Origin of the sequence: Yinghuangia sp. YIM S09857, from assembly GCF_051388915.1 — a bacterium.
Taxonomy (GTDB): Bacteria; Actinomycetota; Actinomycetes; order Streptomycetales; family Streptomycetaceae; genus Yinghuangia.
Genome location: NZ_JBPKBH010000011.1, coordinates 233,549 through 291,219, shown reverse-complemented (window position 1 = coordinate 291,219; position 57,671 = coordinate 233,549). Strand labels below are relative to the sequence as shown.

Genomic DNA, 57,671 nt, shown 5'->3' with positions numbered 1-57,671 from the left:
AGGAGGTGGCGGGCGACCGTGATCATGGCCTGCTCCGCGGAGTCCGGAGCGGTGCCGAGCGCGCGTGCGAAGGGGTAGCCGCCGAGCAGCGTGTAGGCGCCCTTCGCATCGGCGTCCGGCGCCACATGGGACATGAGCCGCAGGGCCAGCTCGACCTGGGCCACCTGGAGAGGTTTGACCTGTGCGGCCGCCGGGAGCAGGCCACGCCAGACCCGTGCGAGCTCCTTGGTCACCGGACGGTGCCAGGTATTGGTGTCACGCATCTTTCCTCCTGCGGCGTCCCCCTGCGGGGCGAGGGTCGCGTCGCATGCGGGCCCGCGCCGCGGCGATGATCTCGGCGTCCGTACGAAGCGGAACAGCCCTCGCCACCTCCGGCCGGTGGCGCAGATAGGCCTGAACGTAGCCGGGCCGGTCGTCCACACGGTGCCTCGGGACGACCCAGAACGCCTCGTCGTACGGCGGCCGTTGTGGCACCGGGCGAGCATTGCGACCCAGAAGCACAGGGTTGGCCCAGTCCTTGACATCGAGCGCCCACCGGTGGCCGTCCGGGAAGGTGACCAGGAGGTCGTAGGCGTCGAAGCCGGGCCACATGCGCACATCGAGGCCGAGGCGGGCGAGGGCGTGCTCGACGTCGATCTCGGCCCGTCCAGGTCCGGTCACGAACTGTCGAAGCGGGCGCTCCAGTTGGACGAGCGCTCCGACCTCGCGCGGGTCGAGTCGTCGCGTCGGGGGTGGCCCCTGACGCCGGCACCGGTCACGTTCGCACCACCAGTTGCCGTCGCGGACCGGGACGAGAAGGGTCAGGCAGCGGCGGCACGCGGCATAGGCCCCGTCGCGCTGGTAGCTGTGTGGAACGGGGAGGTAGATGATGCGGACGAGTTCGTGTACGGGTTCCAGTTCTGCGTCGGTCAGGACTTGGAACTCCTCGGCCTCGGTCAGCACCGGGCGTGTGACCAGCAGGCGGCGGAAGGCGGCGTACGAGGCCTCTTCACCGAATTCGCGGCATAGACGGAACGCCGCCGCGATGACGATGCGGTCGCGGTACTCGGTCGCGCTGTCCCGGGCCCGGTCGGCAAGTTCGTGGCAGATCTCGGTGGGCCGTCCGGAGTACTCGTCCAGCAACCGGTCGGCCGGCCCCACCACGTCGGGCGGCAGGTCCAGCGGCCAGTGCATGATCGGCCGGACACGGCACCATTCCAAGAGTTCGGGCAGACTCGCGGGCGGCAAGGCGCCTTTGAGCAGGCTGGACAAGACGGTTCGGTCCAGCGCGCGCTGGACCTCGGGCGGATAGGGCAGGGTGAACGCGTCGAGTCCGTCCTCGGCGTCGAGGCGAACGACCGCGTTGGCGAGCGTGCGGAGCAGAGGCAGGCCGTCATGTGCGGCCCATTCGGCGGCCGGAGTCGGCAGCAGCGGGTCGAGGCCGGACATCATTTCCGCACGGCCTCCGCGCTGGCGAGGGACTCGCGGCCCGGTGCGCACCACCGCTGCGCTTCGCACCCGCCGCACCAGCGGCCAGGCTTCGCCTCGTAGGTCTCGTCGACGGCCCATGGCACCGCCATTGCCGCCACGACTTGGCGCGCGTCGGCCACGGTGCGCGGATCGGCCGGGTCGACCTCCTGAAGCGTCGACGTGTGCTCGTAAAGGACTTCGAGTTCGATGCGTGAGCGACGAAGGTCGCCACCGAGCACTCCGCATTCCAGGAGCAGGACGGCCAGGGCGAGTTGGGGGTAGGTCTCCAGAAAGTCCCTGCCCTCCCAGGGACGCGACGACGCCGTCTTCGTCTCGCGCCAGACCCACCCTCCTTGGTCGGTGTAAAGCAGGTCGGGATCGGCGATCACGACCACGTCGACGACCGGGTCGTGCACGGTGACTCGGGGTTGGACGCGGACACGTTCGCTCTTGCCCAACCGGTGGAGCGGGCAGTGAGCCCGGTGGTGTTCGAGCATGCGCAGCGCGGCAGGGGTCTCCTCGGAGGTGAGCCCCGGCAGTAGGTCAGGGAGGTCGAGCACGGTGCATGCCTCACGAGGGGTTGCGGCGTGGCACTGGTTGAGCCATGCGTCCACGGCGCGCCCGCGTCGAATCGCCGGGTGCTCCGGCTTCGTGTCCTTGAGGTGCAGGACACGAGTCAGATGGTGTCGGGCCGGGCATTCGCCGTGGGCACGCAGGTCCGATACCGACACACTGCGCCGGATGCGCTCGGCCGTCCTCTCAGGGGCGGCAACCCCCAGGATTCCCGGACGCGAAGGCAGTTCGTGGCACGTGGCGAGTCCCTCGCAGGAGACACACGTCGAGCCCGGCGTCCGTGTTCGGGCGTCGACCACGTCGGTGAGTACGGATTTGGCATCGCGGTCGAAGGCGCGTCGCGCCTGGTCCGCGTCGCTGTCGGCGAGCACCTCCACCGAGCCGTCACCGCAGCCGAAGCCCAGCACTCGTACCCACGCCGGCATCACCGGCTCCGGACGCACCGCCCGGTAGGGCTCGCCGAACCTGGCAGCAGCCGGGACCCCCATCGCCGCCACCGACGCTGCCGCGGCGATCTCGGCCGCGGACCGGTTGGTCCTGACGGTGTTGAAGGACAGCAGCCACAACTCGCGTTCAGCCCCGTCGGGAGTGGCGTAGCGTCGGCCCCACGCGGTGCGTTCGTACCGCCACACACCGCGGTGGTCCGGCTCGCGCATGGTGTTGAGCACCACCCACTCCTCGGCGACCGGATGCATCGGGGGAGTGCGTGCCGCGATTCTCTCGGCATCGAGCTCCGCACGGACGCGCAGGTAGTTGTGTACGGCCTGCACGGTCCATTCGCGGTGCGCAGCGTGGCACTTGTGCCAGTGACGGGGCTGCGCCAGTGCGACCTCGGGGTCGGTCCCGTCGAACTCGACGGCATCAAGAACCGACTGGAAGGGGCCGAGGGTGAAGTCGAGGACCGGCCGGCGTCGGACGCGGGCCGGCACCTGTCGTACGAGGGGGCGGGCAGAGAGCGCTGTCCCTGCGGAGCATTCGCGCCCGTCTTCGCGCAACATGGCGGGCTTGACGCGGATTACGTAGGCATCGCCGGAGGTTTGCTTGGACTCATTCATGTGCCCCCCTGGTTACGCGCCGTGGATGTATCCTTACTCCAGGGAAGCGTACGTCTGTGAACAAAGTCAATAGGAAGACCGCATGGTTGTTATGGCACACTGTGGGGCGTCGGTCGGCAGACACCCACAGGACATGGGGGTTCGAACACGGTGGAAGCAGGCGTCCTCCTCGGTGGGAGGTTCCGTGTCACCGGCTTTCTCGATGCAGGTGGAATGGCCCAGGTGTGGACCGCCGAGGACGAGGTCAACCGCAGTGCGGTGGTCGTCAAGGTGCCCAAGGCGGACCCGGCTGGGGCCGAGCCCGCACGCACGCCAGAGGGACGTAGTGCGCGGCGCGAACTCGCACGTCGGTTCGAACGTGAACTGCGTATTCTCGAAAGGCTTCGACACCCGCGGATCCCCCGGCTCCTACACCACGGGTACCGCTCCGGCGAGCGGTACATCGTCATGGAGCACGTCGGAGGCAAGTCGCTTCGCGACTTTCTGGATACGCACCGGCCGCTGCCCGTCGGTGCCGCCGTGGCGATTGCCGTGTCCGTCGGCGAGACGCTCGCCTACGCCCATAGGCAAGGGGTCATCCACCGGGACCTCAAGCCGCCCAATATCGTGCTGCGCGAGGACGGGGTCGCCTTTCTCATCGACTTCGGCATCGCGTTTCCCATGGACCCGAACGCAACCCGGTACACCGCCCAGGGCATGACTCCCGGCAGCGTCGGCTACACGGCGCCCGAGCTCATGGGCAACTCGACGATCACCCCCACCACAGCAGCCGACTTGTACTCGTACGGCTGCATCGCCCACGAACTCCTCGCCGGAACCGAGGTCTTCACCGAAAAGCCAGGCTGCAGCCGCTATTGGCAGCACCTGAACTCTCCGCCGCCGCGTGTGCGGGACATCCGACCGAGCATCCCGGAAGACATCGACCGGCTCCTGTGGCGGCTTCTGGCAAAGGAGCCGGGGCCTCGACCTGCGCTGAGCGAAGTCGTTGCTGCCCTTGGGCCGTTGCTGCCCAGAGCAGGGGATCCGGCGCCGTCACCTGAGCTCTGCCCGGACCCCACAGCGCCTCATCGACTGTGCGACGGGTTGGCGATGCCTGAGGCGCTCCCGGCAGTCCCGCGACCGCGAGATTCGCGACGACGGTCACACCGGCGTACTTATTGGCCCCAGTCCGACGGGTTTGGCCGCCTTGTCGATGCGGCCGATCGCGAGATCCTTGATGAGAGCCCCGGAGGCGCGGTCGAGCAACTCGTTGTAGAGCTCCCTTATGCCCGAGGTGCCTGGGGCATATCCGACCTGATGGTCGCGCGAGCCCAGATGGTATGCGCCGATGGACTGCGGATCGAGGGTTCCACCGGCGAGGCCGCCGTGCTTTATCGAGGCCTCGTCGAGGCGTTGTCCACGCGGCAAAGCCCTGAGGACCGCGGATTGGTCCTGGAGGCACAAGTCGGACTCGCGGAGTGCCTGATTGCCACCGACACACTGACGGAAGCGGTCGAGGCCTGGGAATACGTGGTTCGGAAGGTGGTCGGAACCAGACCGCTACCCGAGCGGGTCGTTCGTCGCTGTCGTCAGGTCGCGCTGGAACTCCGGGAGCTCGGATGCGGTGACGACATCGCCGGCGTGGCCGCAATGCTTCCCGACACCTGATCGCGGTGACCGCACACGGCAGTTGAACGTAGTGGCCGGGACGGGACAACCGAGGCGTCGGCCGAACGTGTCGGCGGCGAGGTCACGTGACGGGAAGGCGCCCGGTCGCCAGTAGCTCGCCCAGGGTTCGGCCAAGGCCCGACCCGATGTCGCCGAGGCTGCGTACTGCGCTCTCGAAGCGCAGGACGTCGCGGTGAATCTCACCGTAGCGCTGCTGTGCCTCGATGGGCAGACGCGGGACCTGCAGGCGCCGGACGTCGATACGTGAGGCCGTTGACGCGTGCGTTCCGGCCTGCCGGGCGTTGGCGGGTGCTCGCAGGCACGCCGCCAAGAACCACGGGTCGAGCACCCTGCGGTCCGCTCGTACGGCAACCAACTGGGGTCCCAGCAGCCGTGGTTCGTCGCCCTCGACCCAAGCGTCGAAGGCTCGCGTGGCGGCGGCGACCACGACGTCCCCGTCACGGGTCGGGGACGCTTCGACGGACGCGGCGGCAACTTCGTCGGCCGCCACCCAGTTTCGTGGTCCCTCGCCCACGAGAAGGTCGGCGATGGTGAGGACGGCGACCGCCCCCGGGGGACGGTCACCGGCCCTGAGATGCTCGTCCGGAACCGCTTGTCCGGCGTGGAGGCTGACGGCTCCGGATCGTTCGAGATCGCCGACGGAGATGACCGAGGCATCCTCCAGCGCCTCGACCGGCCGCATCTGACCCAGTTGCCGTGCGGTCCGGGCGAGTTCGTCGAGGCGGTCGTCGAAGTCCGACCACATGTGACCCAGTCGGAGGCCGGTCATCGCTGCCGAAGACGGCACGTACCGCGCAGGGGTGAGGTCGACACTCTCGTCCAGCAGATCGACCACCGGAACCCGGGCAACACCGGGCACGGCCGCGTCCGCCTGGTCGTTCAGTGCAGCCAACACCCGCTCACGCAACGGTCCCCATTCGACGTCGGCGCGACCCGCCCCCTCCTGCCGGCGGTACTCCGCCGTGTCGACGAACGTTAGCTCTGCCCCGGCGTGTTGCCCGTCGGGGCGACCCAACAGCCACAGATGCAGACCCACCCCGTACGGGAACGCCGCTCCCGGAGGCAGCGCTACCACCGCGCGCAGGCACCCCGTACGCAGAAGTGCGGCACGGACGCGACGGCCTGCCCGCCTCGCCGCGACGGCGGGCGGCAGAAGGACGACCGCCACGCCGTCGGAGTCCAGTGCCGAAACGCAGTGCTGTACCCAGGCCAACTCCGGTTCCGTACGCGGCGGTTGACCGAACACCCAGCGTGGGTCCGTGGCCAGCTCCGCATGGCCCCAGTCGCGTTCGTTGGTCGGCGGATTGCACAGCACGGCGTCGGCGGCGATACCGGAGAACGCATCGGTACGCAGTGAATCCGTCGCCACTAGTTCGACGCGGCCCTGATCGTCCCGAGGAACGCCGGCCATCCGCAGTCGGGCGTCGGACACCGCGGCCAGAACAGGGTCGATGTCCTCCCCGAGGAGCCGCAGTCCATCCGACTTCCCCCACCGCTGTACCGCGGCGAGCAGTAGCGAACCTACGCCGCAGGCCGGATCCAGCACCGTGCGTACCGGTCGACCAGCTTGGTGCGCCCGGTCCGCCATCTCCGCCATCAGCGCCGCGAGCGGCTCCGGTGTCGTCACAATCTGGCGCACGTGCGTTCCGAGCCAGCGTTGCAAAAGGAAGCCGAACGTCTCGACACTGCCGTGCCGCTCCGAGGCCGCGATTGCCGCCGCGACCAGCCCGCGTTTATCCCCGGACGCCTCGTCCGCTTGCAGCTCATCCGCGCTGCCGGGCTGCGCTGCCAGCCGATGTCCCACGGCGGCAACGAGTCGGCCCATGGCGTCGCGGTCACGCAAGGCTTCGAAACGCGGCCACAGGCGGTCGAGATCCGGTGTACGGCTCTTGAACTTGCCGTTCCGTTCGAGCCACGACTCCACCTCGGCCAAGGAGAAGAGTGGACTCGCGTCGCTGCCTCCTACCGGCTCCGGGAAATCGTCGTGCCGTCGCCGCCAATTGCTCACAGCGGCACGCCCCACGCCAGCGATCCGGGCCACCTCCGCCAGGCTGACCGACACTGAAACCGCGCCCGCTGTGGCCATGCTCTCTCCGAATGTGCAGGTCAGACGGTTAACGGCGCCGGACGGAGCCTCAAGCACACAGTACCTCCGCGGCAGCCCCCAACCAATGCGTGCATTGACTCAGTTTACCGTCATGCCGGAGCTCGATCCAAAAGTTGCATTCGCGGTCAGGCGGGTCATGACGTCTGATCCCCATTAATAACAACGCACAGCGCCCCAAAACCGACCAGACCGACCGGTACGGGCTCGATGGAGCGAACCGCTCGCTCATCGCCCTCCGCGGCGACTGCTCGGCTTCGCCACTCCGATGCCTCGCACTGATCGCTGGATCCGACCCGGGATCGCGCAGGGTCGTGTCGAGCACGGGCCCTTCATCAACCGCGCACCCTGCCGATGCGATCGAGGTGGAGGCGGTTGCCGTCGGCCCTGTTGGAGATGGTCGGACACATAATTGCCCCACGAACTTCGGTTTGTGCGCAGCATCGACTGGCACCCGTGCTTGGCCTCGGCCGAGGCGGGGGTTGGTCGTTTCCTGGACTCTGTGTGTCTGTCGACGGTCCTCCTTCTGTCTCGGGCTGGCCGTCGGTCGCGCTTCGACCGGGTGTCCGGTACCGGTCGGCGCTACAAGTCATCGACCGATAGCGATCCTCTCCTTCCGTTCGGTGTTCGCGGTCACCGTGCGACCGGCCTGGTCGTGCATCAGGCCGATGCCGTCGGCCCGGACGCGGGCGAGTGCGCCCGCCGGGTCCGGTGCCGTTTCCTCGCAGGTGCGCATCAGATGGAGCGCCGGCAGATGGGCGAGGATCTGGTCTTCCCGGGCGTACGCGTTCGGCGTCCGGTTTGGATCTCGCGGTGTGGCGCTGGAGTGGCCGTGTCGGCAGCGGTACGCGGCGCGGCCGTTCGACCAGCACGATTCCATGAGCCGGTTGCAGTGCCCGCAGCGTAGGAGTCCGGCGAGCTGGTACGTCCGCCCTGCGGCTGTCTTCTCTGCTCGGATGGCCTGTGCGGCGACGAAGTCGGCTTCGCTGACCAGTGCTGGGTGGACTTGTTTCGCGGAGATGACCCACTCGTCGGGGGTGTTGCGTCGCATGACGTCGCGGTGGCCGAGGGTGATGTGGTCCGGGGCGAGGAGGTCGTGGTTGGTGCGTTACCGGTTCCAGACCTGGCGGCCGGTGTAGCGGGGATTGCTCAGCACGGAGTGCAGCGAGGTGAGCGTCCATGCCTCGGCGGTCCGATGCGGGTTGCGTTCGCGGTCGGCGGCGGCCGGGCAGGGGGATCTTCATGTCGTTGAGTGCGCGGGTGATGTGGGCCATGCTGTGGTCGGCGAGGCGCTGTTGGAACATCCAGGTGACGACGGGGCCGTGCGTCGGGTCGATGTCCAGGCGTTGGGCGCGGGCGCCGCGGCGGGCCCAGACCCGGTTGGGGTGGGGCCCGGCGTCGACGAGCTGGTATCCGTAGGGCGGTCGGCCGCCGAGGTAGCGGCCCTGGTCGCGAGCCTGGATGGTCATCGAGGTCCGCGCCCCGCATCCGCGCGCGGACGACCTCACGTTTGGCGATGATGCCGAGCAGCACCATGAGTTCGCCGTGTGCCGCGATCTCCGGGTCGACCTCGCCGCCGAGTTCAGGCAGCCATACGGAGATCCCGTAGTGCGCGAACAGCGGGGCCATACTGGCGAACTGCTGGCCGTAGAACGCCCGCTCGCTGGATCCGATGACGATGACGTCGAACCCGCGGTTGGGATGGGCGAGCGCCGTGGCCAACGCGGCGGCATCCGGGCGGCGCGTCCAAGGCAGTACGCGGCTGTGCCCGACGTCGAAGAACTCCACGACGATCCGGCCGTGACCCGATGTCAACGCCTGCGCGTTGAGCAGCTGCCAGCCCCGCGACGTCTCCGGGTCCTGGTGGTCCTCAGTGGACACCCGCCCGTAGAACGCAAACCGCAGACTCGAGCGAGGTACGGCGGACTGGCCGGTGTCCAGGCGCTCAGCAACCCAGGAGGCCAATGCGGCCCCGCTAACGGGAGCTTCTTCCGTGACAGGCATGGCAGTTCGGATCCCTTGGCTCAAGCCGGAGCAACGTGCTTGTCCGTCGACCATGTGCCAATCGCCGTCGGACTGCTACAGCGCGTGGAGGCAACCGCCGCCAGCGGCTGGTCCTCATCGCGCCCTGGGCGTGCCGACGCACGCCGTGCCGGAGCCGCGGGCGCCACGCCCACAGGACTCTCGCAAACTCGAGGCGCTTCGCAGCTGGGTGGGAACAGGGGCGTGGCCCGTACACCCTGGTGGGGTGTACGGGCCACGCCCGTTGTGTTGCTTGTCAGTTCATCGCCGTTCGGGCTGGGGGGGTGGTCACCAGNCCCCCCCCCCCCCCCCCCCCCCCCCCCCCCCCCCCCCCCCCCCCCCCCCCCCCCCACGCCCGTTGTGTTGCTTGTCAGTTCATCGCCGTTCGGGCTGGGGGGGTGGTCACCAGTATCCGGGGGCGGCGCTCCAGGTGCTGACCTTCGGGTTGAATCCGCCGCTGGTTTGGGCGGTGTAGACGAAGCGGGAGAATCCTCCGTCGTTGTAACGGTAGAGGGTGATCAGGTCGTCGCGTCCGTCGGCGTTGGTGTCGCCGGTGTGGGGGACGGACCGTTCGGCCCAGTACTGGTTGGGGCCGGTGCGGATGCTGGCGGTGGGGGCGGTGAGGTTGCCGTTCGTGTCGGCTGCGAAGGTCCACAGGCCCATGTCGCCGTTGCCGTAGTCGTACATGACGACGAGATCGCTGTTTCCGTCGCCGTTGGTGTCGCCTGCGGTGGTCTGCATGACGTTGTGCCACCAGGCGTTCGCGCCGCTGGTCCATCCGCCGAGGGTGAGGCGGGGGTAGGTGCCGTCGGTGCCGGCGAGTGAGGTGAAGGTCTTCAGCGTGTGGTCGTCGTAGACGTGGGCGCCGATGATGTCGGCGCGTCCGTCCTTGTTGGCGTCGCCGAGGGCGAAGTGGGAGTGGTCGGTGTACCACCAGCCGGTGTTGGTCTCCTCGTAGCCCTTGATCGGCGGGTTGAAGGCGCCGGTGGCGGTGGCGGTGAAGGTGTGGATGGCGTAGCGGCCGTCGGCGGTGCCTTGGACGGCGACGAGTTCGTCGGCGCCGGTTCCGTCGGCGTTGCCGGCCATGAGGGTGGTGCGGGCCCAGTCCCAGCCGGTGGCCTGTTCCCAGCCGCCGACGGGGTTGTTGAATCCGCCGTTGGTGCGGGCGGTGAAGGTGTGGAGCTTCACGCGTCCGGTGCCGTACCTGTAGAGGGCGGCGATGTCGTCGCGTCCGTCGTTGTTGAAGTCGCCGGCGACCCATTTGGCGCTGGTGATCCACCAGTTGTCGGGGCCGACCTTCCAGGACTCGAACGGTGCGACTGCGCCTCCGGTACTGCTGGTGAGGCTGGTCCACAGGGCGGCGGAGCCGCCCTTGTAGTCGTGGACGGTGGCGAGGTCGGCGCGTTGGTCGCCGTTGAAGTCGCCGGTGACGGTGATGTGCGCGGCCGAGGTCTCGCCGCCGCTGTAGGTGTGACCTTCAGCGGTGTTCGTGGATGCCGTCCACCGGATGTAGCCGCCTTGGAAGTCCGAGCGGGCTCCGCCGGCGACCTGGAACTCGTCCGATGTGGGGTATCCGAAGCTGCCCGCTTCCCAGCCCAACTGGGCCCAGCGGTCGCGAATCGCGCCGCCGACCGCGTGCGCGCCGGTGTTGGGGGACCAGTAGATCGAGGTGTTGCTCGAGAACACGTTGTACCGGCCCACACCGTCGGGTGTGCCCGTTTCGTCGGTGGTCGGGTATCCGTAGGCGCTGGGGCCGCCGCCTTCGAGGTACTTGGCGAAGATGTTCCCGAAGACGCGGTGCGCTCCTGTGGCCTGGGTCCAGTAGACGCCGGAGTAGGCGAAGTAGCTGACCTGGCCTACGCCGTCACCGAGGCCGTAGGTGTCGGAGTGCGGGTAGCCGAGCGGCCCGGTCTCCCAGCCGTTCGCCGCCCAGTAGGCGCGCACCGGCCCTGTGATGATCTTGGCTCCGATGGCCTGGGTCCAGTAGATCGAGCCGGTGTCGGCGCTGTCGAGAGGACGCCGGAAGTGGTTGAAGCGCCCGATGTTGTCCGGTGTGCTCTGCTCGTCGGTGACCGGGTAGCCGAGCTTCGCGAAGCCGCCGGCCTCACGGTACTTGGTGTGGATGGCGCCGTAGATCGCGTGGGCGCCGAAGGTTGGATGCCAGTAGATCGCGGCCCTGGAGAAGGTGTTGTAGCGGCCGGACCGGTCTGGGGTGTCGTACTCGTCGGACGTGGGGTAGCCGAGCGGGCCGCGCTCCCAGTCGAGCGCCGCCCACCTGTCGCGGATGGCGCCACCGACCGCCCAGACGCCGGTGTCCGGTCCCCAGAAGATGGTGATGCCCGTGCTGAAGGACGCGTAGCGGCCGAGCCCGTCGCCGGCGACCAGCGTGCTCGTGACAGGCGTGCCGAACGTCGTGGTTCCGCCCATGGCGAGGAATTTCGTCAGCACCGGACCGCAGAGGCTCTGGCCGCTGACGGTCTGGCAGTCGCTCCAGCTGCGGGTGCTGGTCACGATCATGCGCGGTGCGCCGAAGGCGGAGCCGCCGCTGAGCGCCTGGCCCGGGAACTCCATGATCCGGCCCTGCGGATCGGTGCCCCACAGGTCGGGGTAGCGCGTCCCGGCGGCGGCGTTCTCGATGTCCCCGTCGGTGGTGAGGTGCGGGTACGCGGTCTTGGTGATGCCGGAGGCGATCTGGACCTTGTTGGTCGGGTCGCCGTACGCGGACGGATCCAGGTTGCCGTAGTCGTCCTTGCGGCTCTTGTACTCGAACACCTTGCCTGTGCCGTCCTCGCGTACCCAGAGTTCGGGGAGCGAGTCGCCGTTGGTGTCGCCGGGGGTCATCAGTGTCGTCTGCGCCCAGACGGCGTCACCGACGAGGGTCGGTCCGCCGTACTCGTCGAGGTATGCACTCTTTGCGCCCTGGTACAGCCACAGTTCGTCGCCCGTGCGGACGAGGAAGTCGGCGTAGTCCCAGTCGTCGATCTGTCCCTCGGAACTCGGGGGATCGCTGACGTCGTCGTTCACGCTGCCGAGTGAGAGGACCTGGTCAGCGTTGGACCACTTCTGGTTCGGGGCGTCGTACACCTTCATCGCATAGGTGCTGGTGTCGGAGGCCTTGAGGACTCCGTCGCCTCGGTTGGTGTAGGCGTACAGCGACTTGGTGCCGTCGGTGCCGCGTCGCAGGACCATCAGGTCCTGGTAGCCGTCCTCGCCGAGGTCTCCCCGGTAGGTGATGCTGGCACCGGCATAGGTCTCCGAGGACGCGTCCTGGCCGATACCGAAGCCGCCGTTGCCTTGCCCGGGATGGAACTTGAGCTGACCGCTGTCCTTTTCGACGGCCCACATGTCGGTGTTCCCGTCGCCGTTCAGGTCACCGGGCAGGTCCCGTGCGGCCGAACGTGTCGCGTAGAACAGGTAGGCGGTGGTGTCGGAGCGGTTGCCCGCGCCGTCGAAACTCGTGACGTACATGCGGAGCGGGCCCGCGTTCAACGGCTTGTACGAGATGGTCGCCGGGCCGCCCGCGCCGCTTGCGTTGACCGAGCGGACCTTGGTGTCGGTGTCCGTGTACCACTCGTAGCGGGTGACATCACCTACACCGTTGGCGCCGAAGGTGAAGCTGCCGAGCGTTCGGGCGGGTTGGCCCTGCGTGCCGCCGTCACCGTTGGGGAACTGCGGCGAGGTGACGGTCGGTCGTTTGCTGGGACGGTCCTTGTCGATGGTGAACTCGCACTGACCGGCCCAAGCCGACCAGGAGGTGCCGTCGAAAGCGGCGACGTCCCAGACGTACGTGCCGCTCTGGAGATCGGCCGAGGCGATGCGAACGCCGGCGGCGTTGCCGCTCACGGCCGCCTGGCGGCGTTCGACGGGCGCGTAGTTGCCCTTCTTCCAGTAGTGGAAGACACCGGTGACCTGATTGGTCTCGGCGTCGCTGACGCGGGCGCGCAGGGTGACGTGGTCGGTCAAGCCGAACGTGCCGCCCGCACACGGGACATAGGGATCCGTGGAACGTTCCCAGGGCGTGAGAGGCGGGGTGTTGAAGTTGGTGGAGATCCGTGCTGTGGCGGGATCGAATTTGCGCCAGGAGACGTCGACGGTGTTGGTGGCGGAGTTCAGGCGGAATCCCCAGCCGTTCGTCCAGCGCTCGCGTGCGCCCTGCGCGATCGCCGAGGTGACGTTCATTTCGATGAGTTGGTCACCGGATGCCGTGGGGCAGTTGCGACCGCCGAAGGACACGTTCGAGCTGTCGAGGCGCGTGTAGACCGTCGGCTGGTTGGCCCAGGTGTTCGCCGGTGTGGGGACGTCGCTGCCCCACACTTCGACGGCACCGGACTTGCAGTCCCAGGAGCCGGCGTACTTCTGCTGGATACGCAGGGTGGAGGACAGGATGTGCTTGTCCCACAGGTTGCGGACGTCGATCTTGAAGAACGTGTTGGCGCAGACGACCTGGTTGCCATTGGCGGCGTCCTTGGCACAGCCCACTCGGGCTTCCTTGCTGAGCGTCCCACCGTTCCAGTACGGCGTGGTGGACGAGCTCGGGAAGGCGTTGTGCTTGTACGCGATGGAGTACGCGTTCTTGTAGTCGTCCCGCCATTCGGGGTCGATGACCACCGGGAACACCGTGTCGGGCGCGGTGAGGAGCGCCTGGTCCGTGGTCAACTCCAGTGATTCACCGCGGAGTGCGACCGTGAGATCGGCTTGCTTCGCGCCGTCTGCCGCGCCTTCGATGGGATCGACGGGCGGCTGCGAGTTGACCGGTCCGGGTTCCGGGTCGGAGTCGGCTGCTACGGCGGACTGGCCGGTCGACGTTGGAATCGGAGCGCTCTCCTGGACGGCGCCCGCAAGCCCGGTACCCGTGCTGTCCCACATCTTCGGCGGAGGTGCCTCGAACACGGTCTGGCCGGCGGGGTTCACCGCAGTGAGTGTGCCGTCCGGGGAGCTCTTGACCTCGACGCCCTTGCCCGTGAGCCCGAAGGTGAGTTTCGCGAGCGCGGGGTTCTTGGCCGCCTCGGCGTTCTTGACCACCAACACGTGGGAGAAGGAGTCGACGTCGGCGATCACCTTGAGGTCGACGCCGGGGAGGACCTCGGGGTAGGTGGCGGTGTCGCCTTGCAGGACCGGCTGGGGAAGCCCGCCCGACCAAGTGAGGGCGATTTCGCGCCCGTCCTTGGACAATGTGGCCAGCGGCATGCTGTCGCCGCCGCCCGACAGGCGCAGGTTCGCCCGGGTGGCTTTCGGCCGGACGGAGCCGTCATTTTCGGTCACCAGGGTGTCGTCGGCATCGACGAATCGCCCGTTCTGCCGTACATGGACCGGATTCAGGAATTGGTCGCGCGTGAAACTGCCATCAGGATTCGCGTAGGTCTTGGTGTCCTCGGTTCGGTCGGCAATGACTTCAACGGGTTGTCCGGAATCCTTCGCCTGATCGGATGCAGTTATCTGGGCGGGCGAGGAACTCGGGGTTGTGTTGGCCGGGTCGGCTCCTCCTGCTGCGTGTGCGGGTATCGCGGTCAGGGAGACCGAAGTCGCGGCAATTGCGACGGAAACCCCCATGACCGCCACTCTTTGGCCTATCGGGCGCCGTGGTGTGGCGCGCCGGTGAGGAATGTTCAATGGTTCTTCCTTCGCTCCGGGGATGGATGCCGGTTCGCCGTCGAGGCTTCGGCCTTTACTGTCGACAAACACCGCCGGCGACGCTCTCGGCGCGCACCGACATCCGTGGTTGGAGACTTTTACCAGCTCAGGAGCGAGGCAGGCGAGCAAACGACAAGATGGATTGAAGTCGGACATTGCCACCTATTTGCTTCGCCCTTACATGGGCTGCTCGCATGTGGCGCATTTCAAGCGCACCTTGTCGACTCATGCATTCGACTCTTTCGCGACGTCGCCAGACGCTGATATGTTGCGGCGGCCACTTTGGATCTTGGGGGTTTCGGTGGGCGTTGTCGGGTGGGGATTTCTCGGGCGAGGCCTGTCCGAGGGGCAGTTCCGTTCTCCGGTGAGACCGTTGCCGCGCAAGGTCTCGCTGGCGGTCGCGGGCGCGATGGTGCTGTCCGGCCTGATAACCCTGGACGCCGCGGCAGCCGGGCCGCAGAACACTCCTGTGAAGCCGAATGTGCAGGAGACACCGTCGGTGCCCGGTGCGCCGGTCACGTCGAAACCAGCGCCACCGCCGGGTGAATCACTACGCAACACATGGACGGGAGCGCCGAACTCGGTGTGGCCCGCGGCGGGTTCGGGCGAGGTTGATCTCGCGACGACCGTCCCGCCGACGTCCGGTGCCCGGGCCCAGGAGGCGGACCGCCCCGCGCCCGCGCCGGGCACACAGGTCAAGGTCGGAAGTCTCCCCGTGAAGGTCTCCCTCAACGGGGACGCTGCACCTTCGACGGGGACAACGGCGACGTCGGCGAACGCCTCCGGGGCGGACGCCGCGAACACGGCGTCGAAGCTGCGCGTCGACATCGGAGACCGTGCCGCAGCCCAGCGCGTCGGCGTCGACGGCGTCGTCCTCGGCGTCAAACGCGTCGACGGGACGCCGACATCGACCCCCGTCACGGTCGAATTGGACTACTCGTCCTTCAAGGGCATGTACGGCGGAGACTGGTCCTCCCGGCTCCAGTTCGTCGGACTGCCCGCGTGCGCGCTGACCACGCCGGAGCGTCCCGAGTGCCGGACGCAGACACCCGTACAGTTCCGCAACGACGCGGCGGCCTCCACGCTGACCGCGAAGATCGACGCGGCGGGTGCCAGCCCGACCGGCACCCAGGACCGCGCAGCGGCCGTTGCGCCGACCGGCGGCATCGTGCTGGCCGCCGTCGCCGCTTCCGAGGGCCCCAAGGGCGACTACAAGGCCACCACCCTTGCCCCGTCCGGCAGTTGGCAAGGCGGCGGCCCCGCAGGCGACTTCTCCTGGTCGTATCCGCTGGAACTCCCGACCTCGCTCGGCGGGCCTGGCCCGAACCTCGCGCTCGGCTACTCCTCGTCGAGCGTGGACGGCCGCACATCGGCCTCACAGGCGCAGACGTCCTGGGTCGGCGACGGCTGGGACATGGGCGGGAGCTACATCGAGCGCACCTTCCCGTCCTGCGCTGACGACAAGAAGCCCGGATCCGGCTTCAACAACCCCGAGGCCGACACCGGTGACGTCTGCCAGGGGCCGCCCGTCGTGGCCATGTCGCTCAACGGCGGCTCCACGCAGCTCGTGCTCAACGACGACCCGAACAACCGCGTCTGGCGTCCGCAGTCGGACGACGGGTCCACGGTCGAACTCCTGCGCGGCGCCCCCAACGGCGACAAGGAAGGGGAGTACTGGGTCGTCACCACGATGGACGGCACCAAGTACTACTTCGGCCAGAACCAGCTCCCGGGCTGGGCCGCCGGGAAACCGGTGACCAAGTCCGCGTGGACCATGCCGGTCGTCGGCAACCACCCCGGCGAGGACTGCTACAACACGTCGTTCGCGAACTCGTTCTGCGACCAGGTCTACCGCTGGAATCTCGACCTGGTAGTCGACCCGCGCGGCAACGCGATGTCGCACTACTACGAGACCGAGCTGAACTCGTACGGCAGCAACGTCCAGACCGACGGCACGTCCACGAACCGGCAGTACGTGCGCGGAGGTTGGCTGACGCGCAGTGAATACGGCCTGCGCTCCGACAACCTGTACGCCGCGGCTCCGGCCTGGGTGGACTTCACCGTCACCGAGCGCTGCCTGCCGCTCGCCGGGGTGAACTGCGCGCCGGAGGCGCTGAACAAGGACACCGCCAAGAACTGGCCCGATGTCCCGTTCGACCAGAACTGCAACGTCGGCGAGAACTGCAAGGACCGCTACGCGCCGACGTTCTGGTCGCGCAAGCGCCTGGTGGACATCACCACCCGCATCCGGGTCGGCGGCCAGGTCCGCGACGTGGACACCTGGATCCTCACCCACGACTTCCCCGCCGCAGGTGACGGTTCCGACCGGGCCCTGTGGCTGGCGTCGATCCAGCGGATCGGCAAGAACGGCACCACCCCCGGCATTTCGATGCCTCCTGTGCAGTTCATGGGCAAGCAGTTGCCGAACAGGGTGGACAACAACGGCGACGGGTCGCCGCCGTACTTCCGGTACCGCATCGACGCGATCCACACCGAGACCGGCCAGTCCATCGGGGTCACCTACCTGCCGACCGAGTGCTCGACCGTGGCCCCGGTGAACCTGCCCGCGCCGGAGAGCAACGGGAAGCGGTGCTACCCGGTGCGGCAGGAGCTGAGGAACCCGTCGGACCCGGACGCGCCCCCGACCTACAAGCTCGACTGGTTCCACAAGCACGTCGTCACCCAGATCCGCGACGAGGACCGCAACGGCAACTCGCCCAGCAAGGTCACCAACTACGAGTACGTGGGTACCCCCGCCTGGGCGTTCGAGGACGACAACGAACTCGTCAAGCCGGAACTGCGCACATGGAGCCAGTGGCGCGGCTACGAGCGGATTCGCACGCGCACCGGCAACCCCGACGAGGACCTCCCGTCGCTGGTGGAGAACCTCTACTTCCGCGGTATGGACGGCGACAAGCAACCGAGCGGCACCCGCTCGGTGGAGATCGTCGACTCCGAAGGCGGCAAGATCCGCGACACGGAACTGTTCAACGGCCAGGTACGCGAGACCCTGTACTACAACGGCGACGGCGGACCTCTGATGTCCGCGACAGTCTTCACCCCCTGGCTCTCGGAGCCGACGGCCTCGCGGGCCCGCGAAGGCATGGCTCCCCAGGAAGCGCGGTTCCAACAGACCGTCAAGGTGACGTCACGGACGGCCCTTTCGGACAACCGTGGCTGGCGTCGCACCGAAACACAGAACACCTTCGACAGCCGCGGTCTGCAACTGACCAACAACAACCTCGGCGACCTGGCCACCGCTGCGGACGACAGTTGCACGCGCATCACGTATGGGCCGATCGCCGACAAGCACATCCTCAACCTCGTCAGTCGCGTAGAGACCGTGGCGAAGCTGTGCGACGCGCCGGCGGTCCGTCCCGACGACGTGGTGAGCGACCAACTCGCGTACTACGACGCCGTCGGGAACTCGACCGGCGGAGCCGCGCTCGACCGCTACGAGGGAACCACACCCAAGTACGAGTCGAACGGCACCGTCACCGTCGACAACTACGGTCGCCCGAAGGTCACCACCGACATCTACGGCGTGACCACGACGAACACCTACTTCCCGGCCGCCGGCGAGATCGTCGCCAAGATCGAGTCTGTCAACAGCCTCGGCCACAAGACCACGATCGAGGTGGACCCGGCGCGCGGCGTGCCGCTCGTGGAGACCGACACCAACGGCCGCAAGACCGTGATGCAGTACGACGCGCTGGGCCGTATGACCAAGGTCTGGTCCCCGGACCGCGACCCCAACAGCATGTCCCCCGACGCGGAGTTCAGCTACACCGTCCGCACGGACGGGCCGGTCGTCACGACCACGAAGAAGCTGAACAACAAGGGCGAGTACTTCACCTCGTACGACATCTTCGACGGCATGCTGCGCCTGCGTCAGACGCAGATGCCGGCGCACGGCGGTAACGGCCGGATCATCAGCGACACCTTCTACAACACGCGCGGCGAGATCTGGAAGGAGAACGCCGCCCACTGGAACAGCGATTCGGGGCCGGTCGGCGCGCTGTGGGCCTCGGCGGACAACAAGGTCCCGGCCTCGACCGTGACCGAGTACGACGGGCTCGGGCGTCCCGTCGCGACGGTGGCCCGCAAGGACGGTGTCGAGCAGAGGCGCACCACGACCACCTACGGCGGCGACTGGATTGCGGTCGACCCGCCGAAGGGAACGACGCCGACCAAGGCGTACGTCGACGCACTCGGCCGCAAGACCGAACTCCAACAGTTCAAGGGCGAGGGGCCGACCGGCACGGAGTTCGACAAGACGCGCTACGAGTACGACCGGCGCGGTCAGCTGAGCAAGGTCATCGACCCCACCGGCCTCGAATGGACGTACGAGTACGACCTGCGCGGCCGCCTGGTCAAAACGATCGACCCCGACCGCGGCACGACCACGCAGACGTACGACAAGGGCAGCCGCCTGCTCACCACCACCGACGGCCGCGGCAAGACCATCGCGTACGCGTACGACATCCTCGGCCGACCCACGACGACCCACGAGGGAACGTTGCAGGGACCGAAGCTGACGGAGCAGACGTACGACACACTGCCCGGCGCGATCGGACTGCCGGTCTCGTCAAGCCGGTTCGTCAACGGCAACGAGTACAAGCAGGAAGTGACCGCCTACGACACCGAGTACCGCCCCACCGGCACCAAAATCACCATCCCGGCGATCGAGGGCAAACTCGCGGGCACGTACCAGTTCGGCAGCGGCTACGGCATCACCGGCCTTCCGGCATGGGTCTCCCACCCGGCCGCCGGCGGGCTGACGTTCGAGCGCGTCGCGACCGAGTACGACAGCTACGACCTGCCGACTCTCATGACGGTCGCGGGCGCGACGTTCGTACCCGAAGTGGTCTACAACCCGCTCGGTCAAGTCTCATACACACGAACCGGGCCGCTGAGCAAGCAGATCACCTCCAGCTACGAATACGACGCACACTCGGGACGCACCACCCGCGTCACAAACGACCGCGACACAGCACCCGGGCGCATCAACGACATTCGCTACACCTACGACGAGTCCGGCAACATCCTCCAGATCAGCGACGCCGAGGGCGTCAACCCCACGGCCTCGACCACAGACACCCAATGCTTCGTGTACGACTACGTGCAGCGCATGACCGACGCATGGTCCGCCACGGACAGCTGCGCGGCGCAGCCGGGGGCGACCGGTACAAACGGCGGCAAGCCGATGGTCGGCGGCCCCAACCCGTACTGGACGTCGTACACCTACGGCACCACCGGCAACCGCCTCACCGAGATCCAGCACGACCCGGCCGGCATCACGTCGGCAGATGTGACGCGGACGTACGCGTACCCGCAGACCGGCACCAAGACCCACCAGCTCTCCTCGGTGACCACCACCGGCCCGGGCGGATCCCGCGTCGAAAGCTTCCTGTACGACGAGGTGGGCAACACCACCTCCCGGACCGTCGGTGGAGACACCCAGATCCTGGATTGGAACGCCGAAGGCCGTCTCGACAAGGCCACCACGGCCGGCAAGCCAACGGAGTTCATCTACGACGCCTCAGGCGCGCGACTGATCCGCCGCGACCCCGACTCCACGACGCTGTACCTGCCGGGCACCGAACTCAAGCTCACCAAGGCGACCAACAAGGTCACGGGCACGCGCACCTACAGCCACCCGGCAGGTCCGGCCCTGGTACGCAGCAACGAGACCGGAAGCATCAAGAACTCGTACCTGCTCGCCGACCACAACGGGACCGCCAACACCTCCCTCGACGCTTCGACCCAGGCCATCACCCGCCGCAAGTCCACCCCCTTCGGCGACGCACGCGGCACCCAGCCATCGGTCTGGCCCAACGAACAGGGCTACGTCGGCGGCACCATCGACAAGTCAACGTCCCTGGTCCACCTCGGCGCCCGCGAATACGACCCGACCATCGGCCGGTTCCTATCCGTCGACCCGATCATGGACAACACCGACCCCCAGTCGATGCAGGCGTACAACTACGCCAACAACTCGCCGGTCACCCTCAGCGACCCCGACGGCCTCTGCGCCCGTCCCGTTGGGAACCGCTGCCGAGGCGGCGGCGACGACACCCCGAGCCGGGTCCAGCAGGTTGAAAGCAAATACAACCCCCCGGCCCCGCCCCAGAACACCGGACCGTCGCAGGCCGACCTCGACCGGGCACGATTCCTCGCCAACCAGAGCAAGATGGACTACGCGGCCCAGGTCGCCAAGGAAGTCCTCAAGGACATGTCCGGCTACAACGACATCATGTCCTGTGTCGGCGGGAGCTATAAATCCTGCGCGATGCTCGCCATTGAGGCCGCGATGTGGTTCGCCGGCAAGGCCAAGAAGATCTACAAGGCGTACAAGAAGATCAAGAACGCCATCGAGAAGTGGGGCGAACAGGTCACCTGGGCGCGCGGGATCGTCCGTCAAGCCGACGACGCCGCAGCAGTCCAAGCCAGGTACGCGGATGACCTGGCCGCCTACAACAGGAAGTACGACGAAGACCTGGCCGCAGCCAGAAAAGCAGACGACGACGCCGCAGCCGCAGCAGCCGCAGCCAAAAAGAGCGAAGAAGAAGCCGCAGCCGCCGCAAAAGCAGACGCCGCCGGCGACGCGGACGCGCCCGGTAGTTCACCGGGCGCAACGTGCCACAGCTTCCTGCCCGGCACCTACGTGCTGATGGCCGATGGCTCCCACAAGCAGCTGTCGGAAATCCAACTCGGCGACCAAGTCATCACCACCGACACAGACACGAACACCACAACGATCCGCCCTGTTGTCGGGATCATCGTCACCGAGACCGACAAAGACTTCGTCGACCTCACGGTGGCCACGACCGACACCGAGGGCAAGCCGACCACCTCGAACATCGTTGCCACCACCACCCACCCCTTCTGGGTCCCCGACCTCAAGGAATGGGTCGAGGCCGGAGACCTCGTCTCTGGCCAGTGGTTGCAAACCTCCAGCGGCACCTGGGTCCAACTCACTGCGACCACGTACTTCCGCCAGCAGCAGCAAACCTACGACCTCACGATCGAAGACATCCACGCCTACCACGTTCTGGCGGGCAGCGCTCCACTGCTGGTGCATAACACGAACGCCGGGAATCCGCTTGTCTGCTCTGTTATGGGGGAAACGCGACAGGCAGCCGACGTCGAGTCGACCGTGCGCCCGCAGGAGATGCGGGCATCGGTTGTGGAAGGCATCCAACTGCCTACCGGCCAGACATATGTCAGCCCGAGCATTCGAGGCGACACCCCCATTGCCCATCATCCGCTAGTCCAGTCGATGCTGGACGCGGTCCCCGTGGGAGCGAGGGGACGGGGGCATGGGCGCTGTGGCCTCGCGGCGTGCCTGTCCCAGGCCTTGAACGACGGGCTGAGTCCATCCAATTCCATGGCGGCCGCGTTCGTCGTGCGCTCGAGTACGGATCACCCCAGACATGGCATACCGGCGCAGGCTTGCCGTAGTTGTGAGGTTCTCTCACAACGGTTTGGACTGTTCTGGACGACATGATTGGGTGCGTTGTCGTGGGGTTCACCAATGAGACCGAGCACTGGCTACGTGCGGCCGGTTGGCATCCGGGGCGTAACGTTGACGTCGCCGCCTGGCGGATGCTGGCCGAGGAGTCGGGGTTGGTCATGCACGCGGCCGCCGAGAGGTTTCTTGCGGAGTTTGGTGGGCTGGTCGTCCCGGTTTCCGGCCAAGGTGTCTCCTGCGCACGGGAGCCTTTTGACCTGGACCCGTCCGCCGCCGATGGAGAAAGCGATCGATACATCGGTTGGGGCGAAAGAATCGGACGCTCGCTCTTTCCGATCGGCGCGATCGACGGCGGTAGGTATTTCCTGGCAATCGATGAGCTGTCCGAGGTATACGTGATCGTGAATTTCATGGCTCGATGCGGCCAGCCCCACATGGCTTTGGAAGGACTTGTGCGTGGAATTGCTCCGGAGTACCTGACTGAACCGGGGGAAATCTAATCGATTGGGGGCGTGAGAGGTCTCGATCAATCGATGTCGTCGAGGCGGAAGCCGACCTTTGGCCTTGATCTTTCGTGACAGCCCGTCAGCTTGCCGACGGGCTGTTCGCGTGGATGGGCGTGAGGGCAGGGCTTCGGCAAAGTCACGAGGTGGGCGGTTTCGCCCGATATGTCTGGTCGGGGGTGGCCTGTCCTGGTCGGTGTGTCCTGAACGCTGAGGAGGGTTCTGTGTGGGCTGGGCTTCCCCCCGATTTGGGAGCTCCCAAGTACTCGGGGGAGTTCAAGAAGGACGCGGTTGCACTGCTGGAGTCGTCTGGCAAGTCGGTCGCGGCGGTCGCACAAGCTGCGGAATCGGGCGGTCATGGCCCGGTGACCTCGCCGAGCGCGAGGAACTGCGCCGTTTGCGCAAGCAGGTCCGCGAGTTGGAACTCGAGAAGGAGATCCTCCGCAAGGCGGCCGCGTATTCTGCCAGGGAGACGGGCCGCCGGTGACCGGCCGCTGGAGGTTCGTCTCCGAACACCGCCACACGTAGGGCGTACAGCGGCTGTGCCGGATTCGGGGCGTCTCGGCGCCGGGGTCTATCGGTGGATCAACGCGCGCCCGGCGCGCCGGGCCCTGTCCTGATCGAAAACGTGGCCACTGGGTTTGACCTGGGGTTTCGTCGTCCTTGATGATCTCGGCCGTGGCTGCTCGGTTGCCGTATCGGCTCGTCGTCCAGGTGTTTTCGTGGATGGCCCTGCTCGCGCGGTCGTCTGCGTCGAAGGACGCGGAGATACTCGCGCTGCGACATGAGGTCGCGGTCCTGCCCCGCACGAGCCCGAAGCCCCGGCTGTCGTGGCCGGACCGGGCGGTCTTGGCCGCGCTGGCCCAGGTGCTGCCGAAGGTGCTGCGTGCGCATCGGATCGTCACCCCGGGCACGCTGCTGCGGTGGCACCGGCGGCTGGTCGCCGCGCGGTGGCGGCAGCCGCGCCCGCCGGGCCGGCCGCCGGTCCCCGACGCCGTGATCGCGATCATTGTCCGGTTCGCGGCCGAACCGGACCTGGGGCGTGGTCCGCATCCAGGGCGAACTGCGGCGCCTCGGCCACCGGGTGGCCGCATCCACCATCCGCAGGATCCTGCGCGCCCGGCGGATCCCGCCGCCCGGACGACGGGACGACGCATGGCGCACCTTCCTGCGCGCTCAGGCCGACTCCTCCTCGCGCTCGACTTCTTCCACGTCGACGCCGTGACACTGAAGCGCCTGTACGCCGCGTTCGTCATCGAGGTGCGCACCCGCCGGGTCCACCTGCTCGGCGTCACCGCGCATCCGACCGGACCGTGGGCCGTCCAAGCCACCCGCGAGTTGGCGGCCGACCTCGACGACTCTGGACACCGGTTCACGCACCTGATCCGCGACCGGGACGTGGGGTTCACCGCCCCCTTCGACGACGTACTCGCGTCGATCGGCGTCAACATCATGGCCACCGCGCCGCAGGCACCCAGGATGAACGCGTTCGCGGAACGCTGGATCGCCTCGGTCCGCCGCGAATGCACGGACCGGCTCCTCATCACCGGCGAGCACCACCTGCGCTCGGTCCTCCACACCTACGTCGAGCACCACAACACAGGACGCAGCCACCAAGGCGACGGACTGCACCTGCGCGCTCCCGACGACGACCCGAACGTGCTCGCCTTGCCGGCACGGCTCGACCGAATACACCGTCGCCAAGTCCTGGGAGGACTCCTCAACGAGTACCAGTCAGCCGTATGAACCCTATGGTCAGAGCCGGTAGCCGAGTTTTCGACCACCACAGGCCCTGGAAGCGGGCACCGTGGCCGAGCTGATCGCGGCATGGATTCGCGAGGTCCAGGCTGAGAAAACCGCAGCTCAGGTCCAGCTCGCCCAGCTTACAGACCGGCGGATGGACGGGGACGAGATCCGAGCACTCGTGGAATCCCTCGGCGGGCTGCTCGGAATCCTGAAGAAGGGCGACCCAGTCGCCAAGCACGAGGTCTACGAGCTGCTGGGGCTGCACCTGCACTACGACGACAAGACGCGAACGGTGATGGTCGAAGGTTGACCATCACCGTCTATGTGCGTAGTGAAAGTGTCCGAGGACGAACACGCCCGTAATCCCAGCCTCATCGCCCGCCTCGACCATGTCGGCCTCGGTGTTTCCGACCCGCCGTCGCATCGCGCCACATGACGCGGACACGCCACCGCAGAGCGCCGACTTCCGCCACTCCTTCGAGGGATTCCGATACGTCCGCTCCGGGAGTACTCTGATTCATGAAACGAGGGTGATAGATACCGCGTCGGACCCTTCGGGCAAAGGGAGTTCGAAGCCGCCGATCCGACCGGAGATGACGGTCGTGATACCCCTCGGACACATAATTGCCCCACAAACCTCGGTTCCAGGGCAGCACCGATCGGCACCCGTGCTTGGCCTCGGCCGAGGCGGGTGTTCGTCGTTTCCGGGGGTCTGCTTCTGTCGGTCACCTTCCCTATTCTCGGTTCTGGCTGTCGGTTGCGCGCTGACCGGTGTCCGGTGCCGGTCGACGCGGGGAGTCATCGACCGATAACGATCCTCTCCTTCCGTTCGGTGTTCGCGGTCACGGTGCGGCTGGTCTGGTCGTAGATCAGCCCGATGCCGTCGGCACGGAGACGGGCGAGTGCGCTCGCCCGGCCTGGTGCCGCCTCTTCGCCGGTGCGCATCAGATGGAGCGCCGGCAAGTGGGCGAGGACCTGGTCCTCGCGGAGGTAGGCTTTCGGCGTCCGGTGCGGGTTCCGAGGCGTTGCGCTGGAGTGTCCGTGGCGGTAGCGGTACGCGGCGCGGCCGTTCGACCAGCAGGACTCCATGAGCCGGCTGCAGTGGCCGCAGCGAAGGAGTCCGGCGAGCTGGTACGTCCGCCCGACCGCCTTCTTCTCCGCGCGGATGGCCTGTGCGGCGACGAAGTCGGCTTCGCTGACCAGGGCAGGGTGCGCCTGCTTCTCGGAGATGATCCACTCGTCGGGGGTGTTGCGGCGCATGACGTCGCGGTGTCCGAGGGTGGTGTTGTCCGGGTCGATCAGTTCGTGGTCGGTGCGTTGCCGGTTCCAGACCTGTCGTCCGGTGTAGCGGGGGTTGCTCAGCACAGCGTGCACGGAGGTGAGCGTCCATGCTTCGGCGGTGCGGTGGGGGTTGCGTTCGCGGTCGGCGGCTGCCGGGCAGGGGATCTTCATGTCGTTGAGTGCGCGGGTGTTGCGGGCCATGCTGTGGCCGGCGAGACGTTGCTGGAACATCCAGGTGACGACGGGGCCGTTCGTCGGGTCGATGTCCAGGCGCTGGGCGCGGGCGCCGCAGCGGGCCCAGGCGCGGTTCGGGTGTGGTCCGGCGTCGACGAGTCGGTAGCCGTAGGGCAGTCGGCCGCCGAGGTAGCTGCCTTGGTCGCGTGCTTGGACGGTCATGGAGGTCCGCGCCCGCATGCGGGCGCGGACGACTTCGCGTTTGCTGATGATGCCCAGGAGCACCATCAGTTCGTCGTGTGCCGCGATCTCAGGGTCGATTCGCCGCCGAGTTCGGGCAGCCATACGGGGACGCCGTAGTGCGCGAACAGGGGTGCGGTGTTTGCGAACGGTGTCCAGGCGCTCAGCAGCCCAAGAGGCCAGCGCGGCCCGCCCGTGGGAGCTTCTTCCGTGACAGCCATGGCAGTTCAGATCCTTTGACTCAAGCCAGAGCAGCGTGCTTCTCCGTACGACCATCTGCCTGGACCGGAGGCGGCTTCGCCGCACCGAGTGACCTCGTCCATGGTCGGAAGAGGCGCCGCACAACCCGCGTCCGATCGCGGGGCTCCGGTCCGCCGACGACAGCCGAGGCCGTTCATGGGGTTTCCGTGCCGCTCCGACCATCTGGGTGATCTTCGGCGCTGCGCCTGCCGTTGAGTGCCGTTGTGCAACGTGCGGCCGTTGTCCCAGATGGTCAGGTCGCCCGGTATGGCAAGCGTGTCTTCGCGGGGATGACCCGAGGTACGGCGCGATGGGAGTCAGCGGGTGGTCGCGTGAAAGGCTTGGACGAGGGCGGACAAGCTCTCCTCGGCGGCGTTGGGGTCCGCGACCAGGGGCCAGGTGACGCGGACGTCGGTGACACCGGCCTCGATCATGGCGGGAACGGTCTCCAGCGTGGCCTTGATGTCGGGCCTGCCGCTGTCGTCAAGGGCGGTGCGCAGCGTGCCGACGACCTGGATGTCCCAGGTGTCGCGGCCCTCGGCGGCGACGGCCTCGCGCATGCGGGCGATCCCGTCGGCGATGTCGGCCGCGGCGGGGCCCCAGGGGATCCAGCCGTCGCCGAAGCGTGCGAGGCGGCGGGCGACGTTGCGGTTGACGGTGCCGCTGATCCACAGGGGAACGCCGCCGGGCTGTGTCGGTTTGGGCATCTGGTGGATGTTCTCGAACGTGAGTCCGTGCCCGTCGTAGCTGGCCCGTTGCTCGCGCCACAGGGTCCGTAGGACTTCGAGGGTGTGGTCGAGTAGGCGGCCGCGGCCGTCGAAGGGCAGGCCCGCGGCCTCGTACTCCTCGCGTTGCCAGCCCACCCCGACTCCCAGGTCGAGGCGGCCACGCGAGAGGACGTCGAGCGTGGAGGCGGTCTTGGCCAGGACGACGGGGCGGCGCAGCGCGGCTTGGAGGATGTTGGTGCCGAGGCGGACGCGGGTGGTGACCGTGCTGAGCGCGGTCAGGACGGTGAGCGGTTCGAGCCAGTGGCCGTCGGGGCCGGTGGGCTGCTTGCCTCCGGCGATGCCCCCGGTTTCGGGGCGGCCGTAGGCCTCGATGTCGTCGCCGTAGGCGATGTGGTCGGACACGACGACCCGGTCGAGGAGGCGGGCGTGCTCGAACAGCGCGTCCCAGTTGCCCGGGTCTTCGGCGGCGAATGTGGTCAGGCTCATCGAGAGCTGGGGGCGGGTCGGTTGGTGCGACATCGGTACGACCTTTTCGTGCGGTATACGAGTGTGCAGTTCTCGCAGAGGCGCCCGCCGAGCAGGCATGGTCGCCGCCGGTGCGGCTGGCGGTGTTTGGCGTCTGCGTTTTCCGCCAGGGGCCGGTCGAAAGGGCGCGGGCCCGACGGCGTCACGCCGGGGGGCGCGAGCTGGTCTGGCCGGGGGAACGGGAACGCGTCGATGTCCGGTCCGGTGCGGGCGAGGGAGTGGTAGCGGCGGTCGGCGAACCGCCAGCAGCCGTCGACCCGTTGGAAACGGTCGTGGTAGACGCCGTAGACGGTGGATTGGCGGCCGCTGTCCTTGTCGTGGCGGATCTCGCTCATGTACATGCGGGCGGTCGCGGCGGCGTCGTCCCCTTTGTCGCGCAGAGCCATGCGAGTGCCGAGGCTCACGAACTGGAAGTGGTCGAAGCGCTCGATCGCACGGCCGATGAATGCCCCGACGGTTTCAGGGCCTTCCATGGTGACCGGCTCGCCGGCACGGGGTGTCCACGACGACCCGGGTGCCGGTCAGGAAGATGTCGGCGAGTGCCGCTCAAGCACGCCGGGTGACGATGTCGGCGTACGCGTCCTGCAATCTCCGTATCGCGATGTAGTCGACCGTCTCGCGCAGTTCCGCGCCGGTCACGTCCATGTACTCACCCCTGGGTTCGGGTTGTCCCGGGTGCTGTTGGGTTTCCGGCGCGAGGACGGCGTGGTTCCCCCGCGCCGGGCACGGGACCGCGGGCGCCCGGATCCGTTTGCGCGGGCGGTCCCGGATCCGCCTATCCGGCGTGGGAGTTGCCGATCTCGACGCGGACGCCGTCGGGGTCCTCGAGGAAAACGAGTTCGTTGCGGCGGCCGTCGGGCATGTCGACGACAGTGCGGGTGTGTTCGAGGACGGTGCCGCCGCAGGCGACCAGGTGGGCGACGGTGGCGTTGACGTCCTCGGCGACGAACGCGATGTGGGTGAGGCCCACGCGGTTGCGCCGGTTCGACGGCGTGCCCTCGACTTCCGGGGAGCGGAAGTGCAGCAGCTCGATGACCATGCCGCCCTTGCGGATGAACTGGGCGGTGAGGTCGATCGTGCCGGGGACTTCGAGTCCCTTGCCGTACTCGCTGCCGATCGGGTAGGTCGCGAACGGCTCGAAGCCAAGTCCGGTGCAGTAGAAGTGCAGCGACTTGTCGAGGTCGGTCACGCAGATGCCGAAGTGGCTCGTCTCGGTGCCCACGTTCGGGGTTGGCATGGAAACTCCGTTCCGGTACAGGGTTTTCCCGCGGTCGGTGGCCGGACGGCCGGGGTCAGCGCATGTGCTCGCCTGCGTTGACGAGGATGGTCTGGCCGGTGATGCCGCGGGCGCGCTCGGACGCAAGGAAGACGACGGCCTCGGCGGTGTCACCGTCGCTGGCCAAGTAGGGGAGGGCCATCTTGGCTTCCAACTCGGCGAGGGCGGCTGCCCGGTCGGTGCCGAGGGCAGCGGCCATGTAGTCGAGGTAGCTCTCGACCGGCGGGCCCATCATCCAGCCCGGCGCGACGGTGTTGACGCGCACGCGGTGCGGGCCGTACTCGTGCGCAAGGTACTTCGCCGCAGACCGCAACCCGGCTTTGGAGGCGGCGTAGGCGAGCTGCGGGTGCTCGGCGGACACCTTCATCTCGGTCTGGGTGCCGACGAATACGACCGCGCCGCCGCCGTCCTTCAGCGCCGGCATCGCCGCTCGGGTCATAGCAAGCGAGCCGACGAGGTTGGTCTCCAGCACGCGGCGCAGGTCGTCCCAGGACAGGGTGTCCAGGCCACCGGCGACCGTGTCGAGGGCGGCGACGTTGACCAACGCGTCGATGGTGCCGAACCTTTCCGCGGCGAGCGCGGCGAGCGCCTCGACCTGCTCTTGGTCGGTGATGTCGGTGACCGCCCAGGCGACCTTCCCGCCACTCGGATCGACCTCGTCGGCGATCTTGACCAGGTTGGCCTCGCGCCGGGCACCCAGCACCAGGTTGGCGCCCTCGCGGGCGGCGGCGAGGGCGATTTCGCGGCCGAGACCCGGTCCGGTGCCGGAGACGACGAGGGTTCTGCCTTCGAGGATCACGTGCGGCTCCTTCCGTCCCCCGCGGGACGGTGGTACAAATCTGCAACGCCGTGTTGCAAGATGGCGGGAAGGTAAGCACATACTCCTCGCAGGCTCAAGAGCCAGAAACACGAACCCTCGCGAGAATCTCCGGAAAGGAGCAGCCGTGGCAGAGCGTCAGTCCCCGCCCACGGAGCGGGTGGTGCAGGTCCTCAACCTGTTCGCGGACTACCCGGACCGGCGGTGGACCCTCACCGGAGCGGCGGAGGCTCTCGGGCTGACCAAGGCGACCTGCCTGGGCATCCTCGGCGTCCTGACCGACGCCGGATTCGTGACCCGCGACGCCGCCAAGTCCTACGGGCTCGGCCCCGCTCTGCTGCGCGTCGGCTGGGCCGCCGAAACCGGCCTCGCGTCGCTTGACATCGTCCGGCCGCACATGGCGCGGCTGCACGAACGGCTCGGACTGGCATGCGTCCTGGTGTCGGTACACGAGGAGCACCTGATCGTGGTGGACCGCCTCGGAACGACCGGCCCCGGAGATCAGCGCGACCTCGTGGGCAACCGGTTCCCGTTCGCGCCGCCACTCGGCCTCATCAATGTCGCCTGGGCCGACGACCGCGTCGTCGACGCGTGGCTCGCCCGAGAGCCGCTGATGCCCCTCGGTGCCGGGGAGGACGCGACCCGGGAACTCATCAAGGCGGCCCGCGCCAGCGGATACATGGTCGAACGGCGGATCGGCCGCGCGGCCACGCCCAACATCGTGCTCGCCAACCTGGTGGCCTCCGACCTCCCCAGGCCGGTCGTCGAGGAGATGATCGGCCATCTGCCCCCGGCGGACTGGTCGGAGTACCTGCCCGAACTGCCCGCCGACGACGAGGAGATCGCCGTATGGTGCCTCAGCGCCCCCATCCGCGACCGCCGGGGCAGCCAGCGCTACACCCTCACCGTGCTCGCCGACACCGCCGCGGTACGCGCCGGCACCTGCCGGGAATGGGCGGCCGAACTGATGGCGACGACCCGGGCCGCCTCGGCCGCCCTCGGCGGGCGGACCCCCTGACTCGCCCGCCGGCCCCTACGCGAACCGGTCGGCGGAGATCCTCGTGGCCTGCGTCACGCCCTTCAGACTTGTCTTGACTCGGCGAGGCCGGTCGGTAAATCTGATGCACCATCAGGTCCCGTCCGGTCGAGAGCCGTGCACGGACCTGCCTCCGCCGGACGATCCCAGGAACCGGCGCCCGCCCGCCGCCTTTCCCGCGACGCCTGCGCGATCACCCCGTTCCGCCACCCCCACGTCCGGGGTGGACCCCATCTCACGCTCCCGCCGACAACGGACTGTCGACGGTCGGCCTGCCCAACGACACGCCCTCATCCTCACGAAGGAGTACCACCATGCCTGTTCCCACCACCGAGCAACTGCTGCACTGGGCCGACCAGTACGTGGCCACCTGGAATGCCGGCGACAAGGCCGCCTTCGAGGCCAACTGGCGCGCGGTCGCCCCCGGCGACTTCCGCATGCTCGACCCGGTCGGCACTCCCGAGAAGGTCGGCTTCGAGGAGTGCTGCCTGAACCCGTTCGACCTGTTCCAGCCGAAACTGCGGTTCCGCATCCAGCCCGGCACCCTGTTCGTCTGCGGCAACGAGGTCGCCTGGGTGATGGAGAACCACTTCACCACCGACGACGGCCGCAAGACCGTCGTGCTCAGCATCGAGACCTACCGCTTCGAGCCCGACGGCTCCGCGGTGCTGCGCACCTACTACAACGTGCCCGACCACGGCGACGGTGAACTCGGCGAGATCTTCCAGACATACCTGCCCTGACCCCGCCCTGATCGCTGCGCTGACACGCGCGCCGATCCCTGCTTCGACACCTGTCCTGACCCACCACCCCGGCGGCGCACCCAAGCCGCCGCGCCTGGAGAACGGAGCCTCACACCATGGCCCCCGTCGTCCCGTCCGGCCGTCTCGTCTACGGCATGCAACTGCCCGTGCAGACCAAGAGCAAGAGCACTGCCGAACCGTGGGAACGCGACGCCGGCGTGGACGCGATCGTCGCCGTCGCCCAGCACGCCGAACGTACCGGCTTCTTCTACGTCGGCGTCTGCGACCACGTCGGCGTCCCGGCCGGCCCGGAAGCCGACCACATGAGCACCACCTGGTACGACTGCGTCGCCACGCTCGGCATGCTCGCCGGCCTCACCAGCAGCGTGCGGCTGGTGTCGAACGTCTTCATCCCCGCCTACCGCCACCCGCTCATGACCGCCAAGGCGTTCATGACGCTCGACAACCTGTCGAACGGCCGCATCGTCCTCGGCGCGGGTGCCGGCCACCTGCGCGGCGAATTCGACGCGCTGGGCGTCCCGTTCGACCAGCGCGGCGCCATCACCGACGAAGCCCTCGACGGCATCCGCGCCGCCTTCGACGCCGAGTTCCCCAAGCTGACCGGCGAGCGGTTCCGCGACGGCGGCATGGGCCTCGGCCCGCGCCCGGTGCAGCCGTCGATCCCGATCTGGATCGGCGGCAAGGCCCGCCCGGCGCTGCGCCGGGTCGCGCTGCGCGGCGACGGCTGGATCCCGCAGGCCACGCCGCGCGAGCAGATGACCGAGGACATCGCCTACATCCGCGCGCTGCGCGAAGAGCACGGCCTGCCCGAGGCACTGGACATCGGCTTCATCACCGAGCCCGTCCACGTCGGCACCCCGACCTGGGACCTCGGCGACGGCCCCGTGGTCAGCGGAAAGCCCGAGGAGATCGCCGAACGCATGCGCGCCATGGGCGAGATCGGCGTCAACCACCTCCAGGTCCGCTTCCGCAACCGCTCCCTGAGCGAACTCCAGGACCAGATGTCCGCCTGGCACACCGACGTCGCACCCTTGTTGAACGACTGACAGTGATGATGTTCGTGGTGATGCCGCTGGTGGGTGTGACCCGCCGACTGACTGACGTTTCGACTGTCCTGTTTCGGATTTGTCGACCCGCCGGCGGCGTTGCCGCGCACGCGGCCGGACAGGCGGCTGTGACCTCATAGGAGCCTGGCCAGAGGCCCCGTCACTGTCTTGTCCACCTGCCCGACCGGCGCGTGCCGCCCCTGGGCTCGGACAAGCAGCAAGGACGGACATGACCAGCATGACGCACCACGCCGCCGGGGTCACCGGCGGCGTGGACACCCACGGCCTCACCCACCACGCCGCGTTGATCGACCCGCTCGGCCGGCACCTGGCCGACCGCGAGTTCCCCGCCACCGCCCGCGGCTACCGCTCCCTGCTCGCCTGGCTGCGCACCCACGGCCACCTCGCCGCGGTCGGGGTGGAGGGCACCGGCGCCTACGGCGCCGCACTCGCCAAGGTCCTGGCCGCCGCCGGCATCACCGTCGTCGACGTGGACCGCCCCGACCGCAAGACCCGCCGCCTGCACGGCAAATCCGACCCGATCGACGCCTACGCGGCCGCCACCGCAGTCCTGTCGGGGCGCGCCACCGGCACCCCCAAGACCCGCGACGGCGTCGTCGAATCCGTCCGGGTGCTGCGCTGCGCCCGCCGCAGCGCAGTCAAGGCCCGCACCCAGGCGATCAACCAGATCCGCGCCCTGCTGGTCTCCGCACCGGCCGCGCTCCGCGAGCAGGTCGCGGGTCTGCACCGGGCCGCGCTCATAGCCACCCTCGCCCGGCTGCGGACCGGCACCGACCTTGCCTCGCCGCTCGCCGCGACCAAGGCGGCCCTGCGCCGGCTCGCCCGCCGCCACCAGGGACTGGACACCGAGATCGCCGAGCTGGACGCCGAGATCCGCCCGCTGGTCCAGCACGCCGCCCCGCGGCTGCTCGCGCTGTTCGGCGTCGGACCCGAGACCGCCGGGCAACTGCTCGCCTCGGCCGGCGACAACCCCGAACGCATGCGCTCCGAAGCCGCGTTCGCCCACCTCGCAGGCGTCGCGCCGATCCCCGCGTCCTCCGGCCGGACCCACCGCCACCGCCTCAACCGCGGCGGCGACCGCGCCGCGAACAACGCCCTGCACACCATCGTCCTGGTCCGCATGCGCCACCATCCGCGCACCCGCGCCTACGTCGAACGCCGCACCCGCGAAGGACTCTCCAAGAAAGAGATCATGCGCTGCCTCAAACGATTCGTCGCGCGCGAGGTCTTCCGCGCCATCACCAGCACACGAACCGCCCCACCAACAGGACAAGCCACACAAGCCGACCTCACCACTGCCGCTTGACGTCCATAGGAGCATCCGGCGGCGACCGCCCAGCAACTGAGCGTCCCGTCGCCGGGGGCCGCAGGACACCACCCGGCGCCCATAAGGAACGAAGACCAACGAGCAAGGGGAATGGGGATGACCGTCGAGCGGGATTTCGCGGGTCGTACGGGTGCCGCGGTGGTGGTCGGGGCCTCCGGGGGGGGGGATCGGCGCGGCGATCGCTCGGATGTTCGCGGCGCGGGGGGCCGACCTGGCGCTGACCTACCGCAGTCGCCCGGACACCACGGACGCGATCGTGGCAGAGGCCGCCGCGCTGGGGTGGCAGGCGCGGGCGTGGCAGGTGGACCTGACCGACGCCGACGCGGTGGCGGAATTCGTCGACCAGGCCGCGAAGGAATTCGGTGGGGTCCACTCGGTTGTGTACGCCGCCGGGCCGCACGTGCCCATGCTCCACCTCAGCAAGGTCACGCCCGCCCAGTACCGGGCGCAGTTGGACGGCGACGCCGCCGCCTTCTTCAACCTCGTCCACCCGGCACTGCCGCACCTTCGCGCGGCCGCCGGCAACCTCGTCGCGGTCACCACCGCCGCCACCAGCCGTTTCCCCGTCCGTGACGGTCTGTCGTCGTGCACCAAGGGCGCCGTCGAAGCGGTCGTGCGCGGCATCGCCGCCGAGGAAGGCCGCTACGGCGTCCGCGCCAACTGCGTTGGCCCCGGCATGCTCACCGACGGCATGGCCGCACGCCTGATGGCCGGCGGCGACCTCGACCGCCACGCCCAGCGGGTCGCCCGCGACAACATCCCCCTGCGCCGGTTCGGAACCGCCGACGACATCGCCGAGGCGGTGTGCTTCCTCGCCTCCGAGCGCGCCGGCTTCATCAGCGGCCAGAAACTCGACGTCGACGGCGGCTACGGAGTCTGAACCGCAAGCCAGGAGAACGGCCTGGGGAGAACACCCGGTCGCAACCAGCCCAAAGGCAACAACAGGCGCGCTCGGCGACAGGCTTGCGCAGACAGGAGAATCCCATGACCCAGGCCGACTACGCCCCGCTCGACGTCGGCGGGGTCGACGACTATCCGGTCAGGGTGGGCAGCATGCTCCTCACTCTCGTCGACCCCCACCCCGGCTTCGAGCGCGCCTACAACCGCTGGTACGAGCGGGACCACTACTACGGGGGCTGTCTGGTCGGCCCGCACCTGTTCGCCGGCAGCCGCTGGGTCGCAACCCGGACCTGAAGGACCTGCGGTGGCCGCAGGACGTCCCCGCCGAACACGCCGTGGCCGCCCCGTACGACGCCGGGTCGTACGTCGCGATCTACTGGGTCGAACAGGACCGCCACACCGAGCACTTCGACGACTGGTCCCGGCCCCAGGTGAAGTGGCTCTACGAGAACGGACGCGGCTTCCCCGAGCGCACCCACGCCCACACCGTCCTGTACGACCACCTCGGCGCCGCCTACCGCGACGACGACCCCGTACCCGTCGCCCTCGCCCTCGACCACGGCTACGACGGCCTCGTCGCCGTGTGGTTCGACGCCCGCGACGGCCGCGCCGCCGCCGACCTCGCTGCCGACCTCGACGCCGAACACCTCCCGGCGCTGCTGAAGGACTCCGCTCTGGAGATCGCCGCATCCTGGACACCCCACCCAGGTGAGGACGAGGCCGGGAAGAACGCCCCCATGCCGCTCGGCACCCGCGCCGGAGGACCCCAGCTCCTGGCCCAGCTGTTCTTCTGCCACGGCGACGTCCGCGAGACCCTGCCCCGTCTCTGGTGGCCGCACGCTGTCGGTTGTCGCGTGGCGTCGGCGGTGGGACAGCCTTGACCGGGAAGGCTTGTGGTTCGCGGGCGACCGCGTCGAGGTGTGTCGCGTCCAACGCAGGCGGCGGTGTGTGTGCCTGGATGCGGGCGCGGGTGACCTCGCGTTCGGCCAGGACGCCGAGCACGACCATCAGTTCGTCGTGCGCCGCGAGTAGCGCGGCGGCCTCGGGGCGTCGGGGCCAGGGCAGGGAGCGGCCGTGGTTGATGGGCAATTCACCGCTCGGGGGGCGAAAATGGTGGTGTACAGGGCGATTTCGTCGAACATGAAGAGATGCGCACTCCGCCAGGGCTTCACCGTGGTGGGGGGACGGGTACTTCCGTCCGTGTCGCGGTGGCCCACACACGGCCGGCGACGGGGCCGAGGTCGCCTTGGGCGAGGTCGGTCGGGGTGGCGCGTTCGAGGGCCGCGTTGCCGTCTCGGACGGTGAGCCAGCCGAGTTCGGTGGTGCCGGTGCGGCCTTCCAGCGGGCGGCCGGTGGTCATCTTCTGGTCGACCCGCTGCCAGGAGGTGCCGTCGAGCTGCCACAAGCCGGCCGGCGCGAGCCGTTTGCAGGGCTGCCCGGAAGCGATTGTGTACGTCGACATGGTGCTGAACAGGCGGCCGCCGTTGAAGAACAGTTCGTCGACCCGGAGCCCGGACGGCGCCTTCGTCTTGGCGATCTCCTTCAGGTCCGCGCCCGCGAGGACGTGGATGCCTTCAGGCGCCCCGCAGCTGGAATAGCCGGTTGCCAGTGCCACCTTGGTGGCGTCGGCGGACACGGCGATGTCGCCGGATTCCCCCACTCCGCCCTGCGCAGGGACGTCACCGAGCACCGAGCCGAAGACCTCGTGCGACGGGCCCGCTTGGCCCGACATGGGGTCGACGAGCCACATGGTGTCCATCCCGTGTGCGCCACCGGAGGTGTGCACGAACAACTTGCCGCCGACGCTGCCGTGCAAGGTGATGTTGCCGACCGCGTCGTGAGGGAACACCACGGGCGACGAGCTGACCTCGTCGAGGTTGTGGGCGTTGAAACGGGTCAGGGTGCCGTCGTACGACACGCGCACGACCAGGTCGCCGGTGGGCGCGCCGGCGGACGGGTCGGTGACTGCGGCGTTGTCGACGAGTGCCGGCCGGCTGTTGGGGTCGGCGCACCAGTCGCAGGGTTTCTCGACCACCTGGGTGCCGGGACCGGCCCACGAGAACAGGGTGCTTCGGTCGGCGCCGACCAGCAGGGTGTGGTCGGCGGACCAGGTGAGCCATCGCACGGGGGCCTGCGGGTCCACGCGGCGCACCGGGTTCGACGTGTTGCCGTCGTACACGTAAAGCGTGCCATCGGTGACGTACGCAGCCTGGGTTCGTGCCGCGAGGTCCGCGGTACCGGGCGTCGGTTGCGGCGACCGGCCCGTGGGCGGGCCGGGCGAAGGAGCCGGCGGGCCCGCCCGCATGCGGTCGAGCATGCCCGGGATGTTCAGCAGGCCGTGCCCGCTGCCCTTCTTGTCGCGGTTGAGCACGTAGATCTTCTGCATTTCCGCGGAGTCCTTCAGTGCCGCGATGATTTCGTCGGCACTCGCGTCGGGCCGGACGAAACGCGCGATCGCCGCCGCGGCGGCCACGTGCGGCGCCGCCTGCGACGTTCCCTGGATCCGGGCGAAGTCGCCGCCGGGCGCATCTGACTCGACCATGGAAACGGTCCACGGACCGATGGGCGGCCCGTCGTTGACACCACCGGGGGCGAGAAGGTCGATGTCGTCGCGCTTGGTCGAGTACGAAGTGACCTCACGGTTGCGATCGATCGCCCCGACGTTGACGACGCCGTCGAACGCCTGCGGGACTTGCCGCTGATTGCGATCGACGCAGTCCTCGTCGAGCGGGTTCCCGGCGAAGCGTCCGCCGCAGTTGCCTCCGGATGCCACCAGGATCACCTGTGCCGCGCGGGCGTACTGGACCGTGGCCGCCCAGAGCGTGAGGGCGCCGCGGTACTCGGGTGTGTCGTAGGTCTTGTAGGCGGCCCCGAACGACATGTTCGCGACGTCGGCGCCGTGGTTGACCGCCCACACGAGGCCGACCCACGACGAGGGCCCGGAGGGGTTGCTGTCCGTCAGCCTGACAGGCACGTCCAGGATCGACACGCCGGGCGCGACCCCGGTGATGCCGCCGTTGCCGTTGCGGGCGCCGATGATCCCGGCCACGTGCGTGCCGTGCCCATCGGGGTCGTGTGCCCCTTCGCCCGCGTAGTGGCGGCGTCCGACCACGGCGGCGGCCAGGTCGGGGTGCGTCTCGTCCACGCCGGTGTCGACCACCGCGACGACCACGCCGGTGCCATCCGGCCACGGCATGTCCGTCGAACCGGGCGGGACGCCGAGGACGTCCAGGGCCCACTGATTGTCGCGGCGGTCCTCCAGGACGGGCAGGTCCACCGCATCCGGCGACGTCGGCAGGGCGTCCGGCGACATCGGCGGGGCGACCGCCGACTCCACGACCGCCGGGTCCCGTGACAACACATCGCGGCGCGCCTGCACCTGGTCGGCGGGCAGGTACTCGGTCGTCATGGACAGACACGTGCCGTCCACACGCATGACGTCGAGGGCCCTGAGCGAAGGGTCGTCCGGGCGGGGCGCCGGGTCGGGCCGGTCGCAGCTCGGGTCGGGCACGGACTGGCGGATCAGCGCCAACTGCCGATCGTCGAGCAGGTCCGCGGGCCGGATGCGCCCGGAGGCGCCGTCGTCGTCGCGCAACACGACGACCAGGACCGCCGCGACCACCGCGAGGACCACGCCGACCGCGACAAGCGAGAACGCGCGACGCCGACGCGGTGCGGGCGGTCGCGTTCCTCCCCCGCCGGGCGGGTACCCCGGGACGGTCGGCGGTCCCGGCGGGCGCGGCGGCTGGTTCGGCGGGTGGCTCGGGGGCGGCGGCGTGCTCATCAGCGGCTGCCTCGTGGCGTCGACGCAGTAGGTGGTCCGGTCGCGGTGTCATCCTCGGCAGGCTGAGTCACGACCGCCGACGATAGCGCGATAATCCGGCGCCCAGGCCGAGCAACGAGTTGGCTGCGCACAGGACAGCCAATGACCGCCGATCCGGCGGCCGGCGTGCACTTCGCCGCAGGCGCTCCGTGGCGGGTGCGGGCTGACGGGCGCCACGGGGGCCGGGCCTACATTCCGTGGTCGAACTCGTCGGAGCCGTGCGCGGGTTCCGTCGGGGGTCGCCGGACGTGCGGCGGCGGCCTGGGGCGGGACCGGGGCGGGCGGGTACGGCGGGTGCGGATGGGTCTCGACGCCGCGGCGGTCCGGTCCTCCGCCGGGCCCGGGGCCGCGCGTCAGGGGGCGCAGACCGGCCGACTGCCCTCGCTCGTGCGCGTCAACCCGTGCGGTTTTGCGCGGCGGCTCATGGCCGGACGTCGGCCGCGGGTGCGGGGGCGGGCGCGGCCGCGGGCGGCGGGAGCTTGACGGTGATGCGGAGTCCGCCGGTGGGTCGCGGGGTGAGCGTGAGGGTTCCGTTGTGGGCGCGTGTGATGCTCGCGACGATCGCCAGGCCGAGGCCGACGCCCGCGTGGTCGGCGTGGAGGCGTTCGGTGCCGCGCCGGAACGGTTCGGTGAGTGTGGCGGCCAGTGAGGGGGTGACCGTCCCGCCGGTGTTCTCGACGGTGAGGAGCGCGGCGTCGGGGCGTACGGCGGTGTGTACCCACACGGTGCCGTGTTCGTGCAGGTTGTGGACGATCGCGTTGTGCACGAGGTTCGTGGTCAGTTGCAGGAGGAGGGCGGGCGAGCCGAGGGCGGGGGTGACCTCGCCGGAGGTCTCGATGGCGACGGCGTGCTTCTCGGCCAGGGGGAGGAGCGTTTCGCTGGCTTCCTCGGCCACCAGGGACAGGTCGACTGGTTGGGGAGTGAAGGACCGCTGGTCGGCGCGGCTGAGCAGGAGCAGCGCCTCGGTGAGGTCGATCGCCCGGGTGTTGACGGCGTGGAGGCGCGAGATCAGCTCGGCGGGGTCGTGGTCCGGATCGTTGCCGGCGACGTCGAGCATGGTGCGGGTGATCGCCAGCGGGGTGCGCAGTTCATGGGAGGCGTTGGCGGCGAATCTCTGCTGGTCGGCGACGTGTGCTTCGAGACGCGCGAGCATGGTGTCGAAAGCGTCGGCGAGTTCCCGGAATTCGTCGTTGCGGCCCGCCATGCGAATCCGGTGCGTCAACGATCCGTTCGAGGCCATCCCTGCCGCGTCCGCGATCCGGGTGAGCGGTGCGAGCATCCGTCCGGCGAGGATCCATCCCCCCAACAGGCCGAACGCGATGAGGAAGACCAGGGCCGCGATCACGGCGGGCGTGAAGCCGCGCATGAGTTCGCTACGGCCGGGCCCGGTGACGATCACCGAGCCGTACTGCTTGTACTCGTCGGGGTCGCTCTTGATCGGCACCCAGCGCAACACGAACACCCAGAACACGGCCAGCATGAGGGTGCCGGCCACGAAGACGAATCCGGCGTAGCTGAGGGTGAGTTTGAGCCGGGCGCTGAGGCCCGCGCGTCTAGGGCGTGTCATGAGCGCCGCCGGGGCCGGGAGTGTCCGGGGTGGACAGACTGTCCGGGGTGCCCCGGCCGGTGTCGATACGGTAGCCGACCCCGGGCACCGTGGCGATGAGCCAGGGTTCGCCGAGTCGTTTGCGCAGCGCGGAGACGGTGATGCGGACGGCGTTGGTGAAGGGGTCGGCGTTGCTGTCCCAGGCCCGTTCCAGCAGTTCTTCCGCACTGACCACGCCGCCTTCCGCGGCGACGAGCACGTCGAGTACCGCGAACTGCTTGCGGGTGAGCGCCACGTAGCGGCCGTCGCGGTAGACCTCGCGGCGGAAGGCGTCCAGCCGCAGGCCCCCGATCTCGCGCACCGGCGGTCTGCTGTAGGCACGCCGGCGGTCGAGTGCCCGGAGCCGCAGCACAAGTTCCTGGAGTTCGAACGGTTTCGTGAGGTAGTCGTCGGCACCGAGTTCGAAGCCGGTGGTCTTGTCGTCGAGACGGTCGGCGGCGGTGACCATGAGGATCGGCATCCCGCTGCCGGAGGCGACGATGCGTCGGGTGATCTCGTCGCCGTCGGGGCCGGGGATGTCCCGGTCGAGGACGGCGATGTCGTAGGCGTTGACGGTCAGCAGTTCCAGGGCGGTGTCCCCATCCGCCGCCACGTCGGCGGCGATCGCCTCCAGGCGCAGGCCATGGCGGATGGCTTCGGCCATCAGGGGTTCGTCTTCGACGATCAGGACACGCACACACCGAGGGTAGGAGGCGAGGCATATGGCCCGTGTATCGAAAACCGGATACGTGCCGGCAACGCCGTGTCGAATCGACTGGGGGCATGAGCCACAGCGAACCGCGCCGCCGGACGGGTGTGCGTCCGACCGTCCGGCCCATCGGCGCCGCCGAACACCTGGCGTTCGTGCGGGCACACGGGTCGGTCAGCTTCCTGCAAACCCCGGCGTGGGGGCGCGTCAAGACCGAATGGCGCAGCGAGTCCCTCGGCTGGTACGACGGGCGGCGGCTGGTAGGTGCCGGGCTCGTCCTGCACCGTCCGGTGCCGCGGATGGCGCGCTACACGCTGGCCTACCTGCCCGAGGGCCCGGCCGTCGACTGGACGGGCGACATCGACGCGTGGCTCGACCCGCTGGCGGCGTACCTCAAGGCGCACGGCGCGTTCGCGATCCGGCTCGGGCCGCCCGTGCGTACGGCCCGGTGGAGCGCGGCCCAGGTCAAGGACGGCATCGCCGACCCGGGCTGCCTGCGGCTCACCGACGTTCCTCCGGCGGAGACCCATCCGGTCGGGGCCGGCGTGGTCCGGAGGCTCCGGGACGCCGGGTGGCTGCCGCAGAGCCCGCAGGACGGCTTCGGGGTCGGGCATCCGCAGTTCAAGTACGAGATCCCGCTCGCCGGCAGGACCGAGGACGACCTGCTCAAAGGCATGAGCCAGCAGTGGCGCCGCAACATCAGGAAGTCCGCCAAGGAGGGTGTCCGGGTGACGGTCGCCGGAAGTTCGGCGGGTACGTCGGGAGAGGGAACGGCCGGTGCGGGCACGGTCGGTCCGGGCCCGAGCGGTGCGGACCTGAAGGCGTTCCATGACCTGTACGTCCACACCGCCGAGCGCGACCGCTTCAGGCCCCGGCCGCTGCGCTACTTCGCGACCATGTTCGCGGCGATGAACGCCGAGGACCCGGAGCGGATCAGGCTCTACCTGGCCCGCCACCGGGGCGACCTGGTCGCCGCGGCCATCCTCGTCCGGGTCGGCGCCCACGCGTGGTACGCGTACGGCGCGTCCTCCACCGGCAAGCGCGAGGTGCGCGGTTCCAACGCCTGCCAGTGGGCGATGATCCGCGACGCGCTGGAGGCCGGCTGCGACACCTACGACCTGCGGGGCATCACCCCGACTCTCGACGCCGACGACCCGCACGTCGGACTGATCCAGTTCAAGGTCGGCACCGGCGGTGACGCGGTCAGGTACGTCGGCGAGTGGGATCTACCGCTGCGGCCCCTGGTCTACCGGGCGTTCGACCTGTACATGCGGAGCCGGGCGCGGTGAGCGCGGTGGCGACCTCGTCGAGGCGTGCCCCGCGCGAGGCCTTGACGAGCACCACGTCCCCGGCGGTCAGGTGGCCGCGCAGCCAGTCGACGGCCGCGTCGTTGCCGGCCACTGCGACCGCCCGCTCTCCGGCGCCGTCGGCGAGCGGGCGGGCGGCCTCGCCGACCGCGACCACCACGTCGGCCCGGGCCGCGGCGTACTCGCCGATCGCGCGGTGCTCGGCCTCGCTCGCGTCACCGAGCTCCAGCATTTCGCCGAGGACGGCGATGCGGCGTCGGCCTTCGATCGCGGCCAGCGCGTCCACGGCGGCCCGGGTCGACTCGGGGTTCGCGTTGTAGGAGTCGTTGAGCAGCGTCGCGCCGCACGCGAGGTCGCGCCTTTCCAAGCGCCACTTCGAGAGCGACACGGAGGCGAGCGCCGCTGCCGCCGCGTCGAGCGGTACGCCGAGTGCCAGCCCCGCCGCCACCGCGGCCGACGCGTTGAGTGCCTGGTGGGCGCCCACGAGCGGGAGCGTCAGGGGAGCCGAGTCGGCGGCGGTGCACAGCGTGCAAGACGGTCGGCCGAGCCGGTCCAGCGCCACGTCGAGTACCCGTACATCCGCATGCTCCGCCCGGCCGAACGTCAGCACCGGACCGTCGGTGAGCTCGCGCATCGCGGCGACGCGGGGGTCGTCGGCGTTGAGGACCGCGGTGCCGCCCGGTGCCAGCCCCCGCACCAACTCGGCCTTGGCCTCGGCGATGGCTCCGCGCGACCCGAACTCGCCCAGATGAGCCTGGCCGACGTTCAGGACGACGGCGACGTCGGGCGCGGCCAAGGCGGCGAGGTCGGCGATGTCGCCGCTGTGGCGGGCTCCCATCTCCAGGACGAGGAACCGGGTGGCCGCATCGGCGCGCAGCATGGTCAGCGGCACACCCAGCTCGTTGTTGAGCGAGCCGATCGTGGCGATCGTCGGCGCGGCCTCCGCAAGCACGGCCGCAAGCAGGTCCTTGGTGCCGGTCTTGCCCTGCGAACCGGTCAGCCCGGCCACGGTCAGCCGGTCGCGCAGCCGGGACACGACGTGGGCGGCGAGGGCTTGCAGCGCGCTCCGGGCGTCCGGGACGACGACGGTGGGCAGCGGTGTGGGCCGGGAGCCCAGCACGGCCGCTGCACCTGCTCTGCCCGCCCGGGCGGCGTAGTGGTGACCGTCGGCCCGCTCGCCGGCGAAAGCGACGAAGAGGCCTCCGGGCTCGGCCTGCCGACTGTCGAGCGCGGCCGGGGCGGTCACCGTCACCGAGCCGTCGCCCTTGACCGTGCCGCCGACGATCGCGGCGATTTCGTCGAGGGTGAGGGGGATCATGAGGTGGATCGGCCGTTGGTCATGCCGCCAGTGAAATCGCCGCCGTGTTGCCGGGGCGTATGCGGTTTCTCATACGCGGACGACATGCTACCGGCGAGTAACGTGTTGTCGGCATAACGAAATCCCCATACGTTCGCGCAACGGCGCCGCGCATTGACTGGACGCATGACGTATCGCGAACCAGCTCGCGCCGCAGACCGCCGCACGCGATCACCGGCGTCCTTTTCCGCCCCGACTGCCGTTCCCACGGGAATCACCGTCTACGGATGCGGGCCCGACGAGGCCGCATTGTTCCGGGACGCGGCCGCCTCCTACGGTGTCCTGCCGACCGTCACCGAGGCGCCGGCATCCGAAGCGAATATCGACCTGGCCCGGGGAAACCGATGCGTCAGCATCGGCCACAAATCCCGGATCTCCAACTCCACGCTGCTCGCCCTTCGTCGGGCCGGCGTCACGTACGTCTCCACCAGAAGCATCGGCTACGACCACGTCGACGTCGCGTACGCGGAAAGCATCGGAATTTCCGTGGAGAACGTCGTCTATTCGCCCGGCAGCGTGGCCGACTACACGCTCATGCTGATGCTCATGGCGGTACGCCAGATGAAATCCGTCATCCGCCGCGCGGACATCCACGACTATCGGCTGCCCGACGTGCAGGGCAGGGAACTGCGCGACCTGACCGTCGGGGTGATCGGGACCGGGCGCATCGGCTCCGCGGTCATCGACCGGCTGCGAGGTTTCGGCTGCCGAATCCTGGCCTATGACGCACGCCCCGAGACGGCCGCCGAATACGTTTCCCTCGATGAATTGCTGCGGCTCGGCGACATCGTGACACTCCATACGCCGCTCGACGAGGACACCTACCATCTCCTCGACCGCAAGCGCATCGAACGGATGAAATACGGCGCCTTCGTCATCAATACCGGACGCGGCGCACTGCTCGACACCGCGGCGCTCCTGCCCGCCCTGCAAAGTGGCAGATTGGGCGGTGCCGCGCTGGACGTCCTCGAAGGCGAAGAGGGGGTCTTCTATGCCGATCACAGCGATAAACCCCCGCAGAGCAAACTGCTGCTCAAGTTGCAGGAACTCCCGAATGTAGTGATCAGTCCCCACACCGCGTACTACACGGACCGCGTCCTGCGTGACACCGTCGAAAACTCCATGGCCAATTGCCGGAAATACGAAAGCGGGAATCTGCATGACTAGGCTGAGGGTCGGAATCTTCTTCGGCGGCCGCTCCGAGGAGCACTTCGTCTCCGTCAAATCCGCGCGGGAGGTCGCCGCAAATCTCGACACCGAAAAGTACGAGCCGTTTTACGTCGGGATCACGGAGACCGGCGCCTGGCTGCTGTGCGACGGCCCGGGCCCGGACTGGGAGAACAGCAGCGCCCGTCCGGCCGTGCTGTCACCGGACAGCGGCGTGCGCGGCCTGCTCGTCCTGGACCGGGGACGCTACGAAACCATCGGTCTGGACGTCGTGCTGCCCGTCCTGCACGGCAGGCTGGGCGAGGACGGCGCGATCCAAGGCCTGGCGGAACTCTCCGGCATCCCCTACGCGGGCTGCGACGTGCAGAGTTCCGCCGTGTGCATGGACAAGTCCCTCGCGTACACCGTCGCCCGGAGCGCCCGAATCGCCACTCCGGAATTCCGGATCGTCGCGGCGGACGAGACCGTCGATCCCGCCCGGCTCAGCTATCCCGTCTTCGTGAAACCGGCCCGCTCGGGGTCCTCCTTCGGCGTCAGCAAGGTGTCCCAGGGGGCGGAGCTGCACGCGGCGATCGAGGCCGCGAGGCGATACGACGCGAAAGTGCTGGTCGAACAGGCCGTCGTGGGCAGCGAGGTCGGATGCGCCGTCCTGGGCGACGATATCGACGTGATCGTCGGCGAGGTGGACCACATTGCGCTGTCCCACGGATTCTTCCGCATTCACCAGGAGGACGAGCCGGAAACCGGTTCCGAGAACTCGACACCCATCGTCCCCGCCGACATCCCGGCGGCGGCGCGTTCCCGCGTCCAGGAGACCGCGAAGGCCGTCTACCGCGCGCTGGGTTGCCGAGGGCTGGCACGGGTGGACATGTTCCTCACAGACGACGGAACAGTGATCCTCAACGAGGTCAATACGATGCCCGGGCTGACGTCGTACAGCCGCTATCCGCGCATGATGGCGGCCGCCGGGCTGCCCCTCGCCGACGTCCTCGACCGTGTGCTGTCGCTGGCCGTGACGGGGAAGATGCGATGAACGACGACTTCGTCTTCGTGGACGAGTTCGTGCCCGGCATACGCTGGGACGCGAAGTACGCCACCTGGGACAACTTCACCGGCAAGCCGGTGGACGGCTACCTCGCCAATCGCATCGTCGGTACACGGGCGCTGTGCACGGCTCTGGAGCGAGCACGGGAAAAAGCCGGGACCATGGGCTTCGGCCTCCTTCTCTGGGACGGCTATCGCCCGCAACGCGCCGTCGACTGCTTCGTGCGCTGGTCCCGGCAGCCGGAGGACGGCCGGACGAAGCCTCGGCATTATCCGAACATCGACAGGGCGGAGATGTTCGACCAGGGATACGTGGCCGCCAAGTCGGGCCACAGCCGAGGCGCCACCGTCGACCTGACGCTCTTTCACCTCGATACCGGCGAACTCGCCTCCATGGGCGGTGATCACGACCTCATGGACGTGATCTCCCACCACGGAGCCCCGGGGACCACACCGGTCGAAGCCAGGAACCGCCGAATCCTCGCCACCATCATGGCCGCCTGCGGCTTCAGCTCCTACGACTGCGAGTGGTGGCACTACACACTCAAGGACGAACCGTACCCGGACACGTACTTCGATTTCCCCGTCGGCCGGCTTCCGGCCCGCACGCCGACGTCGACAACGGACTGAGCCACGATCAATCCAATGCCGGGGGGAGACGGCTCTGGGTAGAGGAAGTCCGCAACGGCAGTATGCGGAGTCCGCAACGGGAGTAATTCGATTCATGAGGCGAGGGTGGGGTAGACGGCGCCGAACCCGTCAGACAAAGGGAGTTCAGGACCGTCGGCACGTCCAGCCGGAGACTGCACCGAGCCGGAGTGGCACTTCTTCGCGGTGGTGGTGGTGCGTTGGCCCGCCGCTGCGGTGATCTGCCGGGCCGGGGAACCACGCGACCGGTCAGGGCGCGATACGCGCGCCAGGTGGCGTAAATGCGGGTATTTCATTTGAATGGCGACATATGATCCGACCCGCGGTTGACTCTGCATGCTCTGGGAAGGTGGGAGGGCCGCCCGGCCCGGACGGTATGGATCTTGCGTTCTTGCAGCCCCTGTACGACACCGACGCCCCGGTGGTGTCGGTGCATCTGGACACCACGCGTTCGGCGCATGACGCCGACAAGCAGATCGAATTGCGGTGGCGATCGGCACGCAGGTCACTGGCCGAGCAGGGGGCGGACGAGGAAGACCTGCGTTTGCTGGACGGTGTGGTGGGAGGGGTCGCCGAGGTGCCGGGTCCCCAGGGGGAGGCGTTGTTCGCCTCGGCGGGAAGACTCCTGGGTGCCTTTACCTTGGCCGAGCCGCCTGCGGCCGACAGCGCGCGAGTGCTGCCGGTCGCCGATCCGCTTGGCCTGGCCATTGACAGGGACCACCAACTGCCGCACGTCGTCGTGGCCGTGGACCGCGAGGGGGCCGACGTCGCGGCCTATCCCGCCGCGGCTCATGAGCCTTCCTTCCAGCGCTCCTTCCACGGCAGCACGCTGCACATCACCCGGGTCAAGGCGGGGGCCGAGGCGCAGGCGTCCTTCCATCGGCGGTCGGTCAACCTGTGGACGGAGAACACCGAGCAGGTGGCCCAGGACGTGCGCGCCGCGGCGGAGCACGTGGAGGCTGCCGTGGTGCTGGTCGCCGGCGACCCCAAAGCGGTGGGGCTGTTGCGGGAGCACTTCGCGGCCCGCCCGCCGCTCGGCCGACTCGTCTACATCGGCGGCGGGCGTACGGACACCACCGCGCGCGAGAGCCTGCGGGAGAACGCGGACGCCGCCATCCGGGAGGCGATGACCGTCCGGCACCGCGAAGTCCTGGACACCCTGGACGCGGACCTGGCCGGCGGGCGTGCCCTGCAAGGCATCGCGGCGGTGAAGGAAGCCTTGGCGGAAGGAAGGGTGGGGGTGCTCCTGCTCGCCGCCCGTCAGGCCGACGCCCCCACGCTGTACGCATCCCGCCGCGATCCACGCGCCCTCGGCACGGATCCCGCGGCCTTCGGGGAGGACCCCACGATCTTCAGTGCGCCCGCAGCGCCGTTGCTTCTGCGTTCGGCTGTCCTGGGGGGTGCCGAGTTCACCGAACTCCTGCCCCCTGCAACGGCTACGGAGGGCGTCGCCGCACTACTGCGCTACTAGTGCTGTTTCGTCGGGCGGCAAACGGCAGGTCGTGCTCGGCGTGGTGCCGTGGTGCCGTGGTGCCGTAGTGCCGTGGTGACCGGGAGCCGGGAACTGTCGTTGTCAGAGGGCGTGGAAGCCGGTACCCGTCATGGGTTCGTAATGGGTGGAGGTGTCCGGGGGCGCGGCGACCTTCCTACAGTGGCGTTGTGCCGTTCGTGCGGGGCGGTTCGAGTGGGGGAGACCTTGTCCGTCGGCGCCGAATCATCGCACGCCCATGCATGACCGACGATGCGTCCGCGACATAGGATCATGAACCGTTCCCAAACGGCGGCTCCGCCGTAGCCCGCGGGCGCCGGAAGGCGTCCGCTGCACCGCACGCACAACCCCGGAGACTGTCGCCATGCACGCGCACCACGAGGCAAACGCGGTCCGCACCCTTGACGGTCGATACCACGCCACGCTGACCATGCACCGGGCCGGACGCCGTGAGTGCTACCGCGCCACCGAGATCGCCCACGAGCTCGGCTACCGCATCACCAACGCCTTCGCCACCCGGTCCAGCGTCTACCTCGACTTCACCGCGGATGAAAGCCCGGTCGCGCAAGCCCGCGCCGCCGCCACCTCCGCCCGCCTCGACGCGGGACTGCCCGTACCGACGGCCCTGCCCGGCCGCGCGGGCGGGCCCACGTCCTACGACGCGGCGCGCGCCCGCTTCCTCACCAGCGGGCGGACTCCCGCTTGGCGCAGCGTCAAGCGCGCGGTCTGCGTCGCGGCTTCGGCGCTGGCGGTCGCCGCCGGCGGTTTCCTGATCACCGACCACTGTCCCGCATGCCGTGTGGCCGCGGCCGCGGCAACCGCCATTGTGGTCGCCGCCGTGTGGACCACCGTCGCCCTGGTCCACGCCTTTCACCTGCACCGCAAACGCCTTGAGGTGATCGAGACCTATGACCGCGCCGCCGAGGAGACAGCCCGCGCCCGAACGACGCCCCTCCGCTCCGCGCCGCCCACCGGGCCGCCGGCAATGCCGCCGCGAGCGGCCGCGTAGCCGCCGAGGCCGCCGACGACGGTGAGAGTGAGCAGCAACAACCGCAGCGCGGACGGCAGATGCGTGATGAGCTCCGCCTCGCGCGGGTCCGGTCGCCGCGCGGCTGACGGGACGCGAGGACGTCCGTATCTCTGCCGGAAACCGGCAATGTGCACCGGGCTGCCGGTCGACCACGATGTGAATCGCCGCCGCGGGTACGCCACGTCGCGCCCCGCGACGAAGCACGGGATGCACGGCGCGTCGATGGTCTGGAGGTGCACGGTGACCGACAAGTTCCCCGGGTTCACGGTGGTTCGGAGTGGTTACGCCCGCGGTGAGGTGGACCGGTTCCTGCTGGGTGAGGACGGCGGCCCGTGCGGTGCGCCGCCGGCGTTCGCGGTTGTTGCGCGTGGCTACGACCGGGACGAGGTCGAGTCCTTCATCGCGGCGCTGCGGGTACGTGTCGCCGACCCCGCAACCGCGTCGAGCCCGGCTTCACAGCAGAACCCCGCACGCAACTTGCCGTCGCGGACACGTGCACCCGGGCGGTGCACGGCAGTTCACGCGGCGCGACGCCGGTGGGGGCTGACGCGCAAGCGCCGGCACTGATGTGCGGCGCACGGTCGTGCCGGTCGCCCTTCGAGCCGTGACGGTGAGGCAGACAGAAGGGTGCGCAGGTGAGCTGACGCGCGCTGCGGCTCCACGCCGAACGCGTCCGGCCGGAGTTGCGTGGGCCGGTCCAACAGGTGTGCGCCGATGACCGCGGTGGGCAGGACGCAGCGGTGCAGGGGCTCGGCCGCATCGTGGCCGGTGGCGTTCCTGACGCGCTCCAGCCGGTACGTGAGTGTGACGACGCTCAACCGAAGCCGCCGAGCGCTCTCCGCGGCCACGCATCCTGTACCGAAGTACACCCACGGCGTCCCCACCAAAGGCCCGGCGCCGCCGCGCGCGTCGCGCAGCGGGCCTGCTCGACGCCGACAACTGCGGCAAGCCGAGGTCCGTCGTCCCGTAACACCGATCGAGCTCGTCGCGGTCGCCGCGGTCGCCGCTGCGTCCGGCCACGGGATGCGACGCTCGCGGCCCGGGACGGGAAGTCCGCGCCCGGGCGAACTTGGCGTTGGTGCTCAGGGGCGCAGGCCGATGCGGTCCAGGAGGACCGTGCCGGTGTTGCAGAGTTGGACGCCGGTGATTTTGCCGGTGTAGACGGCACCTTGAACCGATTCGGAGTAGACCCAGATCGGCAGGTCGGTGGCGAGGACGTGTTGCAGGCGGGCGTAGGCGGCTTTGCGCGCGGCGTGGTCGGTGGTCGCGCGGGCCGCGTCGAGGGCTTCGTCGGCTTCGGGGTTGCTCCAGCCGGTGATGTTCTGCGGGCTTGCGGAGTGGAAGGCGTTGAACATGCGGGGCTCGGGGTCGACGGCCCAGTCCTGGAAGGTGGTGGCCTGGAACTCGCGATTGATCTGGGTGCGCGTGACGAACGCGCCGATCTCCAGGGGTTCGACGCGCATCGCCACGTTGCGGAACAAGCGCAGGCGGCTGGCGAGGTATTCGGCGGTCTTGACGGCGCCGGGGTTCTGGGGGACGAGGTAGGAGAAGTCGACGGGCCTGCCGACCGCGGCCAGTTCGTCGAAAAGCCGCTGGGCCTCCGCCTTGTCCGGGGCGGGTTGGGTCGCGGTGGGGTCGAAGAACGGGGACTTCTGGTTGAAGGCACCCTTCGCGGGTGTCGTGTCGTCGCCGAGGGTTTTGGGCAGGTCGGCGGCGTCGAGGGCGAGGGCGATCGCTCGGCGGGCGCGCGGGTCGTCGAACGGAGCGCGGGTGAGGTTGAACGTGATGTTTCTGCCGACGTTCGCGTCGACGGTGGCGGCGTTCAACTGGGTGCGGCCTCGTTCGAGAAGGCGTTCGCTGGAGGTGATGGTGATGTCGGCGCTGCCGGCGCGCAGGGTGTTGAACTGCTGCTCGCCGTCGGCCATGACGGTGACGACGAGGCTGTCGAGATGCGGAAGCCCCTTGTTCTTCTGCCAGTAGTCGGGGTTCTTGGTGAACTCCTGCCTGCTGCCGCGTATCCAGGACTTCAACGTGAAGGGGCCCGCGCCGATCGGCTGGGTGCTGTAGGCGCTGGGGCCCTTGTCGAGCGCGGACGGCGCCTCGATGTAGGCGAGTTCGGAGGCGACGGTCCGGTCGAAGGCGGCGTTGGGAGCCGACGGGGTGATTCTCAGCGTCAACGCGTCGGGGATGTCCAGGCGCAGCCCGGTGGCGGCGGCGCGGTGGAGTGAGCGGGTGGCGGGGTCGGCGTGCATCTCCCAGTTGCGCTTGACCGCGGCGGCGTCGAAGACCGTGCCGTCGCTGAACCGCACGCCCGGTCTGATGCGAAGCGTCCAGGTGGCGCCGTTGTCGGCGGTGGCCAGGCTCTCGGCGATGTGCGGGACGGTCTTGCCGGTGGCGGGGTCGAGGTAGACCATCGGGTCGTACAACGCCGCCATCCGCGCGGAATCTCCCGGCGCACCACCGTAGTTGGCGCCGAACGGGTCGAGGGTGACCGAGTCCGCGACGGACAGCATGGTCATGCGTCCGCCCTCGCGCGGCGGACCGGACGCGGCTCCGTTCCCGCCTTCTTGGGTGCCGCCCCCGCAGGCGGTCGCGGTCAGGGCGAGGGCCAGCAGCCCGCCGATGGCGCAGGCACGGCGCCGGTGGCGCGTGGTCGTGGACATACGGATGTCTCCTTCGTACGGATTCGGAGGTGACGGCGCGCCGGACGGGGGCAGGCCGAGCCAGGCCGCGTGCCTTGACGGCGGGCACGCGGCCGTGCAACGGGGCGGTGTGGCGGCACGACTGCCGGGAACGCCATTGCCGACGCCGGGCGGGGGCGCGAAAGGGAATGGCGGTGCGGGGTGCGGAAAGCTGCGGATCAGGCGTCGGTGAGCGCGTGGGAGACGAACCCGTTCGGTCCGTGTGGGAGGTCGCCTGCGAGGGTGATCCGCTGCATCGAGCGGTGTGCGCCCGCGGGAACGTCGCCGGGGACCAGGTGGACGGTTGCGCGGTTGTCCCAGAACGCGATGCTGCCCGGTTCCCAACGGAAGCGGCAGGTGAACTCCGACGCGGCAACGTGTTCGTAGAGCAGGGCGAGCAGGTGGCGGCTCTCGGCGCGGGAGACCTCGACAATATGGCTGGTGAAGCTCGGGTTGACGAACAACGACTTCTCGCCGGTCTCCGGGTGCACGCGGACGACGGGATGCACCGCGCGCAGTCCGTCGCCGAGGAACTTCGCAGCGAAACTGCTGGGGGCGTTGCCGTGCGAGATCGGCAGGGTGTTGTGGTGGACGGCGGTGAGTCCGTCGACGTAGTCCCGCAGGCTCGGGGACAGGCGCTGGTAGGCGTGGGTGAGGCTGGCCCACTGGGTGTCGCCGCCGCGCTCGGGGGTGACCAGCGCGCGCAGGATGGAAGCCATCGGCGGGGCGGGGGTGAAGGTCATGTCGGTGTGCCAGCGGTTCTCGATCCGCAAGGCGTCGGCACCGTCGTTCTCCGTCCGATCGCGGTGCCGGTTGTCGATCAGCCGGATCTCCGGATGGTCGGGAAACGCGGGCGGCAGGGTCGGGTGCGCCGGGGTCGGGTTGCCGAACTGCCTGCCGAACGACACGTGCTGATCCTGCGTCAGGTGTTGGTCGCGGAAGAACACGACCTTCCACTCCAGCAGAGCAGCGCGGATTGCCGCGACCAGCGCCGGGGACAGGGGCCGGGACAGGTCGACGCCGAAGATCTCCGCGCCGACGTGGCCGGACAGCGGGCGGATGTCGAGCGGTGTCGTGTGGGTGCTCATGGTTCCTCGCTCGGGTGGTGGGTGCGGGCCGGCTCCGGGCGGAGCGGCGGCCGCATTAGGTCAGCCCGGGTGGGGCGGGAAGCCGGTGTCGGCGCCGAGGGCGCGATTGGCGGCTCCGAACGCGCCGATCAGGGCGTCGAGTGCCTTCAGTACGTCGGTGTCGTCGCCGAGTGCGCGCACGAGGTGCGCGCGGGCTCGGGCTTCGGATTCGACGGCGGCTTCGGCGACGCGCACGCCTTCGTCGGTGAGGCCTACGAGGGTGCGGCGTTTGTCGCGCGGGTGGCGGGTCCGTTCGACGAGGCCGAGGCCGACGAGGCGGTCGATGGTCTTGCTGGTGCCGGCCGTGGTCTGGTGCAGTGTCCGGCTCAGCTCGGTGGGGGTGAGCTGGTACGGCTCGCCCTGCATGCGCAGGATCGACAGCGCGGCGTACTCGGGATGCCCCAGGCTGTGCGGGCGAAGCGCCAGTTCATGGAACGTCTCCACGTCACGCGACAGATGCATGACGCGCGCCACCAGCGGCAGCGCCCGGGTGTCCAACTCCGGCCACACCCGCGCCCAGTGGACGCGCACGCGGTCGAACTCGTTGCCGCTGTCGGGGAGCAGGCTGCTGTCGTCGGTGGTGGTCCGGGCGGTGTGCGGTGCGTCGTGGCGCGCCATCAGGGGGTGCTCCTGGCGTTGCCGGAGCCCGTCGGGGCTCCAGGGCGGATGGGTCAGCGCATGCTCGCGTAGGTGAACCCGGCCGTCCAACCGCCGTCGACCACCAACTCGGTGCCGGTGATGTACGACGCGGCGTCCGACGCCAGGAACGCGACCGCGCGGGCGACCTCGGCCACGTCCGCGAGCCGGCCCAGCACGATGCCGGGCGGCGCGGTGATCCTGCCGCTCTGTGCGCCGGGGCGCTCCTTGTCGACGTCGAGCGCGCCGGGGCAAACGGCGTTGACCCGGATGCCGCTGCCGCCCAACTCCAGTGCCGACGCCTTGGTCAGGCCGCGGACGGCGAACTTGGCGGCGGTGTACACCGTCATGCCCTCCATCCCCACGAGCCCTTGGACGGACGAGACGTTGACCACCGAACCGCCGCCGGCCCGACGCATCGAGGGGGCGGCCGCCTGGATCCCCAACAACGGACCGCGCACGTTCACCGCGAGCGTCGTGTCGATCGAGTCCGACGTCTCCGATTCCAAGGGGCCCCGCCGGATCACCGCCGCGTTGTTGACCAGCACGGACACCGGACCGAAGCGTTCCTCGGCTTCGGTGACGGCCCGCGCCCAGTCCTCGGCGCGTGACACGTCCAGGTGCATGGCCGCGGCGCGCGGCCCCAGTGCCCGGGCCGTTTCGGCGTTGGCCTCGTCGAGGATGTCGGCGAGGACGACGTCGGCGCCTTCCTCGACCAGTGTGGCGGCGATGCGGGCGCCGAGGTTGCGGGCCGCGCCGGTGACGATGGCGGTCTTTCCCTGGAGGTTCACGAACGTGCCTTTCCGGTGGGCTGGTTGCCGGATACGACGGGAGGTCGGGCGGCGAACTTGAGGCTGTCGGTGTCGGTGTCGGTGTCAGCAACGGCAGCGGCATCGGCAACGGCTGCCGGGCGGCCTGTGGCGAGGACCGTTTCCACGGCGAACAGGGTCTCGGCGGCCCCCAGGTCCATGAACCGGGCACCGTCCGCCGCGCCGCGGGCAGCCTCCTCGGGGTGGCCGACGTAGCGGGCGACCCAGTCCGCGTACGAGCGGAAGTGCAGCCCGGCCACGCCGTCCAACTCCGGCGCGTCCGGGGTCAGCGGCCGCGCCACCATGCTCTGCGTGTAGTTCCAGATGGGCACCGTGAACGAGCACGCGACCTCGGTGTGCGGGCCGGCCCAGTACGCCTCGAATTCCGCCCGCGTCGTCCCCGCCCGGCGCCGGCACAGTGACAACATCCTCATGCCGGGGGAGGGTTCGCCGTCCGGCCAGGTGCGGTCGTAGCGGACCGGCCGGCGCTCGGTCGCCAGATACGCCGCCGCGGTGAGCGGCTCCTTTGCCGTGTCGTCCGCCAGCGCGCGGACGAACGCCTCGGCGCCGGCCACCACGCCGTCCTCGCTGTCCGCGTACAACTCGACCAACGCCGTGAAGGCGCCCGGTTCCGGCGTCGGCGTCGCAACTGGCACGGGGATGTTGAGCGTGCACCCGCACCCCCGGGCGACGGCTTCCGCGGCCCGCCTCACCGACGCCGCCGCCTCGCCGGCGGCCCTTTCGGGTCTGCGCCATACGACGGCGATCGCCTTGAACACCACGGCATTGCCCCTTTTGCTGCTTCTGTCGCTTGCCCTGCTCGGGGATTATTCCTAGCTGGTTAGCAATCAGATGGCAATAGGCTAGCGTCTCGGCATCCGCACGCGACTTACGACGTCAGTTGCTGCCCGTCCACAGCGCGAGAACCGCGATGCCGCCGGGCGCCGGGGCCGGCGCAGGAAGCGAGGTCCGGCCCCACTCGGCACCCTTGGACGGCGGGAGGAGGATGCCGACGGGTCCGACGGGTCCGACGGGTGCGACGGGTGCGACGAGCCCGACGGGTGGCACGGGTGCGACGGCCCGGAGGTCAACGGTCGGCATCCGGCTCACTGCCGATGGCGAACTGCCGGTCTGTGCAGGCAGATCCGGAAGTATCAGCACGATCACGGTCTGCCGGGCCGCAGCGGCTGGCGGGGGTGGCGATCGCCATCCCCCCGGTGCCGCCCGTCGCGGTCACCGGACTGCCCATGTGGTGGCCCGTCGAGTACCAAGCGGCGGTTGCCGGGCTGAGTCGGGTCGTCTGGGTTGTGTTCGACCGCGGGGCCCTTCGCCGGTCTATGCCGAGGAGCCCCTGCCGACCTTTCGTCCGCCGGATGCTCGTGGCGCACCGCCGTCCGAAGCGGCTTGCCGAGCCCCGGAGTCGATGATGTGCTCGGCGAGTTCGCGCGCGGCGGGGGCGGTCTGGCTGTCGGAACGCGTCGCGCCCGCGGCGAGGAGACCGTCGACGACCATGAGCAACTGGTCGGCGGCGAAGCCCGGACGATGGTGCCCAAGGGCGGCCAGTTCGTCCGTGAACAGGCCGTGGACCGTGCGCCGGTAGGCGCGGGTGACTTCGTGGCCGGGGTGGTCGGGGTCTGTCAGGGCGAGGTCGGCGGCCAGATAACGGCAGCCGTGAAAGCCGGGGGCCGACGCGACCTCGCCCAGGCGGTCGACGACCGCGAGGAGCCGGGCGCGGGGATCGTCTCCCGCGGCTGCCATCGTCGCCCGGTACTGCTCCTCGTCCTCGGTGGTGCTGCGGCGCAGTACTTCGGCGATGAGGCCGTCCTTGCCGCCGAAGTGTTCGTACAGCGAACGCCGGGCGACGTTGGCGGTCTTGAGCAGGGCGTCCACGCCGACGCCGACGCCCTGGTCGTACATCAGGTCTTGAGCTGCGCGCAGCAATCGTTCGCGGGGGCCGGGTTTGGCGGCTGCGGCGGTCATGGTGCCGAGTCTGCCACCGCTTGACGTAGTAGATCAACTGGTCTATCTATTTCATCAGGAGACCGAACGGTCTATCTACTCTTGGGGAGGCGTCATGTCCGTACGCGGCACCGCAGAGATCATGGACCGGTTCAACCGCGCGTTCGTCGACCACGAGTCCGTACTCCTGGCCGACCTGATCGCCGAGGACTGCGTCATGGAGACCGTGCAGCCCGCGCCCCACGGCGAACGGGTCGTGGGGCGGGAGGCGTGTACGGCCTGGTGGTCCGCCCTGGCCGAGGATCGCGGCACGCAGTTCACGCCGCGAGAGGTGATCGTGGCGGACGATCGCGCCACGATCGTGTGGGACTACCGCTTCGGTACCGGCGCCGACGACTGGGTGCGCGGCGTCAACGTCATGCGCGTGGAGGACGGCCGCATCGTCGAGGCCCTCGGCTTCAGCAAGACCGCCGGCGGAGTCCCGCCGGTCGCGCAGTCACCTCGCGCCGAAGGCGCCTGAAAACCTCACCGACATCGCTGCCGCCACGCCCGCCCGCACCGGCCTCGATCCGGCACGGGACGCGGGAAATCCTCACCGGCAACTCCTCGGACCCTACGAAGGGCGATCCCCACATGCGTAGTTACCACCTGTCGCACACCGGCGCCGGACTGTCCGGCCTTGGCGTGCGCGAGCACGAACCACCCGTGCCGGGCCGGGGCCAGGTGCTGGTGGCGGTGCGGGCGACGTCCTTGAGCTTCCGCGAACTCATGGTCCTCGACGGCACGTACGTACTCCCGGTCAAGCCGGACGTCGTGCCGGTCTCCGACGGCGCGGGCGAGGTGGTCGCGGTCGGTCCCGGCGCGGATGCGATACGGGTCGGCGACCGCGTCGCGGCCACCCTTTTCCCTTCGTGGCAGGACGGGCCCTTCGCGGCCGAGCACCTCGCGCAGCGCGGGGGCTCGCTGGACGGCATGCTCACGGAACTCGCGGTGCTCGAAGCGGATTCACTCGTCCCGGTGCCCGGGCATCTGTCGTACGAGGAAGCCGCGACGCTGCCCTGCGCGGCCGTCACCGCATGGAACGCATTGACCGGCGACGGCACCGGCGTCCGTCCCGGCGACACCGTCGTCGTGCAAGGCTCCGGCGGAGTCTCGCTCTTCGCCCTCCAGTTCGCCAAGGCGCTGGGGGCGCGTGTGATCGCCACGACGAGCACTCCCGCCAAGGCCGCCCGCCTGCGCGACCTCGGCGCCGACGAAACCGTCGACTACCGCGCCGACCCGGACTGGCCCGGCCGGGTACGCGAACTCACCGGCGGCCGGGGCGCCGACCGCATCGTCGACGTCGCCGGTCTCCTCCCCGAGTCCGTCAGAGCCGTTGCCCTGGCGGGAACCATCGCGTGCGTCGGCTTCCTCGGCGGAGGAACCTCGCCGCTCGACCCCCGCGCACTGTTCGCCTCCGGTGCCACGATCCGCGCAGTCGCGGTCGGCAGCCGCGCCCAGTTCGCCGCGATGAACACGCTGATCGGAGCCCATGGCCTCCGACCGGTCATCGACCGGGTCTTCCCCTTCGAGGAGGTGACCCAGGCCTACGACTACTACGCCGGCGGCGACACGTTCGGCAAGGTCGTGATCACCTGCCCGTGAAGCGCCGGACCGCCAGGGGTGATCCGGCTGCCGCCGCCGTGCGGGGTGCAGCCCCG

The 57,671-nt window shown here is 69.3% G+C and carries 42 protein-coding genes and 1 pseudogene (1 of these 43 cut by a window edge); 20 read left to right on the top strand and 23 right to left on the bottom strand.

The window, feature by feature from the left end; translation table 11 throughout:
- The 3 genes and pseudogenes from ACRX5S_RS24305 to ACRX5S_RS24295 all read right to left on the bottom strand — a co-directional run.
- Positions 1–263 (bottom strand): annotated as a pseudogene (locus tag ACRX5S_RS24305) (hypothetical protein); its annotated part reaches 289 nt to the left of the window's first position; the annotation flags it as partial.
- On the bottom strand, positions 256–1,431 hold the full coding sequence (locus tag ACRX5S_RS24300; RefSeq protein ID WP_436775190.1) for a hypothetical protein: 1,176 nt from the start codon (positions 1,429–1,431) through the stop codon (positions 256–258). The pseudogene ACRX5S_RS24305 and the gene ACRX5S_RS24300, both read right to left, overlap by 8 nt.
- Complete coding sequence (locus ACRX5S_RS24295) at positions 1,428–2,951, bottom strand: PD-(D/E)XK nuclease family protein (RefSeq protein WP_436775189.1); 1,524 nt, start codon at positions 2,949–2,951, stop codon at positions 1,428–1,430. Before ACRX5S_RS24295 ends, ACRX5S_RS24300 begins: the two co-directional genes overlap by 4 nt.
- Before the next feature lie 276 nt (positions 2,952–3,227).
- On the opposite strand from ACRX5S_RS24295, the gene ACRX5S_RS24290 reads away from it, so the two are divergent.
- Positions 3,228–4,724 (top strand): serine/threonine-protein kinase, encoded by a 1,497-nt coding sequence (locus ACRX5S_RS24290; RefSeq protein WP_436775188.1) that lies wholly within the window; start codon positions 3,228–3,230, stop codon positions 4,722–4,724.
- 82 nt (positions 4,725–4,806) lie between these two features.
- Here the strand turns inward: ACRX5S_RS24290 and ACRX5S_RS24285 are convergent, their stop codons facing one another.
- From ACRX5S_RS24285 to ACRX5S_RS24270, 4 genes are all read right to left on the bottom strand, one after another.
- Complete coding sequence (locus ACRX5S_RS24285; RefSeq protein WP_436775187.1) at positions 4,807–6,888, bottom strand: N-6 DNA methylase; 2,082 nt, start codon at positions 6,886–6,888, stop codon at positions 4,807–4,809.
- A 550-nt stretch (positions 6,889–7,438) separates the two neighbouring features.
- A complete protein-coding gene (locus ACRX5S_RS24280) occupies positions 7,439–7,900 on the bottom strand; it encodes a recombinase zinc beta ribbon domain-containing protein (RefSeq protein ID WP_436775186.1) in 462 nt (153 codons plus the stop codon).
- Between the two features lie 57 nt (positions 7,901–7,957).
- A complete protein-coding gene (locus ACRX5S_RS24275) occupies positions 7,958–8,014 on the bottom strand; it encodes a hypothetical protein (protein ID WP_436775197.1) in 57 nt (18 codons plus the stop codon).
- 1,259 nt (positions 8,015–9,273) lie between these two features.
- Positions 9,274–14,133 carry an FG-GAP-like repeat-containing protein gene (locus ACRX5S_RS24270; RefSeq protein WP_436775185.1) on the bottom strand — a complete coding sequence of 1,620 codons (4,860 nt, stop codon included), beginning with the start codon at positions 14,131–14,133 and terminating at the stop codon, positions 9,274–9,276.
- Between the two features lie 733 nt (positions 14,134–14,866).
- On the opposite strand from ACRX5S_RS24270, the gene ACRX5S_RS24265 reads away from it, so the two are divergent.
- The 4 genes from ACRX5S_RS24265 to ACRX5S_RS24250 all read left to right on the top strand — a co-directional run bounded on the left by ACRX5S_RS24265 (position 14,867) and on the right by ACRX5S_RS24250 (position 24,535).
- Positions 14,867–22,012, top strand: coding sequence for an RHS repeat-associated core domain-containing protein (locus ACRX5S_RS24265; RefSeq protein WP_436775184.1), 7,146 nt, complete (start codon positions 14,867–14,869; stop codon positions 22,010–22,012).
- 14 nt (positions 22,013–22,026) lie between these two features.
- Positions 22,027–22,476 carry an SUKH-3 domain-containing protein gene (locus tag ACRX5S_RS24260; protein WP_436775183.1) on the top strand — a complete coding sequence of 150 codons (450 nt, stop codon included), beginning with the start codon at positions 22,027–22,029 and terminating at the stop codon, positions 22,474–22,476.
- Between the two features lie 681 nt (positions 22,477–23,157).
- On the top strand, positions 23,158–24,225 hold the full coding sequence (locus ACRX5S_RS24255) for an integrase core domain-containing protein (protein WP_436775182.1): 1,068 nt from the start codon (positions 23,158–23,160) through the stop codon (positions 24,223–24,225).
- 61 nt (positions 24,226–24,286) lie between these two features.
- Positions 24,287–24,535, top strand: coding sequence for a hypothetical protein (locus ACRX5S_RS24250; protein WP_436775181.1), 249 nt, complete (start codon positions 24,287–24,289; stop codon positions 24,533–24,535).
- 488 nt (positions 24,536–25,023) lie between these two features.
- Here ACRX5S_RS24250 and ACRX5S_RS24245 read toward each other — a convergent pair whose 3' ends face one another.
- The 5 genes from ACRX5S_RS24245 to ACRX5S_RS24225 form a co-directional block, all read right to left on the bottom strand.
- Positions 25,024–26,025: a recombinase family protein gene (locus ACRX5S_RS24245; protein WP_436775180.1), complete on the bottom strand. Its 1,002-nt coding sequence runs from the start codon at positions 26,023–26,025 to the stop codon at positions 25,024–25,026.
- Positions 26,026–26,477: 452 nt separating this feature from the next.
- The gene (locus tag ACRX5S_RS24240; RefSeq protein WP_436775179.1) at positions 26,478–27,407 is read right to left on the bottom strand and encodes a TIGR03619 family F420-dependent LLM class oxidoreductase; all 930 of its coding nucleotides are present in this window, start codon (positions 27,405–27,407) and stop codon (positions 26,478–26,480) included.
- Positions 27,371–27,886 carry a nuclear transport factor 2 family protein gene (locus ACRX5S_RS24235; protein ID WP_436775178.1) on the bottom strand — a complete coding sequence of 172 codons (516 nt, stop codon included), beginning with the start codon at positions 27,884–27,886 and terminating at the stop codon, positions 27,371–27,373. Before ACRX5S_RS24235 ends, ACRX5S_RS24240 begins: the two co-directional genes overlap by 37 nt.
- Before the next feature lie 302 nt (positions 27,887–28,188).
- A complete protein-coding gene (locus ACRX5S_RS24230; protein WP_436775177.1) occupies positions 28,189–28,650 on the bottom strand; it encodes a VOC family protein in 462 nt (153 codons plus the stop codon).
- A 55-nt stretch (positions 28,651–28,705) separates the two neighbouring features.
- The gene (locus ACRX5S_RS24225) at positions 28,706–29,488 is read right to left on the bottom strand and encodes an SDR family oxidoreductase (protein ID WP_436775176.1); all 783 of its coding nucleotides are present in this window, start codon (positions 29,486–29,488) and stop codon (positions 28,706–28,708) included.
- A 145-nt stretch (positions 29,489–29,633) separates the two neighbouring features.
- Here ACRX5S_RS24225 and ACRX5S_RS24220 point away from each other — a divergent pair, with 145 nt between their 5' ends.
- The 7 genes from ACRX5S_RS24220 (at position 29,634) to ACRX5S_RS24190 (ending at position 35,481) form a co-directional block, all read left to right on the top strand.
- Positions 29,634–30,524 carry an IclR family transcriptional regulator gene (locus tag ACRX5S_RS24220; protein WP_436775175.1) on the top strand — a complete coding sequence of 297 codons (891 nt, stop codon included), beginning with the start codon at positions 29,634–29,636 and terminating at the stop codon, positions 30,522–30,524.
- A 332-nt stretch (positions 30,525–30,856) separates the two neighbouring features.
- Positions 30,857–31,285 (top strand): hypothetical protein, encoded by a 429-nt coding sequence (locus ACRX5S_RS24215; protein WP_436775174.1) that lies wholly within the window; start codon positions 30,857–30,859, stop codon positions 31,283–31,285.
- A gap of 116 nt (positions 31,286–31,401) precedes the next feature.
- Positions 31,402–32,352 (top strand): TIGR03619 family F420-dependent LLM class oxidoreductase, encoded by a 951-nt coding sequence (locus ACRX5S_RS24210; protein WP_436775173.1) that lies wholly within the window; start codon positions 31,402–31,404, stop codon positions 32,350–32,352.
- 229 nt (positions 32,353–32,581) lie between these two features.
- Positions 32,582–33,679: an IS110 family transposase gene (locus tag ACRX5S_RS24205; protein WP_436775172.1), complete on the top strand. Its 1,098-nt coding sequence runs from the start codon at positions 32,582–32,584 to the stop codon at positions 33,677–33,679.
- A gap of 208 nt (positions 33,680–33,887) precedes the next feature.
- Positions 33,888–34,580, top strand: coding sequence for an SDR family NAD(P)-dependent oxidoreductase (locus ACRX5S_RS24200; protein WP_436775171.1), 693 nt, complete (start codon positions 33,888–33,890; stop codon positions 34,578–34,580).
- Positions 34,581–34,684: 104 nt separating this feature from the next.
- Entirely contained in the window at positions 34,685–34,894 is a 210-nt protein-coding gene (locus ACRX5S_RS24195) for a hypothetical protein (RefSeq protein ID WP_436775170.1), read from the top strand.
- 41 nt (positions 34,895–34,935) lie between these two features.
- Positions 34,936–35,481: a hypothetical protein gene (locus ACRX5S_RS24190; protein WP_436775169.1), complete on the top strand. Its 546-nt coding sequence runs from the start codon at positions 34,936–34,938 to the stop codon at positions 35,479–35,481.
- Between the two features lie 287 nt (positions 35,482–35,768).
- On the opposite strand, the gene ACRX5S_RS24185 is transcribed toward ACRX5S_RS24190, so the two are convergent.
- The 3 genes from ACRX5S_RS24185 to ACRX5S_RS24175 form a co-directional block, all read right to left on the bottom strand.
- The gene (locus tag ACRX5S_RS24185; protein WP_436775168.1) at positions 35,769–38,384 is read right to left on the bottom strand and encodes a S8 family serine peptidase; all 2,616 of its coding nucleotides are present in this window, start codon (positions 38,382–38,384) and stop codon (positions 35,769–35,771) included.
- A gap of 460 nt (positions 38,385–38,844) precedes the next feature.
- Positions 38,845–39,990, bottom strand: coding sequence for a sensor histidine kinase (locus ACRX5S_RS24180; protein ID WP_436775167.1), 1,146 nt, complete (start codon positions 39,988–39,990; stop codon positions 38,845–38,847).
- Positions 39,977–40,705, bottom strand: a complete 729-nt coding sequence (locus tag ACRX5S_RS24175; protein WP_436775166.1) for a response regulator transcription factor — start codon at positions 40,703–40,705, stop codon at positions 39,977–39,979. Before ACRX5S_RS24175 ends, ACRX5S_RS24180 begins: the two co-directional genes overlap by 14 nt.
- An 86-nt stretch (positions 40,706–40,791) precedes the next feature.
- Here ACRX5S_RS24175 and ACRX5S_RS24170 point away from each other — a divergent pair, with 86 nt between their 5' ends.
- Positions 40,792–42,006, top strand: a complete 1,215-nt coding sequence (locus tag ACRX5S_RS24170) for a lipid II:glycine glycyltransferase FemX (protein WP_436775165.1) — start codon at positions 40,792–40,794, stop codon at positions 42,004–42,006.
- On the opposite strand, the gene ACRX5S_RS24165 is transcribed toward ACRX5S_RS24170, so the two are convergent.
- Entirely contained in the window at positions 41,921–43,342 is a 1,422-nt protein-coding gene (locus tag ACRX5S_RS24165) for a UDP-N-acetylmuramoyl-tripeptide--D-alanyl-D-alanine ligase (protein WP_436775164.1), read from the bottom strand. The genes ACRX5S_RS24170 and ACRX5S_RS24165 overlap by 86 nt on opposite strands.
- Positions 43,343–43,507: 165 nt before the next feature.
- Between ACRX5S_RS24165 and ACRX5S_RS24160 the strand changes: the two genes are divergently transcribed.
- The 5 genes from ACRX5S_RS24160 (at position 43,508) to ACRX5S_RS24140 (ending at position 48,738) form a co-directional block, all read left to right on the top strand.
- Positions 43,508–44,548 carry a D-isomer specific 2-hydroxyacid dehydrogenase family protein gene (locus tag ACRX5S_RS24160; RefSeq protein WP_436775163.1) on the top strand — a complete coding sequence of 347 codons (1,041 nt, stop codon included), beginning with the start codon at positions 43,508–43,510 and terminating at the stop codon, positions 44,546–44,548.
- Positions 44,541–45,581: a D-alanine--(R)-lactate ligase gene (gene vanA, locus ACRX5S_RS24155; protein WP_436775162.1), complete on the top strand. Its 1,041-nt coding sequence runs from the start codon at positions 44,541–44,543 to the stop codon at positions 45,579–45,581. The genes ACRX5S_RS24160 and vanA overlap by 8 nt, the downstream gene beginning before the upstream one ends.
- Entirely contained in the window at positions 45,578–46,222 is a 645-nt protein-coding gene (gene vanX / locus ACRX5S_RS24150) for a D-Ala-D-Ala dipeptidase VanX (RefSeq protein WP_436775161.1), read from the top strand. Before vanA ends, vanX begins: the two co-directional genes overlap by 4 nt.
- 409 nt (positions 46,223–46,631) lie before the next feature.
- Positions 46,632–47,711 (top strand): Vms1/Ankzf1 family peptidyl-tRNA hydrolase, encoded by a 1,080-nt coding sequence (locus tag ACRX5S_RS24145; RefSeq protein WP_436775160.1) that lies wholly within the window; start codon positions 46,632–46,634, stop codon positions 47,709–47,711.
- Positions 47,712–48,093: 382 nt separating this feature from the next.
- On the top strand, positions 48,094–48,738 hold the full coding sequence (locus ACRX5S_RS24140) for a hypothetical protein (RefSeq protein WP_436775159.1): 645 nt from the start codon (positions 48,094–48,096) through the stop codon (positions 48,736–48,738).
- A gap of 539 nt (positions 48,739–49,277) precedes the next feature.
- Here the strand turns inward: ACRX5S_RS24140 and ACRX5S_RS24135 are convergent.
- The 7 genes from ACRX5S_RS24135 to ACRX5S_RS24105 form a co-directional block, all read right to left on the bottom strand.
- Positions 49,278–49,628, bottom strand: a complete 351-nt coding sequence (locus ACRX5S_RS24135) for a helix-turn-helix domain-containing protein (RefSeq protein ID WP_436775158.1) — start codon at positions 49,626–49,628, stop codon at positions 49,278–49,280.
- A 213-nt stretch (positions 49,629–49,841) separates the two neighbouring features.
- Positions 49,842–51,422, bottom strand: coding sequence for an ABC transporter substrate-binding protein (locus ACRX5S_RS24130; protein ID WP_436775157.1), 1,581 nt, complete (start codon positions 51,420–51,422; stop codon positions 49,842–49,844).
- A 197-nt stretch (positions 51,423–51,619) separates the two neighbouring features.
- A complete protein-coding gene (locus tag ACRX5S_RS24125; protein ID WP_436775156.1) occupies positions 51,620–52,528 on the bottom strand; it encodes a TauD/TfdA dioxygenase family protein in 909 nt (302 codons plus the stop codon).
- 60 nt (positions 52,529–52,588) lie between these two features.
- Positions 52,589–53,185 (bottom strand): MarR family winged helix-turn-helix transcriptional regulator, encoded by a 597-nt coding sequence (locus ACRX5S_RS24120; RefSeq protein ID WP_436775155.1) that lies wholly within the window; start codon positions 53,183–53,185, stop codon positions 52,589–52,591.
- A gap of 53 nt (positions 53,186–53,238) precedes the next feature.
- Positions 53,239–53,994, bottom strand: coding sequence for an SDR family NAD(P)-dependent oxidoreductase (locus ACRX5S_RS24115; protein WP_436775154.1), 756 nt, complete (start codon positions 53,992–53,994; stop codon positions 53,239–53,241).
- Positions 53,991–54,794 carry an EthD domain-containing protein gene (locus ACRX5S_RS24110; protein ID WP_436775153.1) on the bottom strand — a complete coding sequence of 268 codons (804 nt, stop codon included), beginning with the start codon at positions 54,792–54,794 and terminating at the stop codon, positions 53,991–53,993. The genes ACRX5S_RS24115 and ACRX5S_RS24110 overlap by 4 nt, the downstream gene beginning before the upstream one ends.
- A 553-nt stretch (positions 54,795–55,347) precedes the next feature.
- A complete protein-coding gene (locus ACRX5S_RS24105) occupies positions 55,348–55,992 on the bottom strand; it encodes a TetR/AcrR family transcriptional regulator (protein ID WP_436775152.1) in 645 nt (214 codons plus the stop codon).
- A gap of 94 nt (positions 55,993–56,086) precedes the next feature.
- On the opposite strand from ACRX5S_RS24105, the gene ACRX5S_RS24100 reads away from it, so the two are divergent.
- Positions 56,087–56,491, top strand: coding sequence for a nuclear transport factor 2 family protein (locus tag ACRX5S_RS24100; protein ID WP_436775151.1), 405 nt, complete (start codon positions 56,087–56,089; stop codon positions 56,489–56,491).
- Between the two features lie 113 nt (positions 56,492–56,604).
- A complete protein-coding gene (locus tag ACRX5S_RS24095) occupies positions 56,605–57,615 on the top strand; it encodes a zinc-dependent alcohol dehydrogenase family protein (protein ID WP_436775150.1) in 1,011 nt (336 codons plus the stop codon).
- The last annotated feature ends 56 nt before the right edge of the window (positions 57,616–57,671 follow it).

Bases quoted from the DNA above. Each gene is read 5' to 3' on its own strand.
- ACRX5S_RS24125 (WP_436775156.1), bottom strand. From the start codon at position 52,528: ATGAGCACCCACACGACACCGCTCGACATCCGCCCGCTGTCCGGCCAC.
- ACRX5S_RS24245 (WP_436775180.1), bottom strand. From the start codon at position 26,025: ATGGCTGCCCGAACTCGGCGGCGAATCGACCCTGAGATCGCGGCACAC.
- ACRX5S_RS24195 (WP_436775170.1), top strand. From the start codon at position 34,685: ATGACCCAGGCCGACTACGCCCCGCTCGACGTCGGCGGGGTCGACGAC.
- ACRX5S_RS24185 (WP_436775168.1), bottom strand. From the start codon at position 38,384: ATGAGCACGCCGCCGCCCCCGAGCCACCCGCCGAACCAGCCGCCGCGC.
- ACRX5S_RS24240 (WP_436775179.1), bottom strand. From the start codon at position 27,407: ATGTCGCACCAACCGACCCGCCCCCAGCTCTCGATGAGCCTGACCACA.
- ACRX5S_RS24180 (WP_436775167.1), bottom strand. From the start codon at position 39,990: ATGACACGCCCTAGACGCGCGGGCCTCAGCGCCCGGCTCAAACTCACC.
- vanX (WP_436775161.1), top strand. From the start codon at position 45,578: ATGAACGACGACTTCGTCTTCGTGGACGAGTTCGTGCCCGGCATACGC.
- ACRX5S_RS24165 (WP_436775164.1), bottom strand. From the start codon at position 43,342: ATGATCCCCCTCACCCTCGACGAAATCGCCGCGATCGTCGGCGGCACG.
- ACRX5S_RS24160 (WP_436775163.1), top strand. From the start codon at position 43,508: ATGACGTATCGCGAACCAGCTCGCGCCGCAGACCGCCGCACGCGATCA.
- ACRX5S_RS24280 (WP_436775186.1), bottom strand. From the start codon at position 7,900: ATGCGACGCAACACCCCCGACGAGTGGGTCATCTCCGCGAAACAAGTC.
- ACRX5S_RS24210 (WP_436775173.1), top strand. From the start codon at position 31,402: ATGGCCCCCGTCGTCCCGTCCGGCCGTCTCGTCTACGGCATGCAACTG.
- ACRX5S_RS24235 (WP_436775178.1), bottom strand. From the start codon at position 27,886: ATGGAAGGCCCTGAAACCGTCGGGGCATTCATCGGCCGTGCGATCGAG.
- ACRX5S_RS24205 (WP_436775172.1), top strand. From the start codon at position 32,582: ATGACCAGCATGACGCACCACGCCGCCGGGGTCACCGGCGGCGTGGAC.
- ACRX5S_RS24120 (WP_436775155.1), bottom strand. From the start codon at position 53,185: ATGGCGCGCCACGACGCACCGCACACCGCCCGGACCACCACCGACGAC.
- ACRX5S_RS24200 (WP_436775171.1), top strand. From the start codon at position 33,888: ATGTTCGCGGCGCGGGGGGCCGACCTGGCGCTGACCTACCGCAGTCGC.
- vanA (WP_436775162.1), top strand. From the start codon at position 44,541: ATGACTAGGCTGAGGGTCGGAATCTTCTTCGGCGGCCGCTCCGAGGAG.
- ACRX5S_RS24100 (WP_436775151.1), top strand. From the start codon at position 56,087: ATGTCCGTACGCGGCACCGCAGAGATCATGGACCGGTTCAACCGCGCG.
- ACRX5S_RS24215 (WP_436775174.1), top strand. From the start codon at position 30,857: ATGCCTGTTCCCACCACCGAGCAACTGCTGCACTGGGCCGACCAGTAC.
- ACRX5S_RS24130 (WP_436775157.1), bottom strand. From the start codon at position 51,422: ATGTCCACGACCACGCGCCACCGGCGCCGTGCCTGCGCCATCGGCGGG.
- ACRX5S_RS24105 (WP_436775152.1), bottom strand. From the start codon at position 55,992: ATGACCGCCGCAGCCGCCAAACCCGGCCCCCGCGAACGATTGCTGCGC.
- ACRX5S_RS24140 (WP_436775159.1), top strand. From the start codon at position 48,094: ATGCACGCGCACCACGAGGCAAACGCGGTCCGCACCCTTGACGGTCGA.
- ACRX5S_RS24170 (WP_436775165.1), top strand. From the start codon at position 40,792: ATGAGCCACAGCGAACCGCGCCGCCGGACGGGTGTGCGTCCGACCGTC.
- ACRX5S_RS24095 (WP_436775150.1), top strand. From the start codon at position 56,605: ATGCGTAGTTACCACCTGTCGCACACCGGCGCCGGACTGTCCGGCCTT.
- ACRX5S_RS24230 (WP_436775177.1), bottom strand. From the start codon at position 28,650: ATGCCAACCCCGAACGTGGGCACCGAGACGAGCCACTTCGGCATCTGC.
- ACRX5S_RS24300 (WP_436775190.1), bottom strand. From the start codon at position 1,431: ATGATGTCCGGCCTCGACCCGCTGCTGCCGACTCCGGCCGCCGAATGG.